The 44,826-nt window shown below is 63.6% G+C and carries 42 protein-coding genes; 14 read left to right on the forward strand and 28 right to left on the reverse strand.

What is annotated here, in order from left to right; genetic code table 11:
- The 3 genes from Q3C01_RS37280 to Q3C01_RS37290 form a co-directional block, all read right to left on the reverse strand.
- The coding region (locus Q3C01_RS37280) for a hypothetical protein (RefSeq protein ID WP_458150282.1) at positions 1-360 on the reverse strand (360 nt) is incomplete at its 3' end.
- Positions 357-557 carry a hypothetical protein gene (locus Q3C01_RS37285; RefSeq protein WP_458150283.1) on the reverse strand — a complete coding sequence of 67 codons (201 nt, stop codon included), beginning with the start codon at positions 555-557 and terminating at the stop codon, positions 357-359. The genes Q3C01_RS37280 and Q3C01_RS37285, both read right to left, overlap by 4 nt.
- The gene (locus tag Q3C01_RS37290) at positions 554-892 is read right to left on the reverse strand and encodes a hypothetical protein (protein WP_458150284.1); all 339 of its coding nucleotides are present in this window, start codon (positions 890-892) and stop codon (positions 554-556) included. Before Q3C01_RS37290 ends, Q3C01_RS37285 begins: the two co-directional genes overlap by 4 nt.
- 957 nt (positions 893-1,849) lie before the next feature.
- Here Q3C01_RS37290 and Q3C01_RS37295 point away from each other — a divergent pair.
- From Q3C01_RS37295 to Q3C01_RS37305, 3 genes are all read left to right on the forward strand, one after another.
- Complete coding sequence (locus tag Q3C01_RS37295) at positions 1,850-4,114, forward strand: sensor histidine kinase (RefSeq protein WP_458150285.1); 2,265 nt, start codon at positions 1,850-1,852, stop codon at positions 4,112-4,114.
- Positions 4,111-4,782 (forward strand): response regulator transcription factor, encoded by a 672-nt coding sequence (locus Q3C01_RS37300; protein WP_458150286.1) that lies wholly within the window; start codon positions 4,111-4,113, stop codon positions 4,780-4,782. Before Q3C01_RS37295 ends, Q3C01_RS37300 begins: the two co-directional genes overlap by 4 nt.
- Positions 4,783-4,864: 82 nt before the next feature.
- Complete coding sequence (locus Q3C01_RS37305; RefSeq protein WP_458150287.1) at positions 4,865-5,251, forward strand: response regulator transcription factor; 387 nt, start codon at positions 4,865-4,867, stop codon at positions 5,249-5,251.
- Between the two features lie 82 nt (positions 5,252-5,333).
- Here Q3C01_RS37305 and Q3C01_RS37310 read toward each other — a convergent pair whose 3' ends face one another.
- Positions 5,334-6,305, reverse strand: coding sequence for a tripartite tricarboxylate transporter substrate binding protein BugD (locus tag Q3C01_RS37310; protein WP_458150326.1), 972 nt, complete (start codon positions 6,303-6,305; stop codon positions 5,334-5,336).
- A gap of 205 nt (positions 6,306-6,510) precedes the next feature.
- On the opposite strand from Q3C01_RS37310, the gene Q3C01_RS37315 reads away from it, so the two are divergent.
- The gene (locus Q3C01_RS37315; RefSeq protein WP_458150288.1) at positions 6,511-7,089 is read left to right on the forward strand and encodes a cytochrome b; all 579 of its coding nucleotides are present in this window, start codon (positions 6,511-6,513) and stop codon (positions 7,087-7,089) included.
- A gap of 17 nt (positions 7,090-7,106) precedes the next feature.
- On the opposite strand, the gene Q3C01_RS37320 is transcribed toward Q3C01_RS37315, so the two are convergent.
- The 10 genes from Q3C01_RS37320 to Q3C01_RS37365 all read right to left on the reverse strand — a co-directional run bounded on the left by Q3C01_RS37320 (position 7,107) and on the right by Q3C01_RS37365 (position 18,905).
- Positions 7,107-8,348 carry a threonine synthase gene (locus Q3C01_RS37320; RefSeq protein ID WP_458150290.1) on the reverse strand — a complete coding sequence of 414 codons (1,242 nt, stop codon included), beginning with the start codon at positions 8,346-8,348 and terminating at the stop codon, positions 7,107-7,109.
- Positions 8,349-8,492: 144 nt separating this feature from the next.
- Positions 8,493-9,914, reverse strand: coding sequence for a dihydrolipoyl dehydrogenase (gene lpdA / locus Q3C01_RS37325; protein ID WP_458150292.1), 1,422 nt, complete (start codon positions 9,912-9,914; stop codon positions 8,493-8,495).
- Between the two features lie 144 nt (positions 9,915-10,058).
- Entirely contained in the window at positions 10,059-11,408 is a 1,350-nt protein-coding gene (locus Q3C01_RS37330; RefSeq protein ID WP_458150294.1) for a pyruvate dehydrogenase complex dihydrolipoamide acetyltransferase, read from the reverse strand.
- A gap of 66 nt (positions 11,409-11,474) precedes the next feature.
- Positions 11,475-11,675, reverse strand: coding sequence for a hypothetical protein (locus Q3C01_RS37335; protein ID WP_458150295.1), 201 nt, complete (start codon positions 11,673-11,675; stop codon positions 11,475-11,477).
- 2 nt (positions 11,676-11,677) lie between these two features.
- Entirely contained in the window at positions 11,678-11,983 is a 306-nt protein-coding gene (locus Q3C01_RS37340) for a DUF5076 domain-containing protein (RefSeq protein WP_458150296.1), read from the reverse strand.
- Positions 11,984-11,986: 3 nt separating this feature from the next.
- A complete protein-coding gene (locus Q3C01_RS37345) occupies positions 11,987-13,372 on the reverse strand; it encodes a pyruvate dehydrogenase complex E1 component subunit beta (protein WP_458150297.1) in 1,386 nt (461 codons plus the stop codon).
- Positions 13,373-13,401: 29 nt separating this feature from the next.
- The gene (pdhA, locus tag Q3C01_RS37350; protein WP_458150298.1) at positions 13,402-14,424 is read right to left on the reverse strand and encodes a pyruvate dehydrogenase (acetyl-transferring) E1 component subunit alpha; all 1,023 of its coding nucleotides are present in this window, start codon (positions 14,422-14,424) and stop codon (positions 13,402-13,404) included.
- Between the two features lie 173 nt (positions 14,425-14,597).
- Positions 14,598-15,983 (reverse strand): glycerophosphodiester phosphodiesterase family protein, encoded by a 1,386-nt coding sequence (locus tag Q3C01_RS37355; RefSeq protein ID WP_458150299.1) that lies wholly within the window; start codon positions 15,981-15,983, stop codon positions 14,598-14,600.
- A 213-nt stretch (positions 15,984-16,196) separates the two neighbouring features.
- Positions 16,197-17,714: an aldehyde dehydrogenase gene (gene adh / locus Q3C01_RS37360; RefSeq protein ID WP_458150300.1), complete on the reverse strand. Its 1,518-nt coding sequence runs from the start codon at positions 17,712-17,714 to the stop codon at positions 16,197-16,199.
- Between the two features lie 231 nt (positions 17,715-17,945).
- The gene (locus Q3C01_RS37365; RefSeq protein WP_458150301.1) at positions 17,946-18,905 is read right to left on the reverse strand and encodes a helix-turn-helix domain-containing protein; all 960 of its coding nucleotides are present in this window, start codon (positions 18,903-18,905) and stop codon (positions 17,946-17,948) included.
- Positions 18,906-19,192: 287 nt separating this feature from the next.
- Here Q3C01_RS37365 and Q3C01_RS37370 point away from each other — a divergent pair, with 287 nt between their 5' ends.
- Complete coding sequence (locus tag Q3C01_RS37370) at positions 19,193-20,206, forward strand: ABC transporter substrate-binding protein (RefSeq protein WP_458150302.1); 1,014 nt, start codon at positions 19,193-19,195, stop codon at positions 20,204-20,206.
- 154 nt (positions 20,207-20,360) lie between these two features.
- On the opposite strand, the gene Q3C01_RS37375 is transcribed toward Q3C01_RS37370, so the two are convergent.
- From Q3C01_RS37375 to eno, 5 genes are all read right to left on the reverse strand, one after another.
- Positions 20,361-20,678 (reverse strand): FtsB family cell division protein, encoded by a 318-nt coding sequence (locus Q3C01_RS37375; RefSeq protein WP_458150303.1) that lies wholly within the window; start codon positions 20,676-20,678, stop codon positions 20,361-20,363.
- A gap of 204 nt (positions 20,679-20,882) precedes the next feature.
- A complete protein-coding gene (locus tag Q3C01_RS37380) occupies positions 20,883-21,434 on the reverse strand; it encodes an NADPH-dependent FMN reductase (protein WP_458150305.1) in 552 nt (183 codons plus the stop codon).
- A 182-nt stretch (positions 21,435-21,616) separates the two neighbouring features.
- Positions 21,617-22,615: an MBL fold metallo-hydrolase gene (locus tag Q3C01_RS37385; RefSeq protein ID WP_458150306.1), complete on the reverse strand. Its 999-nt coding sequence runs from the start codon at positions 22,613-22,615 to the stop codon at positions 21,617-21,619.
- Positions 22,616-22,726: 111 nt separating this feature from the next.
- Positions 22,727-23,866 carry a zinc-binding dehydrogenase gene (locus Q3C01_RS37390; protein ID WP_458150308.1) on the reverse strand — a complete coding sequence of 380 codons (1,140 nt, stop codon included), beginning with the start codon at positions 23,864-23,866 and terminating at the stop codon, positions 22,727-22,729.
- Between the two features lie 27 nt (positions 23,867-23,893).
- On the reverse strand, positions 23,894-25,177 hold the full coding sequence (gene eno, locus Q3C01_RS37395) for a phosphopyruvate hydratase (RefSeq protein ID WP_027522645.1): 1,284 nt from the start codon (positions 25,175-25,177) through the stop codon (positions 23,894-23,896).
- A gap of 165 nt (positions 25,178-25,342) precedes the next feature.
- Here eno and Q3C01_RS37400 point away from each other — a divergent pair, with 165 nt between their 5' ends.
- Entirely contained in the window at positions 25,343-26,314 is a 972-nt protein-coding gene (locus tag Q3C01_RS37400) for a Vgb family protein (RefSeq protein WP_458150309.1), read from the forward strand.
- A gap of 144 nt (positions 26,315-26,458) precedes the next feature.
- The gene (queF, locus tag Q3C01_RS37405; protein ID WP_458150310.1) at positions 26,459-26,911 is read left to right on the forward strand and encodes a preQ(1) synthase; all 453 of its coding nucleotides are present in this window, start codon (positions 26,459-26,461) and stop codon (positions 26,909-26,911) included.
- Here the strand turns inward: queF and Q3C01_RS37410 are convergent.
- The 4 genes from Q3C01_RS37410 to Q3C01_RS37425 form a co-directional block, all read right to left on the reverse strand.
- The gene (locus Q3C01_RS37410) at positions 26,908-27,300 is read right to left on the reverse strand and encodes a TfoX/Sxy family protein (RefSeq protein ID WP_458150311.1); all 393 of its coding nucleotides are present in this window, start codon (positions 27,298-27,300) and stop codon (positions 26,908-26,910) included. The genes queF and Q3C01_RS37410 overlap by 4 nt on opposite strands.
- Positions 27,301-27,347: 47 nt before the next feature.
- Positions 27,348-28,559 (reverse strand): MFS transporter, encoded by a 1,212-nt coding sequence (locus tag Q3C01_RS37415; protein WP_458150312.1) that lies wholly within the window; start codon positions 28,557-28,559, stop codon positions 27,348-27,350.
- Positions 28,559-29,410, reverse strand: coding sequence for a 3-deoxy-8-phosphooctulonate synthase (gene kdsA / locus Q3C01_RS37420; protein ID WP_458150313.1), 852 nt, complete (start codon positions 29,408-29,410; stop codon positions 28,559-28,561). The genes Q3C01_RS37415 and kdsA overlap by 1 nt, the downstream gene beginning before the upstream one ends.
- Positions 29,411-29,510: 100 nt before the next feature.
- Positions 29,511-29,837: an NIPSNAP family protein gene (locus Q3C01_RS37425; protein ID WP_458150314.1), complete on the reverse strand. Its 327-nt coding sequence runs from the start codon at positions 29,835-29,837 to the stop codon at positions 29,511-29,513.
- Positions 29,838-30,112: 275 nt separating this feature from the next.
- On the opposite strand from Q3C01_RS37425, the gene Q3C01_RS37430 reads away from it, so the two are divergent.
- A complete protein-coding gene (locus Q3C01_RS37430; protein WP_458150315.1) occupies positions 30,113-31,771 on the forward strand; it encodes a tetratricopeptide repeat protein in 1,659 nt (552 codons plus the stop codon).
- A gap of 145 nt (positions 31,772-31,916) precedes the next feature.
- Here the strand turns inward: Q3C01_RS37430 and Q3C01_RS37435 are convergent, their stop codons facing one another.
- The 3 genes from Q3C01_RS37435 to tpiA all read right to left on the reverse strand — a co-directional run bounded on the left by Q3C01_RS37435 (position 31,917) and on the right by tpiA (position 35,016).
- Positions 31,917-33,548: a CTP synthase gene (locus Q3C01_RS37435; RefSeq protein ID WP_458150316.1), complete on the reverse strand. Its 1,632-nt coding sequence runs from the start codon at positions 33,546-33,548 to the stop codon at positions 31,917-31,919.
- Between the two features lie 166 nt (positions 33,549-33,714).
- A complete protein-coding gene (gene secG / locus Q3C01_RS37440) occupies positions 33,715-34,104 on the reverse strand; it encodes a preprotein translocase subunit SecG (protein ID WP_458150317.1) in 390 nt (129 codons plus the stop codon).
- 156 nt (positions 34,105-34,260) lie between these two features.
- Complete coding sequence (gene tpiA, locus Q3C01_RS37445; protein ID WP_458150318.1) at positions 34,261-35,016, reverse strand: triose-phosphate isomerase; 756 nt, start codon at positions 35,014-35,016, stop codon at positions 34,261-34,263.
- Between the two features lie 208 nt (positions 35,017-35,224).
- Here tpiA and Q3C01_RS37450 point away from each other — a divergent pair, with 208 nt between their 5' ends.
- Genes Q3C01_RS37450 through moaC form a run of 4 tightly spaced genes read left to right on the forward strand, consistent with a single transcriptional unit; the run spans position 35,225 to position 39,491 of the window.
- A complete protein-coding gene (locus tag Q3C01_RS37450; protein ID WP_458150319.1) occupies positions 35,225-37,123 on the forward strand; it encodes a peptidylprolyl isomerase in 1,899 nt (632 codons plus the stop codon).
- A 17-nt stretch (positions 37,124-37,140) separates the two neighbouring features.
- Entirely contained in the window at positions 37,141-38,154 is a 1,014-nt protein-coding gene (trpD, locus tag Q3C01_RS37455) for an anthranilate phosphoribosyltransferase (protein WP_458150320.1), read from the forward strand.
- Positions 38,155-38,161: 7 nt separating this feature from the next.
- Positions 38,162-38,980: an indole-3-glycerol phosphate synthase TrpC gene (trpC, locus tag Q3C01_RS37460; protein ID WP_458150321.1), complete on the forward strand. Its 819-nt coding sequence runs from the start codon at positions 38,162-38,164 to the stop codon at positions 38,978-38,980.
- Position 38,981: 1 nt separating this feature from the next.
- Entirely contained in the window at positions 38,982-39,491 is a 510-nt protein-coding gene (moaC, locus tag Q3C01_RS37465) for a cyclic pyranopterin monophosphate synthase MoaC (protein ID WP_458150322.1), read from the forward strand.
- Positions 39,492-39,563: 72 nt separating this feature from the next.
- Here the strand turns inward: moaC and Q3C01_RS37470 are convergent, their stop codons facing one another.
- The gene (locus tag Q3C01_RS37470) at positions 39,564-40,157 is read right to left on the reverse strand and encodes a CGNR zinc finger domain-containing protein (protein WP_458150323.1); all 594 of its coding nucleotides are present in this window, start codon (positions 40,155-40,157) and stop codon (positions 39,564-39,566) included.
- 96 nt (positions 40,158-40,253) lie between these two features.
- On the opposite strand from Q3C01_RS37470, the gene Q3C01_RS37475 reads away from it, so the two are divergent.
- A complete protein-coding gene (locus tag Q3C01_RS37475) occupies positions 40,254-41,507 on the forward strand; it encodes an MFS transporter (RefSeq protein WP_458150324.1) in 1,254 nt (417 codons plus the stop codon).
- On the opposite strand, the gene Q3C01_RS37480 is transcribed toward Q3C01_RS37475, so the two are convergent.
- Positions 41,488-41,652, reverse strand: coding sequence for a Flp family type IVb pilin (locus Q3C01_RS37480; protein ID WP_458150325.1), 165 nt, complete (start codon positions 41,650-41,652; stop codon positions 41,488-41,490). The genes Q3C01_RS37475 and Q3C01_RS37480 overlap by 20 nt on opposite strands.
- A gap of 320 nt (positions 41,653-41,972) precedes the next feature.
- On the opposite strand from Q3C01_RS37480, the gene Q3C01_RS37485 reads away from it, so the two are divergent.
- The gene (locus Q3C01_RS37485; protein WP_458150327.1) at positions 41,973-44,690 is read left to right on the forward strand and encodes a bifunctional diguanylate cyclase/phosphodiesterase; all 2,718 of its coding nucleotides are present in this window, start codon (positions 41,973-41,975) and stop codon (positions 44,688-44,690) included.
- Positions 44,691-44,826 lie beyond the last annotated feature (136 nt).

A 44,826-nucleotide genomic window follows, 5' to 3' on the forward strand; every position in this document is an offset into this window, starting at 1 on the left:
GGTTTCACCTCCTTCCGTCGCCATCAGGTCGTGAGCGCCCAAACATGCGTCGGTCAATGCTCGCGAGAAGGTCCACATCTGTATCGTAGAGCTCCAGCACGACACCGCACCCAGGACAGCGAGGACTTCGATGACGCGACCGGCGACGGCCGCGATGTTCTCCGTCCGCGTCCCGGTGAGGCCGGGCATCGACCACTCCATCATCAGCGTCGCGAGCTCGTTTCGGCGGTAGCAATCATGGTCACAGTACCGGCGCTGCGTCCGCGCATGCCGGATATAGCCGGGTTGGAGCGGTTGCGAGCAGGTGCTACACGCGGCCTCGCGCGACGGCGGCTCGTGATTGACCACCACGAACTTCATGAGGCCGCCCTCGCGCGCTCCTGCCGCTCCGCCCCGTCCTGACGAGACAGCGCGTAGCATTCATAGTCGCAATAGGGCAGACGCGTCCCGATCTCGCGGAGATAGCTGCCGCTGCCGCCGATGCGCTCGCAGCACTGCAGGCACCAGGTCTGCCGGAACGGAGTTCTGTCGTTGACCAACACGAAGGCGAACCTCATGTGGCACCTCCCAATGCGAAGCAGTAGACGGTATCCAGCGGGGATAGCGCGGGAGGCGGCGCGCAAAGATGGTTGCGGCCATCCGGGTTGTCCCTGTTCCGCTCTACCTTCTGGGCAGGGACCGGGATGTATTTGCCGTCCTCCCTGCGACGCGCATAAAGCTTGCCGTCTTCGTACCTGATCTCGGTCGGGTAACAGTCCGCGCTGTTGCAGCAGCTGAGCGCCGGATTATCCGGCATGTGCCAGGTCGAATAGAACTTTTCGTGCAGAGCCTGATCCTCAGATGGATGCTGGCGATGGCCCGCCCCTTGCCCAACCTCCTGCGCCTGGACCATCGCAGTGAGTCCAAGGAGGAGAACGCCCGATAAGAGAAGCTTGCACGATGGGTTCACACGCAGCCTCATGGATCAGAATTTCTGTACGGCCAACCTGTCCGGTTGCTTCACGCCACCCGAGCTCGGAACAGCCAATGGCGGTCGCGTTCGCTGCGCGTACGGAAACGATCGAGGCACTTCTTGGAACAGAGCGCAGTTCGCCAGGAGTAGTATCGGATCAAGCCAAACTGCCTGTTACAGACCGCACAGCTCTGATCTGAAAGACGGCGCTCAGACTGATCGGACTTATCGCACATCGTTCTCTCCCTCGTTCGTTGACCTGCTCCCTTCTCTAGACAGCAGACGCGTAGTGGATCGCGGGAATCGCCGTTTCGTCATCGCAGCACGCACGGATGAAGCGCGGCGTAAGCCTCGTAGTGGTCCGCCAGATCCTGCGGAACGTACGGGCGGCGGGCGCAGAGCTTCACTCTCATGGCGACATCCCGAGCAACGCAGCGGCTTGGCCTTTCGTCCTGCGCCCGTCGGTGAGACCGCTTGAACCCTGCGCTTGAGACCCGGTTCTTTCACGATCGCCGCCAGCGGCAGCACCATCGACCCTTCCCGATTGGTCATGAAGCTAGTCCGTCAGCCACGACGTTCTCAATTGTACGGAGGTAAATGACCGACATGACTAGGGATGTGCGAGCTATACCTAGGTTTGTCCCGTAGTCGCCCGGGGGGTTTCAGCCAGAACTTGTCGCAACGAGACGGCGCACGATGCGCCGATTGCACGGCTGCCGCGAATCGCTTGGCCAGCGCAGCCGCGCTTGGTTCGCGGTGAGCAGCATCGCGAGCCACAAGTGCGAGGGCGACGTCGTCCCGTCGCAATCGACCCGACTTTGGTCGGGGGGAATTGCCGACGTTATTGCAACGTGGTCTACTTGTGTTGACCGCAGAGATGAGCCGAGACTGTCTGCGATGAAGCCTGGCCAGACAGCACAACTCTGGAAGTTAGCAGCGCAATTCGTCCTCGGTTGCGTCGTGCTGGCGCTGGTGACCGCGGCCTGTTTTTTCCTCCAGATCGGGCTCGCCGCGACCGCGTTCTGTTATCTCGTGGTGGTCCTGCTGTTCGCACTCATGGACAGCTTCCTGGCCTCTGGTATCCTCACTCTCCTTGCCGTTGCCGCGCTCGACTTTTTCTCTGCCCCGCCCCTCTTTGATTTCCGCATCTCCAATCCGCAGGATCGCCTGGTGATCGCTCCGTTCCTTTTCGCCTGCCTGATCGGATCGGGATTGATCCAGCAGGCCCGCAGCGAACGGCAGGCTGGCCGCGTCAAGCCGAGCCTCAAGTCCAGCGATGCCGATTTGCGCGAGGCCGTGAAGCAATGGCAGCAGGTGTTCGAGCACAACCCGGTCATGTATTTCATGGTCGATCCCGCCGGAACCGTGGTGAACGTGAACACCTTCGGAGCCGCGCAGCTGGGCTATGCGACCGTGGAGCTGATCGGCCAATCGGTGCTCGGTGTGTTCTTCGAGGAAGACCGCAACTTCGTCCGCCAGTGCGTTGCGCTGTGCCTTGGGACCGTCGGTCAGTCACACACCTGGGAAATCCGGAAGGTGCGCAAGGACGGCTCGGTTCTGTGGGTACGCGAGAACGCCAAGGCCATGCTGCAGGCCGATGGCAAGCAGATCGTGCTGGTCGCCTGCGAGAACATCACCGAGCGCAAGGAAACGGAGAATGCGCTTCGACAGAGCGAGGCTTACCTCGCCCAGGCGCAGGAATTGAGCCACACGGGAAGCTTCGGCTGGAAGGCCGCGACCGGCGAGATCACCTGGTCGAAGGAGACGTATCGCATCTTCCAATGCGACGAGGCTGAGAAGCCCACGTTCGCCTTCATGCTCCAGCGTATCCATCCGGATGACCGGCTCGCGGTGCGGCGAACCACGGGGCGCGCGATGCGCGAGGGGCACGACTACGATCACGAATACCGGCTCGTGATGCCCGACGGTTCCGTGAAATATGTCCGTGCGGTGGCCCGAGCCCTGCGAGGTGCCAATGGCAGCGTGGAGTTCGTTGGTTCAGTCTCCGACATCACTGCGGCGAAGGAGGCAGAAAAAAAATTTCGTGAGAGCGAGCAACGCTTCCGCGACTATGCCGAAACTGCGTCCGACTGGTTCTGGGAGACTGGGCCCGACCATCGCGTCACCCGCGTCTCCGAACATCCCGAGACGGCCGGCATGGCCCCTTTCTGGGCGGTCGGGCTCACGCGTTGGGACATTGCTCCCGATGCCGCGCTCCAACCGGAGAAGTGGCAGCAGCATCGGGAGGCCCTCGACGCGCACGCTCCGTTTCGCGACCTCGTGTATCGGAGCAAGGACCGGAACGGACAGCCGACCTATGTTCGCACCAGCGGCAAGCCGTTCTTCGACGCCAACGGCAATTTCCTCGGCTATCGCGGCGTCTGCACCGATGTGACTGCAGACATCCGCGCCGACCAGGCCGAACAGGCGCTCCGCAAGGCGCAGACCGAGCTCGCCCACGTGACGCGCGTAACGACGCTCGGCGAGCTGACCGCCTCGATTGCTCACGAGCTCAATCAGCCCCTCGCCGCCGTGATGGCCAATGCCGACGCGTGCATCGGTTGGCTGCAGCGCAGTCCTCCCGACCTGAAAGGGGCACGCCGCTCGGTGGAATGGATCATCGAAGATGGCAACCGTGCCAGCGAGGTGATCCGTCACGTCCGGGCACTTGCCAAGAGAACCGACATCGAGATGGTCCCGCTCGACGTCAACCGGGTCGTTCGCGAGGCCGTTGCCCTCGTTCAGCGCGAGATGGCCGCCCACGCCGTATCGGTGCGAATGGAGTTGAGATCGGTACTGCCCAACATTTTTGGCGACCGAATCCAGTTACAACAGGTGCTGATCAACCTGATCATGAATGGGATCGAAGCGATGGAAGGCGTCACGGACCGCCCGCGCGAGCTGGTGATCCGCTCCTGTCCTGATAAGAACGAATCAGTGCTGGTGAGCGTGACGGACGGTGGAGTCGGCATTTCTGCCGATACGATCGATCGCCTGTTCACACCGTTCTTCACCACCAAATCCAGCGGCCTGGGCATGGGACTGTCGATCTGCCGTTCCATCGTCGAGGCCCACGGCGGACGACTTTCGGCCTCACCCAATGACGGGCGCGGCGCGACGTTTCAGATCACCCTGCCCCTGCATCAGAAGGAAGTGTCGTGACCGAGCGCCCCACGCCCTCCTTGCCGCAGGCGGATAACAATGAGCCGATCGTCCTGGTCGTCGACGATGACCCGTCGGTGCGCCGGGCGCTTGTCAATCTCTTTGAATCGGTAGGCCTCAGGGTCGCGGCGTTCGGCTCGGCGGCGGAGATCCTGCAAAGCAAGCCGCCGGAGGTTGCCAGCTGTCTGGTGCTCGACATCCGCCTGCCGGGGCTGAGCGGCCTTGACCTGCAGGCCGATCTCGCCAAGGCAAACATCCACACGCCCATCATCTTCATCACCGGCCATGGCGATATTCCCATGACCGTCCGGGCCATGAAGAGCGGCGCGGTCGACTTCCTGACCAAGCCGGTGCGCGACCAGGACATGCTGGACGCAGTCCAGGCCGCGATCGAGCGCGATCGCAAGCGCCGCGAGATCGAGAAAACGGTGTCGAACGTCAGGTCCCGCTTCGAGTCGCTGACCCCGCGGGAACGGGACGTGCTGTCCCTGGTCGCGTCTGGCATGATGAACAAGCACGTGGCCGCCGAACTCGGATTGGCCGAAATAACCGTCAAGATCTATCGCGGCCAGATCATGCGGAAGATGGGTGCCAAGTCGCTGGCCGAGCTGGTAAAAATGAATGAGGCACTCGGCATCCAGCACGCCAGGCGGGACGAACAAACCTAAGTATGAGTTCCAAATCTCGCTTGATGGGCCCACCTTGGCTCCCGGCCGGTATGCGACGGCAAGCAGCTCGGGAGCGGACGTCTTGTCAGCGCCTTCAGTGATTTCGGTGCTCGACGATGATCCCTATGTGCGGGCCGCGATCGACAATCTTCTGGCATCGCGCGGATATGTCGTCCACACATTCGCCTCGGCTGAAGAATTCCTGGGCTCGACCGATCTGAACGGCGCCAGCTGCGTGATCGCGGACGTGCAGATGCCAGTCATGTCTGGCATCGACCTCTTGATGCAGATGCGTACCCAGGGCTCGGCCACGCCGTTCATATTCATTACGGCCTTTCCGGATGAGAGCGTGCGCACACGTGCCCTGAGGGCCGGTGCACTCTGCTTCCTTGGCAAGCCGTTCGTCGCCTCCGAGCTGATGCAATGCCTGGAGATGGCGTTGGGAGGACGGGGAGATACTACGGCGTGATTTCCATCCTCATGGTGAGGACGCTGCGGAGCGGCCGTCTCGAACCAGGTCGGAACATGAGACAGCACGCTCGAGCCCCGTCTCAATCCACCTTGATGTCGGCCGCCCTGATGATCGGCCACCATTTTGCGATCTCGGCCTTCTGCCGCGCGCCGAGCGCTGCGGGGGTGAGCTGGTCGTTCGGCGGCATTTCGAGGCCGAGATTTTCCATCTGCTTCTTCACGGCGGCATCGCCGAGCGCCTCCACTACCGCGGCGTTGAGCCTCGATACGATCTCCTGCGGCGTGCCCTTGGGCACCCATAGGCCCGACCACAGCGTCATCTGAAAGCCCTTCAGTCCGGCCTCATCGGCGGTCGGGATTTCGGGCGCGGACGCCAGGCGCTTGTCGTCGCTGATCGCATAGGCACGGATGGTGCCGGCGCGGACCTGGTTGATGGAGTTGGAGGTCTGGTCGACGATGATGTCGATCTGGCCGGCGATGAGGTCGTTCAGCGCCGGCCCCGTGCCGCGATAGGGTACATATTGCAGCTTGATGCCGGAGACGCTCTCGAAATAAACGCCGGCGATGTGGCTGCCGGAGCCCGCGCCGGCCGTGCCCGCGGTCGCGGGCGCCGGACGCGCCTTCAGCCAGGCGAGCAGCTCTGTTAGCGATGTCGCCGGCACGGCGTTCTTGCTGACGACGATCATGGGATTGCTCGGCAACAGCACCACCGGCTCGAGATCGGCGACGAGATCGTAAGGGAGCTTGTAGACCGCTCCGTTGGCCACGTGGGTGCCAAGATGGCCGAACGAGATGGTGTAGCCGTCAGGAGCGGAATGCACGGCGCGCCCCACCCCGATCGAGCCGCCGGCGCCGGTGACGTTCTCGACCACCACAGCCTGGCCGAGGCTCGCCCGCATGCGCTCGGCGAGCACGCGCGCCATCGCGTCCGAAGGCCCGCCGGCCGCGAACGGCACGATGATGGTGATGGGACGCGAGGGGTAGCTGTCTGCACGCGCGCCCGAAGTGAATCCAAGACCCGCGACGAGCAGCGCCAAAAGCAATTTACGCATCATGCCTCCTCACCTCCGCCCGAACTTTGGCTTGCGCGGCAGCGCCGCGTCTTTTGATTTGAGCAGAGCAATATCACGCTCTTGGCATTAGACACATCGTTGCGAATTACGTAATTCGTCGCGGCCCGCAGCATGAGGCTGGGGCGGGATGGTGCTTGGGAATGTCGCAGGCCCTTCTTGGCCGGCGCGATATGATCACAAGCTCATGACGACGGCACCGATAACGCCGCCCTACGCACCGCTTCTGCGGTGGATTCACTGGACCACTGCCGTCCTGTTCATCATAGCAATGCTGATCGGCTTCTATTGCGGCCTGCAGCAGCCGGGCACCTCGCCGCGCCGCGAATTGCTCGAAGTGCACAAATCGCTTGGCGAGACGCTATTTGTCCTGACGATGCTGCGACTGCTGGTTCGCGCCGCGACCAAGGCGCCGCCGCAGCCGGGTACGTCAAGCGCGCTCGTCCGGCTCGCGGCCGGATTGAACCATATCGTGCTCTATGCCCTGCTCGTTGCGATGCCGGTCACCGGATATTTGTTCTCATCAGCCGGCGGATACCGACTGAAATATTTCGGGACACTCGACCTGCCGCGCCTGTTCGCCGGCAATCAGGTCGTCGCGCATCTCGGCGAAGCCGTCCACGGCCTGCTTGCCTGGCTCGTCTACGCCACGGTCGCCGCGCATATCGGCGCGACGATCTGGCACGCCATCGTCAAAAGGGACGACACGCTGGCGCGCATGTTGCCGCCCCGCTCCGCGACACGATCCGTCCACGACCGAACCTGATCGGCTCGGACGAACTGTCAGAACTGCGAGAAGTCGATCGGCTTGTGGCGGTCGAGTGTGCGGGTGACCGGCGGCAGCGGATATTTCAGGCCGCTCGCACAGTTGAACAGCATCACGCGATCATTCTTGGTGACACGGCCGTCGGCAAGGCTCTGCGTGTATGCGGCGTAAGTCGCGGCACCCTCGGGGCACAAGAGCAGCCCCTCCTCGCGAGCGACCTCGCTCAACGCCGATGAAATCTTGTCGTCATCGACCGCGATGGCAAAGCCCTTGCTCTCGCGCACGGCGCGCAGGATCAGGAAATCGCCGATCGCCTGCGGTACGCGAATGCCCGAGGCGATCGTGTGGGCGTCCTCCCAGCGCGCCGCATGCTCGGTGCCTTCCTCATAGGCGCGCACCATCGGCGCACAGCCCGACGCCTGCACCGCAACCATGCGCGGGCGCTTCGACCCGATGAAGCCGATCTTCTCGAGCTCATCAAAGGCCTTCCACATGCCGATCAGGCCGGTGCCACCACCGGTCGGATAGAAAATCACGTCGGGTACGTCCCAGCCGAGTTGCTCGGCAAGCTCCAGCCCCATCGTCTTCTTGCCCTCGATCCGGTACGGCTCCTTCAGCGTGGAGGTGTCGAACCAGCCGACCTTCGCCTTGCCCTCGCCGACGATCTTGCCGCAATCGTCGATATAGCCGTTGACGCGATAGACGGTCGCGCCCTGGAGCTCGATCTCACTGACGTTCACCTCCGGTGTATCGGCCGGGCAGAAGATCGTGGTCTTGATGCCGCAGGAGGTCGCGTAAGCAGCGAGCGCAGCGCCGGCGTTGCCGTTGGTCGGCATTGCCATGTGATTGATGCCGAGCGCCTTGCCCATCGACACCGCCATGACGAGGCCGCGCGCCTTGAACGAGCCGGTCGGGAGGCGGCCTTCATCTTTCACGATGATCTCGCCGCCGCCGAGCTTTTGCGACAATTTTGGCAGCCGGATCAACGGCGTCGTGACCTCGCCGAGCGAGACGATGTCCTTGCACTTGCGCACCGGCAGCAGCTCGCGGTAGCGCCACATGTCGGCGGGACGCTGGCTCAGTGCATCCTTGGTCAGCGCCTTCTTCACGCCTGCGAGGTCGTAGCGCACGAGGAGCGGCTTGCCGGCCTTCGACAGATTGTGAACCTGGTCGGCCGGATAGTGATCGCCCTCCATCGCGCATTCGAGATGCGTGACGAAGGTCGGGCGCTCGATGGTGAGGTTGTCGTTGTCGTGCACGGGTTTCTCCCTCTTGTTGTTTTGTTCTCTATTTCAATCCGCAGTTCGCTCTTGTCATTGCGAGGAGCGAAGCGACGAAGCAATCCAGACTATTTCCGCGGATAGACTCTGGATTGCTTCGCTTCGCTCCAATGACGGCGGCTGTCAGATATTCAGGACGCGCCCATACGCATCCAGCACAGCTTCCTTCATCATTTCCGACAGCGTCGGATGCGGGAAGACCGTGTGCATCAGCTCTTCCTCGGTCGTCTCGAGGTTCATCGCGACGACGTAGCCCTGGATCAGCTCAGTAACCTCCGCGCCGATCATGTGGGCGCCGAGAAGCTGTCCGGTCTTCTTGTCGAAGATCACCTTGACGAGGCCCTGGTCCTCGCCGAGCGCGATCGCCTTGCCGTTGCCGACGAAGGGGAAGCGACCGACGCGGATTTCGCGGCCGCTCTCCTTGGCCTTGGCTTCGGTCAGGCCGACGGATGCGACCTGCGGATGGCAATAGGTGCAGCCCGGGATCATGTTCTTGTCCATGGCGTGCGGATGCAGGCCCTTGATCGCCTCGACACAGATCACACCCTCATGCTCCGCCTTGTGCGCCAGCATGGGGGGACCTGCGACGTCGCCGATCGCGTAAATGCCGGGCACGTTGGTCTTGCCGTAGCCGTCGATCACGATGCAGCCGCGGTCGGTTTTGACACCGAGCTTTTCGAGGCCGAGATTCTCGATATTGCCGACGACGCCGACGGCGGAGATCACGCGTTCGAACTCGGTCGTGACAGGCTTGCCCTTGCCGTCGTCGATGGTGGCGATGACGCTGTCGGCCTTCTTCTCGAGCTTGGTGACCTTCGTCGAGGACATAATCTTGATGCCCATCTTCTCGAAGCGCTTTCGCGCAAGGCCCGCGATCTCGGCGTCCTCGACCGGCAGGATCTGCGGCAGCACCTCGACCACGGTGACGTCCGAGCCCATAGTGTGGAAGAAGGACGCGAACTCGATGCCGATGGCGCCCGAGCCGACCACCAGCAGCGACTTCGGGATACGCTCCGGGATCATGGCCTCGAAATAGGTCCAGACCAGCTTCTTGTCGGGCTCGAGCCCCGGCAGCACGCGCGGCCGCGCGCCGGTCGCGATGATGATGTGCTTGGCCTGATAGGTCCCCTCGCCCAGCGTGCCCTTCGGCCCCTCGACGTCGGACTTCTTCACAGTGACCTTGCCGGGCGCATCGATCGAGGCGGCGCCCCAGATGACGCTGATCTTGTTCTTCTTCATCAGGAAGCCGACGCCGTCATTGAGCCGCTTCGAGACGCCGCGCGAGCGCTGCACCACCGCCTTCGGATCGAACGAGACCTTCTCCGCCGACAGGCCGTAATCCTTGGCATGCTGCATGTAGTGATAGATCTCGGCCGAGCGCAGCAGCGCCTTGGTCGGGATGCAGCCCCAGTTCAGGCAGATGCCGCCGAGATAAGACTTTTCGACGATCGCCGTCTTGAGACCGAGTTGCGCGGCGCGGATCGCGGTGACGTAGCCGCCGGGACCGGAGCCGATGATGATGACGTCGAAAGATGTGTCGGCCATGCTCTATGCTCGTTCCCATCGTTCAACCGGCCTAGATATTCTAGCTCGTCATTGCGAGGAGCTCTTGCGACGAAGCAATCCAGTCTGCCGGTCACGTTCTGGATTGCTTCGCTTCGCTCGCAATGACGATGCGAATTCGCTTCGTCACACCATCATCATGACGGGATTTTCGATCAGCTGTTTGAACGCGCCGATCAGCTCGGCGCCGAGCGCGCCATCGATGGCACGGTGATCGCAGGACAGCGTCACGCTCATCATCTGCGCGATCTCGATCTTGCCGCCCCGCACGACGGGCCGCTCCTCGCTGGTGCCGACCGCAAGGATGGTCGCATGCGGCGGGTTGATCACCGCGGTGAAGTCCTTGATGCCGAACATGCCGAGGTTCGAGACGGCAGTGGTGCCGCCCTGGTATTCCTCCGGCTTCAGCTTGCGCGAGCGGGCGCGGGTCGCAAAATCCTTCATCTCGTTGGAGATGGTCGAGAGCGTCTTGGTCTCGGCCTTGCGGATGATCGGCGTGATCAGGCCACCGGGCATCGCCACTGCGACGCCGACGTCGGAATGGTGGTGCTTGACCATGCCGGACTCGGTCCAGCTCACATTGCAATTCGGGATCTTCTGTAATGCGACCGCCATCGCCTTGATGACGAAGTCGTTGACGGAGATCTTGTAGAGCGGCTTCTTCTCCTTGTCCTTCGGAGCTGCCGCGTTGATCTCCTCGCGCGCGACCAGCAGCTTGCCGATGTCGCAGTCGATGGTGAGATAGAAGTGCGGGACGTTCTGGATCGACGCGGTCAGGCGCTGCGCGATGGTGCGGCGCATGCCGTCATGCGGGACGATGTCATAGGAGCCCGGCTCGAACAGCGCCAGGATCTGCTTATCCGACATGGTCGGCGCGATCGAGGGCGCTCCTGACGGAGCTGCTGCCGGCGCTTTCAGGCCCTTGCCGGACTGGGCCTGCTCGACGTCGCGTGCGACCACGCGGCCGTGCGGACCGGTGCCGGTGATCATCGCAATCTGGATGCCAGCGTCCTTGGCAAGGCGCCGCGCCAGCGGCGAGGAGAACACGCGGCCTCCCTGGCCATTGGTCTGCGCGGCCGGTGCGGCGGCCTGTGGCGCAGGAGCTGCAGCCGGTGCCGTCTTCGGCGCAGCCGGTGCGGGCGCCGGAGCCGGCGCAGCAGCCGGAGCTTCCGCAGCTTTCGGCGGCCCAGCCGACGCAGCCGGCTTGGCGGCGCCGGCAGCCTTCACGTCCTCGCCTTCGCCAGCGAGCACTGCGATCACGTCGTTGACCGGCACGTCCTGGGTGCCCTCGGGCACGAGGATCTTTGCGATCGTGCCTTCGTCGATCGCCTCGACCTCCATGGTGGCCTTGTCGGTCTCGATCTCGGCGATGACATCGCCGGATTTGACCTTGTCGCCCTCTTTCTTCAGCCACTTGGCGAGGTTGCCCTTCTCCATCGTCGGCGAAAGAGCGGGCATCAGGATGTTGATGGGCATGCTGACCTCACGAAGAACTTCTCAAAACGTCGTCTTCCGACCCACCGGAAGACGAACTGACCAGGATTAGTTGCCGATGTCGCCCTGCCACAGGCGCTCATTGGCGGGATTGGAATGCCACGTCGTCATCATGGCGGTAGAGCAGTCGTCGGCAAGATCGATCCTGGGGGATGCCGAACTTGTCGAGAAAGTCCTTGGAGCCGGGAAGGCCTCGGCCTCGCCAATCGCCTTCCGCATGAAATCGTCGTGATAGGATTCGACCGCCACGCTCAGTGCCCCTTCTGCCCGCGCGGCGTCGTGGTGCCCATGTCGGTCGGACGCTCGATCTCGGCCTCGAACATGTCGAGGATTCGGCCCAGCGCCTCTTCCTCGCTCATCTCGCTCTCGCGCGCATAGGCGCGCGCGGCGTGGCGGGCGAGATCGACCAGCAGGAGGCCCCACATGTCGGGCTCCTCAAAGGCACGCTGGAACGCCATCGACAGCCCGCCGTCGAGCACGAACACGCGCAGAATCTCGATCGCGTCCTCGCGTCCAATCACGTCAGGCGGAAGTGGCTGTTCCTTGGGCCCTGCCATGGTCTACCTGTAGCAGACGGCTTTGGCGGCCTCGACCACTTCGGCTGCCGAGGGCAGCGCGAGCTTCTCCAGGTTCGCGGCATAGGGCATCGGCACGTCCTTGCCGGAGACGCGCGTCACCGGCGCATCCAGGTAGTCGAAGGCATGCTCCATGATGCGCGCGGCGATCTCGGCGCCGACGCCGCTCTGGGCCCAGCCCTCCTCCACCGTGACGGCACGGCCGGTCTTCTTGACGGAGTTTATGATGGTCTCGGTGTCCATCGGCCGCAGCGTGCGCAGGTCGATCACCTCGGCCTCGATGCCGTCCTTGGCAAGCTCGTCCGCCGCCTTCAGCGCATAGGTCATTCCGTTCGACCACGAGATGATCGTGACGTGGCTGCCCGAGCGCACGATGCGCGCCTTGCCGATCGGGATCACATAGTCGTCGAGCTTCGGCACTTCGCCGGTGTGACCATAGAGAACTTCGTTCTCGAGGAAGATCACTGGATTGGGATCGCGGATCGCGGCCTTGAGCAGGCCCTTGGCGTCCGCAGCCGAATACGGCGCGATCACCTTGAGGCCCGGAACGTGCGAGTACCAGGAGGAGTAGTCCTGGCTATGCTGGGCCGCGACGCGCGCAGCGGCGCCGTTGGGGCCGCGGAAGACGATCGAGCAACCCATCTGGCCGCCGGACATATAGAGCGTCTTGGCGGCGGAGTTGATGATCTGGTCCATCGCCTGCATGGCGAAGTTGAAAGTCATGAACTCGACGACCGGCTTCAGGCCGGCCATCGCCGCACCGACGCCGATGCCGGCAAAGCCGTGCTCGGTGATCGGCGTGTCGATGACGCGCTTGGCGCCGAATTCCTGCAGGAGACCCTGCGTGATCTTGTAGGCGCCCTGATACTCCGCGACCTCCTCGCCCATCACGAAGACGTCGGCATCGCGACGCATCTCCTCGGCCATGGCGTCGCGCAAGGCTTCGCGGACGGTCTGCTTCACCATCTCGGTGCCGGCGGGCACTTCGGGGTCCGGCTCGGCAACGGCGGCCGGAGCGGACGGTGCAACTTTCGGAGCAGGCGCCTCGCTCTTGGCTTGCGCGGGCGGCGCGGATTCCGCGGCCGGCTTTGCCGGTGCCGGCGCCTTGGCGAGGTCAGCGGCGCTCTCTCCGTCGGCGAGAATCGTCGCGATCGGCGTGTTCACGGCAACGTCGGCGGTACCTTCGGGGATCAGGATCTTGCCGAGCGTACCCTCATCGGTCGCCTCGACCTCCATGGTCGCCTTGTCGGTCTCGATCTCGGCGATCACGTCGCCCGACTTGATCGTCTCACCCTCTTTTTTCAGCCATTTGGCGAGGTTGCCCTTTTCCATCGTGGGCGACAGCGCGGGCATCAGCACTTGAATTGGCATATTGACTCCAAAAGAAAGCTTGCGCGCTTTTAGCGATAAACGTCGGTCCAGAGCTCGGACACATCCGGCTCGGGATCATGCTGGGCAAAATCGGCGGAGGCATTCACGATGTCGCGGACCTCGGCGTCGATCGCCTTGAGGTCCTGCTCGCTAACGTTGGCGGCCAGGAGGCGGTTGCGTACCTGCTCGATCGGATCCTGGTCGTGGCGAACCTTCTCGACCTCCTCGCGCGTGCGGTACTTTGCAGGGTCCGACATCGAGTGGCCGCGGTAGCGGTAGGTCTGCATCTCCAGGATGACCGGGCCCTTGCCGGCGCGGCACCAGGCAACCGCCTCGTCGGCCGCAGCCTTCACCGCACGGACATCCATGCCGTCGACCTGATGACCGGGGATGTTGAAGGACAGGCCGCGCTTGGAGAAATCCTGCTGCGCCGAGGCACGCGACACCGAGGTGCCCATGGCGTAGCGGTTATTCTCGATGACGAAGATCACCGGCAGCTTCCAGAGTTCCGCCATGTTGAAGCTCTCATAGACCTGGCCCTGGTTGGCCGCACCATCGCCGAAATAGGTGACGGCGACGTTGTCGTTGCCGCGATAGTGGTTGGCGAAAGCGAGCCCCGCACCGAGGGAGACCTGGGCGCCAACGATGCCGTGGCCGCCGTAAAACTTCTTCTCCACGCTGAACATGTGCATGGAGCCGCCCTTGCCCTTGGAATAGCCGCCGCGGCGTCCGGTGAGCTCGGCCATGACGCCGTTGGCCTCCATGCCGGTGGCGAGCATATGGCCGTGGTCGCGATAGCCGGTGATGACCTGGTCGCCATCCTTCAGCGCCATCTGCATTCCGACCACCACGGCCTCCTGGCCGATATAGAGGTGGCAGAAGCCGCCGATCGCACCCATGCCGTAGAGCTGGCCGGCCTTCTCCTCGAATCGCCGGATCAGGAGCATGTCGCGAAGCGCCTTGAGCTCCTGCTCTCTCGTGAATTCCGGGGGCGAACCGCCGTTGGTCTTGTCCTGGGGAGCGCTAGCGGCGGCTTTCTTGGGTGCGGCCATAGGAATTCCGGGTCAGAGAAAACTAAGCCCTCTCTAACCCAAGTCTATCGCGCGCGAAAGCACCGCAGCGACATCGCGCGACATTCATTATGCCGCACTGCAACGTGACCGAAATATTGCAAAACCTTTGGCGCCGATCGGGCAACAATTGCTCCCCCCAGAGGGGGCCGGCCTCACCAGCCGAGCTCCCGCAGATAGGCTGCACGGGCGTCAACTCCAGTATGCGTGAAGTCGGTAAAGACCCCATCCACGCCGAGACGGAAGAATTTGAGATATTCGAGGCTTGGATCGCCGTGGTAGTCGCCAGCCAGATACTTCTTCTCGTTTCGGAAAGTGAAGACATGCACGAACAGGCCGAGCTTGTGCGCATCGGCAACGAGGCTGGTTGCTTCCTGCGTCGAAGCCTCCGGAGTCGATCCCTTGTAGGGCGTGCCGTCGGCGTTGCTGTCCTTCCACGGAGAAATCTTGAGCGGAACGATGTAAGCCTTCCACGGACCAATGCCGTCGGCATAGGTCTTGATCTCCGCAAGACCCTCGGGGGTCACCATCGCATCGTACAAGCGCGCGTCACCGGAAACCGTCCAGTCGAACGGACGCGAATTGGTGATGTTGTTATTGAGGACCTTGCCGGTCTTGAAGTCGACACCATTGCCATCGATGAGCTGGACCTGCCGCGTCTCCAGGCCATGGCTGCGCATGTATTTCAGGCTGCCAGGCTCGAAGCTCTGAACAAAGATGGGGGCCTCCTTTGAGTTGAGGCCGTTGTCCTTGATGATCTTGATCAAGGCATCCTCGAGCGGGTGACTGCCGGGCATGCCACAGCCATTGGCGATCGCCTGGGCGTTGTTCCAGGTCGGATTCTTGGTTTCCGGATAGACGCTGATGGGACGCCCCGTCTCCTTGCTCTTGGCCTTGGCGATATCGATGATGTCCTGGAAACTGATGATCGGGAACTTGCCGTTGAAGACCTTCGGCCTTTCGTTGGCCGCATCATAGGTGGTCCCGGCGATCCAGTCCTTCAGCTCGGCCATGGTGAAGTCGGTGATCGACCAATCATTGGTATGGTCTTCGCCATCCACGATCAGCGATTTCAGCACGGATTTGGGGTCGGCCGGATTGGTGAGATCCGTGAGATAGTCAGCAGGTGTGCTGGGGGAAGAAGGAGCCTTGACGCGCACGCCGGGCACCGTGCGCTTGCGAGCCGCGACCGCCGCATTGGTCTTCGCCACCTCGGCAACGTTGGTATTGTCGTTCAGCCAGGGGTTGTGACGCGCGACCAGGACACAATCCTTGGTCAGGTGCAGGTCCTCTTCGAGCGCGTCGGTTCCAAGCGCCGCGGCAAGGTCATACGACGCCTCGGTCTCTTCAGGCACCAGCCCCGGGAGGCCGCGATGTCCGAGGATCAGTGGCGGCTTACCGTCAACGGTCAAGAAGTTCTTGGCGCCGGCCGGCGCCGAGCCGGTCTGTGCGAAGGCCAGCGAGGGGACCAATGCCAAAGCGGCCACGCCGAGCAGCATCGCTCCGGCACAGACATTCCGTCGTGAACGATGGTCCGTCATGGTCAAGTCTCCGTCTTTTGCCCGGCATCGCTTCGACGCCACAAGGGCCGAACTGAATAGGATCGTTCTCTGACAGACGGATGACGGTCGGCTGGACAAAAGCTCCTGAAATACAACAGGGACACGCGCGGATCGACGACCGCATCCGAACGCGTCCGCGCTTGTAGCATGGTTGGAACGGGCGGCGCAGGGGCGCGCCGCCCTCTCCGCCGATCAGAAGAAGCCGAGCTTCTTCGGGCTGTAGCTGACCAGGAGGTTCTTGGTCTGCTGATAGTGATCGAGCATCATCTTGTGGGTCTCGCGGCCGACACCCGACTGCTTGTAGCCGCCGAACGCCGCGTGGGCGGGATAGGCGTGGTAGCAGTTGGTCCAGACCCGGCCTGCCTGGATGGCGCGGCCGAAGCGGTAGCAGCGGTTGGCATCGCGGCTCCAGACACCGGCCCCTAAGCCATAGAGCGTGTCGTTGGCGATCGACAGCGCCTCCTCGTCGGTCTTGAAGGTCGTGACCGACACGACGGGGCCAAAGATCTCCTCCTGGAAGATCCGCATCTTGTTGTGACCCTGGAACACGGTCGGCTGGACGTAGTAGCCGCCTGCGAGATCGCCGCCGAGGCTGGCGCGGCCACCGCCGGCCAGGACCTTTGCCCCTTCCTTCTTGCCGATGTCGATATAGGAAAGAATTTTCTCCAGCTGTTCACCGGAGGCCTGGGCACCGATCATGGTGTCCGCGGCGCGCGGATCCCCCTGCTTGATGGCGGCGACGCGCTCGAGCGCCCGCTCCATGAAGCGGTCGTAGATGTCCTCATGGACCAGCGCGCGGCTCGGACAGGTGCAGACCTCGCCCTGGTTGAGCGCGAACATCACGAAGCCTTCGATCGCCTTGTCGAAGAAGTCGTCGTCTTCGGCGGTGACGTCCTTGAAGAAGATGTTCGGCGACTTGCCGCCGAGCTCGAGGGTAACGGGAATGAGGTTCTGGGCGGCATATTGCATGATCAGCCGGCCCGTCGTGGTCTCGCCGGTGAAGGCGATTTTTGCGATACGCGGGCTGGAGGCGAGCGGCTTGCCGGCCTCGAGGCCAAAGCCGTTGACGATGTTGAGCACGCCGGGAGGCAAGAGGTCGCCGACGATCTCGGCCCAGACCATGATCGAGGCCGGCGTCTGCTCGGCCGGTTTCAGCACCACGCAATTGCCGGCGGCGAGCGCAGGCGCGAGCTTCCAGCACGCCATCAGCAGCGGGAAGTTCCAGGGAATGATCTGGCCGACCACGCCGAGCGGCTCATGGAAATGATAGGCGATGGTGTCGTGGTCGATCTCGCCGATCGAGCCTTCCTGGGCACGAACGACGCCTGCGAAGTAGCGGAAGTGATCGATCGCGAGCGGCAGGTCGGCTGCGCGGGTCTCGCGGATCGGCTTGCCATTGTCCCAGGTCTCGGCGATTGCGAGCCGCTCGAGGTTCTCTTCCATGCGCTCTGCGATCCGATTCAGGATTGCGGCGCGCTCCGCAACGCTGGTGCTGCCCCAGGCAGCCTTGGCGGCGTGCGCGGCATCGAGCGCAGCTTCGACGTCCTGGTGATCGGAGCGCGCGATCTTGCAGACAACCTGACCGTTCACGGGCGAGGCGTTGTCAAAATACTTGCCGGAGATCGGCGCTACGAATTTGCCGCCGATGAAATTGTCGTACTTCGCGGCGAAGGGTACTTGTGCGACGTTGAGGAATTCGACCTTGTTCATATTCACTCCCGATGTTGCTGTTTGCGCGATCGTCGTGCGTTCACGACTTGCGCAGACGATGAAGCGGGAGGCGTTTTCTGTCAGCCCGGGTGGACGCGTTGATGGAGGCGACCTGTCGCAGTTCTGCGACAGGTGAAGTGGCCCTCACGCATTCAGACCTCATCCTGAGCAGCGCATTCTTGAGCCACATCGTCATTGCGCGCAATGACGATTGAGGAAACGAGCGAACGCTCAGTGCTTCAACTCGAAGCGCTTGAGCTTTCGGTGCAGCGTGGCGCGGCTGACGCCGAGGGCCTTGGCGGCGGCGGAAACATTGCCGCCCGCGCGCAACAGCGCCCGCTGCAACACGGCACGCTGACCACCGGCGAAGTGATCGGGAGCCGCATCGCCACCGAGAAGATCGGCTGCGGGCACCGGCTGCAACGGGCGGCCGGGCGCGATCCCAAGTCCGACCCGGGCGGACCTCGTCGCGCCTATCACGAGATCATCCGCATCGACCGCGACGAGACCACCGCAATGGCCGTCGGCTGACGACGTCAGCACGATGCGGGCGTGGGCGAAGGCGTTGCGGAACAGATCAGCCTCGATGCGCCGTGCCGCTTCGCCTGCCGCGAGCGCGATCAGGTTGGCGAAGGCGTCGGTGCGGTCGGCGCGGCAGGAGGAGACGTCGAGCACGCCGGCGAGCATCCCGTCATGATCGTAGATCGGGACAGCGGTGCAGCTCAGAAGCGTATTGCGGGCGAAGAAATGCTGCTCGCGATCGATGGTCAGCGGCCGCTGCTCGACGAGGCACGTTCCGATTCCGTTGGTGCCTTCATGCTCCTCGCTCCAGAGCGCGCCGATCCAAAGGCCCCAGGATTGGAACGTGGGGTCGTCAGCCGGCGTGCCGCGACGATCGACCGGAATCCCCTCGCGATCGGCGAGCAGCACGCAGCAGCCGGCAGCTCCGACCGCCTGGTAGAGCCGGTCCATCGTGCCTTGGGCAGCACTGAGCAGTGGCGCGATCCGCTCGCGCGCATGGTGCAACTCAGTCTCGGTGAGACGGGTCGTCGGCCGATGGCCTGCAGGATCGAGATGATGCAATCGGGAGGAACGGCGCCACGAGGCCACGAGCGCGGAGCGTGCCGCCTGGCCTGACGCGATGGCGGCCTCGACGCGGGCCGCGTGATGCGGGTGCATTTGCCCATTCATCACTGTTTCCTCCCGAGGGCAGTCTAGATGCTGCCGACGTCGCTCGATTGATCTGCCTCAATCCTGAAAGTGCCGCGCAAGAAGGCATGAACCCGCACCGCCGTTGCCGTCAAGACGGAAGTACAGCATCCACTTACGACCTTCGATATAGGCGAAAAAACCGAATAACACCGCACTGTCGCAAAAGTTGGAATGCGCGTTTCACGCGGCGATCGAAAAACAGAATAGAGCGCAAACAGCGCGTCACCTATGCTGGAAGCATCAAGTAACTTTCAGCAGGAGCCGTCGTGACCAACCCGTTCTCACTCTCAAGGCGTTCCCTGCTCGGCGCGCTAGCAGGCGGACTCGTTGCCGGCGGTGCGAAAGCCCAAGGCAAGCCGGCAGAGATCGATCTCAGCGGCGTCACGCTGCGCGTCGCCTATTACAAGGGCGGCTGGCCCGCCCTGCTCCAGGCTGCCGGCGAAGACAGGACGCCCTACAAGATCGACTGGAAGGAGCTCAACAATGGCGTGCTGCACATCGAGGCGCTGAACAGCGACGCGCTCGATCTCGGCTCGGGCAGCGAGATTCCCGCGATGTTCGCCGCGCGCAAGAATGCGAGCGTGCGCTTCATCGCAGTCACCCACGAAGACCTCAACACCCAGATCACGGTTGCGGCCAAGGACACGCCGATCCATTCGATCGCCGATCTCAAAGGCAAGAAGGTCGGGTATGTCCGCGCCACGACCGCGCACTATTTCCTCGCCAAGCAGCTCGAGGAAGCCGGGCTGACCTTCAACGACATCGAGGCCATCAACCTGACACCGTCGGACGGTTATTCCGCCTTCACCTCGGGCAAGCTCGATGCGTGGGCGATCTATGGCTACAACGGCCAACTCGCGATCTCCAGGCAGGGCGCGCGCCTGCTCAAGACCGGCGTCGGCTATCTCTCCGGAAATTTCCCGATCTATGCCAATCCGAAGGCGATCGACGATCCCTTGCGGCATGCGGCGCTCGCCGACTTCCTGCTGCGCATCCAGCGCGCCTATGCCTTCGCCAACAGGAATTTCCAGGTCTATGCGACGGCGCAGGTCGCGGAGACGCATCTGCTGCTCGAGGACATCCTCGATCAGTTCGCCCATCGCAGCGCCGATTTCTCGCTCGTGGGCGTCACGCCGGATGTGCCGGTGACCCATCAGAAGGTTGCCGACACTTTCCTCAAGCTCGGCGTGCTCGACGCGCAGACTGACGTCGCAAAATTCTGGGACACGAGTTTCAGCGACGTCCTCGCCAAGGGCGCGGCGAAGCTGGCAACGCTCTGACCTTGCTCCGTCATCAGCCTCTCATGGTGAGGAGCGCGGGACGCGCGTCTCGAACCATGAGGCGCACCAATTTTTCCCGCGGCCATCCTTCGAGACGCACGCGTCCCGCGGGCTCCTCAGGATGAGGTGTAGAGAGCGTTACAACGCAGGAGGTTTAGTTCGAATTGTTCATCCGCACGAGGTCGTGCGGATTGACGAACTGGAGCTGGAAGCGCGCACGCTCGTCCAGCATGTCGGGGTCGATCTTTTCCGAGCGCAGTAGCGACACCCGCTGCTCGCCCTCGGCGCGCTCGCGCTTCAGCCGCGCGAGTTCACTGGTCAGCGCGATGATCTCCTGGTCGAGCTCCTGGCGGGCGTTGAGGCCGTATTTGCCGGTGTAGGCGTTGATGCCGAAATAGCCGACGATCGCGGCCGCCATGGCGTAGAGCGCAAGGCCGGTCAGAATCGATTTGAGGCGCGCACGCGTGACCATGTCCGCAAGATGGGACAGGTTGGTTAAGGGAGTGCTAATCCCGAATGATGGATGAGATCGGGCACAGTTTCACCACGCGTCATGCCCGGCCTTGTGCCGGGCATCCACGTTCTTCGTCCCGGTAAACACGTGGATGGCCGGGACAAGCCCGGCCATGACGCAGAGTTGCACGTGCCCTAAGGTTGTGAGGGCCCAGCCAGCCAATCAGCCCTGATGCTTGGCCACGTGCGCGGCGAAGGCGTCGATGTACTGCTGGAGCACCGTCTTCAGCGAGTCCTTGACCAGGTTGCCCGCGGCGTCGAAGGCGTCGCCAACGGCGTTCAGGTAAGTCTCCGGCTGCTGCATGATTGCCCCGGTAATGCCCGGCAGGATGTTCTGGAGCGTTTTCGCGGCACTGACTCCGCCCTGCGGGCCCGGCGAGTTGGAGATGATACCGACCGGCTTGCCATTGAACGAGCTCTTGCCATAGGGCCGCGAAGCAACGTCGATCGCGTTCTTCAGGACGCCCGGGATCGCGCGGTTGTATTCAGGAGTCACGAACAGGACGCCGTTCGACTTCTGGAGTTTTTCGCGGAAGGCCAGCCAGTCGGCCGGGGGAGCCGCTTCCAGATCCTGGTTGAAGAACGAGATGCCGGCGGGCGTGACCACCTCGAGCGAAAGCGAGCTAGGCGCGAGCTTCGCGAGCGCGTTGGCGATCTTGAGCGAAAAGCTCTCCTTGCGCAGGCTGCCGGCGATCGTGACGATGTTGTAGGCCATGGTTGTCCTTGAACCTCTAAGCGGGAAATGGGCTCGCGCACTTAATCCACCTCGGCGAGAGGATGCAAGTGCATGAACCGTTTCGATTTGGAAACGCAGCGTTTCGCGAAAGCGACCAGTCGCCCAAAACAATCGGGCCGCCAGGCGGCGGCCCGATCAACTGACGCGAACAACTGAACCGATCAGATCGTCGGATTCCAGGCCGAAGGAACCAGGCGATATTTGGCGCCATCCTTCTCGATGTGGCCGATCGACGGGAAGGTGAAGTGGAAGCCGACCACCGTCGCCTTCTCTGCTGCCGCCATGTCGTAGAACTTGTGGCGCGTCTGCTGCGCGAGAGCACCATCGGTGTCGAAGGCAACGTGCCAATCCGGATTGCGCAGGAACAGCTCGGGAATGTTGGTGACGTCGGACTGGAGCAGCACCTTGGCATTGCCCGACGCGACGGCGAATGAGGTGTGTCCGGGCGTATGGCCGGGCGTTCCGATGGAGGTGATGCCGGGCGCAACCTCCTTGCCCCAATCATACTTCGTCACCTTGGTTTCAAGACCCGCAAAGGTCTTCTTCACGTTGGCGAAGTAGTTCTTCATCATCTCGTTGGACTGGGCCTTGGCGGCGTTCTCGTCGCTCGTCCAGAATTCCCATTCCTTGGCCGGCACCATCAGCTCTGCATTCGGGAAGGCCACAGTCCCGTCCGCGAGGCGAACGCCGTTGGTGTGGTCGGGATGAAGGTGAGAGAACAGCACGACATCGATGCTCTTCGGATCGACGCCCGCGGCCGCGAGGTTCTGAAGGGTCCGGCCAACGGCACCCTTGCTCGCCTCGAAATTCGCAATACCGTTACCGGTGTCGATCAGCACCAGCTTGCTGCCGGTGTTGATGAGCTGCGGGTTGAACGGGATCGTGACCATGCCCTTCGGCATGTAGGCGGCGTCGGCGGCGGCGAGCGCCTCCTCCTTCGGGATGTTGGTGACGAACTTGTCGGGCATCGGGAAGGTGCGCGCCCCGTCATTGATCGAGGTGCATTCGTAGGAACCGACCTTGTAGCGATAGAAGCCCGGCGCCTGCGCGCCGCTTTGCGGCACCGCGGCATTGGCTGACGTGGTTCCCAGGCGAGACAGGCTCGCCGCGCCAACGGCGGCGGCGCCGGCAAGCAGGTGACGGCGGTTGAGTTCGGTCATGGGAATGTCCCCTTCTGAGCGTTGCGGTTTTTTCCGCTTTCAATTGCGGCGGGAATGTTCTCCCGCCTTGCTCAGAACGCAAGACCTTCTTTGGTCACGCTCGCGTCGGCCTCACGCAAATTTATTTGGGTTGATGAGGAATTTTTCGCCAGTCGCCCGTTTGGCGTACAGCGCGATGTTGGCCGGATCGAGCGCCTCTGGAAGCGACACCACCTTGGTGTAGTGACTGGCAAACGTCGTCTTCAATTCGCTCGCGACCCGCTGACGCAACCGTCCGATCTCGGCCGGCCCGATCTTCTGGAGGAACGGCGTCAACAGCCAGCCGCCGACGCCCCAGGCCATGCCGAAGCCGGGCGGCAGCTCGATCGGCCGCGTGTCGAGCATGCCGTAAACATAGACCTGCTTGTGCACGCTGGAGCCGTAGCGGCTGTATTCCTTGGCCGTCTTGTTGATCGCAACTTCCATGCACCTCAGGATGTTGCCGGCGAGCCTGCCGCCGCTGATGGCATCGAAGGCGATGGTGGCGCCGGTCTCGACCAGCGCATTGGTGAGATCGTCAAGGAAGCTCGGCGCAGTGGAATCGACGACGTATTTGGCGCCGATTTTGTGCAGGATTTCGGCCTGCTCCTTGCTCCGCACGATGTTGACGAGCGGGATTCCGTCCTTGATGCAGATCTTGTTCAGCATCTGCCCGAGATTGGACGCAGCCGCCGTGTGCACCAGCGCCTTGTGGCCCTCGCGGCGCATGGTCTCGGTCATGCCGAGCGCGGTGAGCGGATTGACGAACCAGGACGCGCCCTCAGCTGCAGTCGTGCCCTCGGGCAGCGGCTGACAGTCCCTCGCCTTCAAGGTCCGGTACTGCGCGTACATCGCGCCGCCGATCATCGAGACCGTCTTGCCCATCAGCGCCTTCGCGGCGTCAGACGAGCCGGTCCTGATGACGACACCGGCGCCCTCATTGCCAACCGGCAGTGACTGGTCGAGCCGGGCGCCCATCGCCTGCATCGCACCATCCGGCACCTTGGCGGTGATAACGGGCGTATCCTTCGTGCCCGACGCCTTCGCGGTGCTCATGTCGGCGGCGCCGACCAGCAGACCGAGATCCGACGGGTTGATCGGCGTCGCCTCGACGCGGACGACGACCTCGTCCTCGGCGGGCTCGGGGGTCGGCACGTCGACCAGCGAGATCTCGAGCTCGCCGCTCTTCTTGATCAGAGAACGCAACTGAAGTCCGTTTTTTCCGTCGCTCATGTCGACCTCCCCTCTTCTGCTCGTTGCTTACGCGAGCGCCTTCAGCGCCGCCTTGCCGGGATAGACGGCCTGCTTGCCGAGCTGCTGCTCGATGCGCAGGAGCTGATTGTATTTGGCGGTGCGATCCGAGCGCGCAAGGGAGCCGGTTTTGATCTGGCCGCAATTGGTGGCGACCGCGAGATCGGCGATGGTGGAATCCTCGGTCTCGCCGGAGCGGTGCGACATGACGGAGGTGTAGCCCGCCTTGTGCGCCATCTCGACGGCAGCGAGCGTTTCGGTCAGCGTGCCGATCTGGTTGACCTTGATCAGGATCGAGTTGGCCCGGCCCGCCTTGATGCCCTCGGACAGGCGCTTGACGTTGGTGACGAAGAGATCGTCGCCGACCAACTGGCACTTCTTGCCGATGAGATCGGTGAGCTCCTTCCAGCCGTCCATGTCGTCCTCCGACATGCCGTCCTCGATGGTGACGATCGGATAGCGCGACACGAGGTCGGCGAGATACTTGGCCTGCTCGGAGATCGAGCGGGTCTTGCCCTCGCCTTCATAGACGTATTTGCCACCCTTGAAGAACTCGGTCGAGGCGCAGTCGAGTCCGAGCACGACGTCGGAGCCCGCCTTGAAGCCGGCCTTGCCGATTGCGTTCATGACGAATTCGAGCGCGGCGTCCGCCGACGGCAGGTTCGGCGCGAAGCCGCCTTCGTCGCCGACATTGGTGTTGTGGCCGGCCTTCTTCAGTTCGGACTTCAGCGTGTGGAAGACTTCCGCGCCGTAGCGCAGACCTTCGGCGAAGCTCGTGGCGCCGACCGGCAGGATCATGAATTCCTGGAAGTCGATCGGGTTGTCGGCGTGGACGCCGCCATTGATGATGTTCATCATCGGCACCGGCAGGACCCGCGCCGAGGTGCCGCCAACGTAACGATAGAGCGGCATGTCGAGGGATTGCGCGGCCGCCTTGGCGCAGGCGAGCGACACGCCGAGAATGGCGTTGGCGCCGAGACGGCTCTTGTTCGGCGTACCGTCGAGATCAATCATGACCTGGTCGATCTGAACCTGGTGCTCGACGTCCATGCCGCTGAGCGCCTCATAGATCTCGCCGTTGACGGCGCCGACGGCCTTCGAGACGCCCTTGCCGAGATAGCGGGCCTTGTCGCCATCGCGCAGTTCCACCGCCTCATGGGCGCCGGTCGAGGCGCCCGAGGGCACCGCAGCGCGGCCGAGCGAGCCGTCTTCCAGCACGACGTCGACCTCGACGGTGGGATTGCCACGGCTATCGAGAATTTCGCGGCCGATGATGTCGACAATGGCGGTCATGATTGCGCTTCCATTCGTTAGAGCTGTCAGTTCGCGGGGGCGTCTTACACGGAGCGCAAGCAAATGTGAACGCTCGGGAGACCCAGTTCGACTGACGCTTGAAGAGCCTCAGACTAAACTTGATCGGCGCGTCCAACCTCAATCATAGACAGTCGGGGTAACGCCATGAATCGCCGCCAGTTTCTCGCTTCCAGCGCCGCCCTCCTGGCCACTCGCCCAAGTTTTGCGCAGGAGGGCCCGTTCCGGACAAAATATTTCCCGATCAGCCCTGGCATCGGCCTGCACGACCTCACCCCCGCCCCCGACGGGATGATCTGGTTCACTGCGCAAGGCAAGGGCATGCTGGGCAAGCTCGAGCCGAAGGATGGCTCGTTCAGGACGGTCGACCTCGGCCAGGGCGCGGCTCCCCATGGCGTGACCATCGGCCCCGACGGCGCGCCGTGGATCACCGAGGGCGGCCAGAACGCGATCGCGCGGGTCGACCCGGGCGATCTGAAGGTCACGCTGTTCCGCCTGCCCGAAAAATTTGCCTATGCCAATCTCAACACCGGCGTGTTCGACAAGGCTGGCACCTACTGGTTCACCGGACAGTCTGGCTATTATGGCCGGCTCGTGCCGAAATCCGGAGAGATGACGGTGTTCACGGCGCCGAAAGGCGTCGGGCCCTATGGCATCACAGTGACGCCCAAGGGCGACGTCTGGTACGCCTCGCTCGCCGGCAGCTACATCGCCAGGATCGATCTTGCCACCGGCAACGCCAGCGTCGTGCAGCCGCCGACGCCGAATGCGGGCTCGCGGCGCGTCTGGTCGGATTCGAAGAGCCGGATCTGGGTCAGCGAGTGGAACAGCGGGCACGTGTCGGTGCACGATCCCGCCAACGGTTCGTGGAAAACCTGGAAGCTGCCGGGCGATCACCCTCGCGCCTACGCGGTTTTCGTCGACGACAAGGACAAGGTCTGGCTGACAGATTTTTCCGCCAACGCCATCGTCCGCTTCGATCCCGCGACCGAGAAGTTCAACGTCTTCGCCAGCGACAAGCCAAACGCGAATGTGCGCCAGCTCGACGGAAGGCCGGGTGAGCTGTGGGGTTGCGAGTCCGGCAACGACCGGATGGTCATGATCCAGACCGTCGCTTGAGGTTGACGTCAAGCCCCGCTTGCGTCCATGTCAGCGTCCCCAGAGCGCGATCGTATCGCGCTCTGGCTTTTTCGACTGAGCATGATCCCTTCGGAAAACCGGTGCCCACTTTTCCGGGATCATGCTCCAAAGGACGCAAACACGATGACGAAAAAACCTCTCCAGCTCGGCCGTGCGGTCGAATGGCCGCACACGCCGGAAGAAGCCCAGCTCGACCGCGTGCCCAACCCGCAGAAGGACACGGACTATCTGGTGCGCTTCACCGTGCCGGAATTCACCTCGATCTGCCCGGTCACCGGCCAGCCGGATTTTGCCCATCTCATGATCGACTACGCACCGGGCCAGTGGCTGCTGGAGTCGAAATCGCTCAAGCTCTACGTCGCGAGCTTCCGCAATCATGGCGCCTTTCACGAGGACTGCACGGTGATGATCGGCAAGCGCATCGCATCCGAGATCAAGCCGAAATGGATCCGCATCGGCGGCTACTGGTATCCGCGCGGCGGCATCCCGATCGACGTGTTCTGGCAGACCGGCCGCGTGCCGAAGGGCCTGTGGGTACCGGAGCAAGGCGTCGCGCCGTACCGCGGGCGGGGCTAGTGCTTGATCGGCCGCTTCGCTGATGATCCTCGCTTGGGCGTCGTGCGGTCTCGCTTCAATGCAACCCGACGCGCCGCCTCCAGCGCGGATCGCGCCCACGCAACGAGTTCATCGGGGTCGTCGAACAGGCGTTCCGGTGCCCGCCAGAACGCGAGATCGATGGTGCCGCCTTTCTTCTCGTAGTTCAGAGGCGGAAACGCTTCCGCCTCCCTCAGAATTGCGCGGTTGCCATCATCGACGCGGAAGTAAAGCGTATCGTCTTTTACCATCCCCAACATGACGCCATCGCAGAACACGCCTGTCTTGCCGAACATGCGCCGTACCGTGATGCGTCCGAGCGGCGCGAGCTGCTCGCGCAGAAACTCTATGAAGCTGTCGCCGGCAACCATGCTCGCTCCCTCAGGGGAGCACTATGTTAGCGCCGCAATACGCCCGATCAAACGCGCGCATCCGCCGGCGCGCGCTGCCTGAGCAGGCGGGCGCAGACCAGTCCCAGCACCACCATGATCCCCGCGCTTGCAAATAGGGTCGGCCCCTTGCCGGCATGGGCGAGTCCGAAGCCATAGGCGAGCGGCCCGACGGTCTGTCCCATGAAGAAGAAGAACGAATGCAGCGACATCGCGGTCGCCCGCGCTCCGATCGACAGTTCGCTGGCAAACACCTGCAAACAGCCGTGGATCATGTAAAATCCCCAGCCCATCAGCAGCATGCTGGCAAATTGCAGCTTCCAGCCGGGACCAAAGGCGAGCGCAACGAGCTGCACGCCGACGAGGCTCGCACCCGCAATCATCATGCCCTTGACGCCGAGCCGCGGCAGGAAATGTGACACGGTGAAGGTGTAGAACAGCCCGCCGATCGCAAAGCCTGCGATGACGATGCCCGCAATCGATAGCGATTTCTCGCCGAGATCGAACAAGAAGGCCGCGATGAACGGAAACAGGCCGAACACGCAGCAGCCCTCCACGAACACGGCCGAGTAGCAGAAGCGCGTATTGGGATTGGCGAAGATGGTGCGATAACCCTGCCGCAAGGTCTTCAGGTCGGTTTTGGGCGGCGGAGTCAGCGCGGCACCGCGAAAGCCCGCCGCCACCGCGGCCGCCGCAATCAGGCCGAGCGCGCCGAGGATCACGAGCACTCCACGCCAGCCGATGAGATCGCCGATGATGCCGGCGGCAGTTGCGCCAAGCAGATTGCCGGTCATCGAGCCCGCCAGCGTACGCCCGATCGCGACTTGCCGCTTGGCCGGCGCGACGAGATCGGCGGTCAGACCGAGCGCGACCGGAAACACGCCGCCCGAGGCGATGCCAGCCAGGATGCGGCTCGCGAACAGACCCGAGAAGCTGGTCGCAAACGCGCCCAGAATCGAGGCGACGCCGAGCAACGCCAGGCACATGGTCATCAGCCGCGCCTTGCCGAACAGGTCGGCCGCCGCTCCGACCACAGGCTGAACCAGCGCATAGATCAGGGCGTAGCCGGCCGCGATGCTCGCGGCTGTCGTGATGCCGATCGCAAAATCCTCGGCGACATGTGGCAGGACGGGATCGAGCGCCCGTGTCGACAACGCCGCCGAAAAGCCGGCGATTGCGATGATATTGATCGCGGGCGGAAACTTTTGCTCGGACGATGGCCTGGCCACGGACTGAAGCATCAGCCCGCTGCGCTTTTGGCGAGCGCGTCAAACGCCATCAATCTCCGCAGCAGGCCCTCGAACTCGCGCAGCGGCACCATGTTGGGTCCGTCCGACGGCGCGTGGTCGGGATCGGGGTGGGTCTCGATGAAGACGCCGGCGACGCCGACGGCGACCGCCGCGCGCGCCAGCACCGGCACGAATTCGCGCTCGCCGCCCGAGGAAGTCCCCTTCCCGCCCGGCTGCTGCACCGAATGAGTGGCATCGAAGATCACGGGCGCACCGGTGGTGCGCGCCAGGATCGGCAGCGCGCGCATGTCGGAAACGAGCGTATTGTAGCCGAAAGACGCGCCACGCTCGGTGACGAGCACGTTGGGATTGTTCGCGCTGGTGATCTTGGTTACGACATTGGCCATGTCCCAGGGCGCCAGAAACTGCCCCTTCTTGACGTTGACGACCTTGCCGGTCGCAGCCGCGGCCAGGAGAAGATCGGTCTGCCGGCACAGGAACGCCGGGATTTGCAGGATGTCCACCGCCTGCGCCACCTCGGCGCATTGCGTCGCCTCGTGCACGTCGGTCAGCACGGGAAGGCCGAGCGAAGAACGGATCTCGGCGAAGATCGGCAGTGACTGCGCAAGCCCGAGGCCGCGCGCAGCGGATGCGCTGGTGCGGTTGGCCTTGTCGAACGAGGTCTTGTAGACGAGGCCGACCTTCAGCCGCGCAGCGATCTCCCTCAACGCAGAGGCCACCTCCAGCGCATGCTGGCGGCTTTCGAGCTGGCACGGCCCGGCAATGATCGAGATCGGCAGATCATTGCCGAATTTGACCGTGCCAATGGTGACGACCGGCGCTGCTGACGGCGAAGAGCTCAAGGTCAATTTCCCCTGTTTCGACGCGACCATAGCGGCGACGAGGGGCGGATCAACCCTATTCGGCCCTACCCCCCGAATATCAGGGTTGCGAAGTCGGCCGTCACTTCACCGTGGAAAAAGCGGTCGGCGCCAGGATCTGGCTGACGATGTTCGCGACGATCTGGCCATCCGCTTCCGTCTTGGCGCGCGCCTCGATCCATTCCGGATCGGTCATGAACGCGGTCCATTTCGTCTCGCGCTCGGCAAGCGAGTGCCAGGCCAGGAAATAGGTCAGCTCCTGGTTGGATTCGCCGATCAGCGTGGTGAAGAACCCGGCCTGCTTGATGCCGTGCTTCTCCCAGAGCTTCAGCGTGATCGTGTCGAAGCGCTTGAGTAGCGCCGGCAGCCGGCCCGGCACGCAGCGATACTGGCGCATTTCGTAGATCATCGGCAGTCCTCCCCGATTCTTGGCTCGCGTTTATATCGGCAGGACCAGAGCGTGTCTTGCGCCGGTACGGCGGTCCGGGCGGCGCCTTGCGCATGGCTCGCCCGGGAGGCAACTGCCAGCGAGAGCAGACGCGGACTCATTGGCACTTGGCCCGCCTTCTTGGTAAGGTTCCGGCTTGGTCCTGCGCATCACCGGCACCACACCAGGCCACTGATGTCCCCGAGGCAATCGGCAACGCAGCCCAAAGGAACAAGCGATCAAAGGAGGCAGACGCCATGACCTATTTTGATCTCGGGCCATACAGCCGCAAAGTCACCACGTCATCGCCCGACGCACAGCTATGGTTCGACCGAGGGCTCAACTGGGTGTTCGGATTCAACCACGGCGAAGCGATCAAGTGCTTCCGGAAAGCACTTCAGCATGACGCCGACTGCGCGATGGCACATTGGGGCATCAGCTACGCTTCCGGGCCCAACTACAACCTGCCCTGGGTTCGCTATGACGCGCACGGTCGGCAGATGGCGCTGGCGGCGTCTTACGACGCGATGCAGGACGCGCTCGCGCATGCGGACAACGCAAGCCCGGTCGAGCAAGCGCTGATCCGAGCCTTGCCTGCGCGCTATCCTCAGCGCGAGGCGATCGAGGACATGTCGCCGTGGGACAAGTCCTTTACGCAAGAAATGCGCAAAATCTTCGCGGCCTTTCCCGATGATCTCGAGGTCCGAAACATCTTTGCCGAAGCGATCATGAACGAGACCCCGTGGCTGATGTGGGACCTCCCCTCCGGCAAACCCGCCGCGGGCGCCGGCACCGACGAATGCAGAGCAGTCCTCGAGCAAGCCTTCGACAAGATTCCGGCTGCGTGGGATCATCCGGGCCTGCTGCATCTCTATGTCCACCTCATGGAGATGTCGCCCTTCCCGCAGCGGGCGATGCGGGCTGGCGACCGGTTGCGCGCGCTCGTTCCCGACGGCGGCCATCTGATCCACATGCCGACCCATCTCGACGTGCTTTGCGGGCAATACAACGACGTGCTGCTCTATAACCAGAAGGCGCTGGCGACCGACCGCAGCTTCCTCGCCTATTCGGACGATCCAGGCGTCTACCTCATCTACGTCATTCACAACTTCCACTTCGCGATCTACGGCGCGATGTTCCTCGGCCAGTACGCCCCCGCCATCGCGACGGCCGAGGAGCTGATCGCCACGGTCCCGGAGCCGGTGTTGCGTATCGAATCTCCGCCGATGGCGGATTTCCTCGAGGGCTACCTGACGATGAAGCAGCACGTTCTCGTGCGCTTCGGCAAATGGCGTGACATCATCGCACAGAAACTGCCGCAGGACCCCGAGCTCTACTGCTCGGTGACCGCCATGATCCACTACGCCAAGGCGGTCGCTCATTCGGCACTCGGCAATGTCGCCGAGGCCGAGACTGAGAAGGCGTTGTTCGCGGCGGCGAGGATCCGCGTGCCGGAGAGCCGGCTCATCCACAACAACAAGGTGGTGAACTTGCTCAGCGTGGCCGAGGCGATGCTGAACGGCGAACTGGAATACCGCAAGGGCAATTACGATACTGCATTCGCGCAGCTGCGCCGGTCGGTCGAGCTCAGCGACGCGTTGCCCTATGATGAGCCCTGGGGATGGATGCAGCCGCCGCGTCATGCGCTCGGCGCGCTACTTCTGGAGCAGGGACGAGTAGAGGAAGCCGAGGCGGTTTATCGTTCCGATCTCGGCCTCGATGGCAAGCTGAGCCGAGCCTGCCAGCATCCCGATAATCTGTGGTCGCTCCACGGACTGCACGAATGCCTGGTTCGCCGCGGCGACAAGGTCGAGACCGCGCTGATCAGGCAGCGGCTCGATCTCGCCCAGGCCCGCGCGGAGGTGCCGATCAGAGCATCCTGCTTCTGTCGGAGAATGGACATGGCAGCCGCTTAGCTAGAGCATGATCCGGAAAAGTGTGCAGCGGTTTTTCCGAAAAGATCATGCTCAACAACAACCTAAAGCGCGATGACGATTCACCCTAATGTCATCGCGCTTTAGCCCGCGGCTACCCGAGTTCATCAGGACAGGCCGGGCCCGCCTACACCAGCCGGCTCTGCACCACCGCCGCCTGAATGAACGAGGCGAACAACGGATGCGGCTCGAAGGGGCGCGACTTCAGCTCGGGGTGGAACTGCACGCCGATGAACCAGGGGTGATCCTCGTATTCCACGATCTCCGGCAGCACGCCGTCGGGCGAGAGGCCTGAGAACTTCAAGCCGTGCTGCTCCAGACGATCCTTGTAGGCGGTGTTGACCTCGTAGCGGTGGCGGTGGCGCTCGGAAATCTCGGTCGCGCCGCCATAGACCCGCGAAACGCGGCTGCCACGCGTGAGCGCCGCGGGATACGCACCAAGCCGCATCGTGCCACCGAGGTCGCCGGCCCGCGAGCGCTTCTCGAGCTCATTTCCGCGCAGCCATTCGGTCATCAGACCGACGAGCGGCTCCTTCGTCGGACCGAACTCGGTGGAGTTGGCCTCCTCGATGCCGACGAGATTTCGTGCCGCTTCGATCACCGCCATTTGCATGCCGAAGCAGATGCCGAAATACGGCACGTCGCGCTCGCGCGCGAACTGCGCCGCCTTGATCTTGCCCTCGGCACCGCGCTGGCCGAAGCCGCCGGGCACCAGGATGCCGTTGACGTGCTCGAGGAACGGCGCGGGATCTTCCTTCTCGAAGATCTCGCTCTCGATCCAGTCGAGATTGACCTTCACCTTATTGGCGATGCCGCCATGCGACAGCGCCTCGATCAGCGACTTATACGCATCCTTCATGCCGGTGTACTTGCCGACGATGGCGATGGTGACGTTGCCCTCGGGATTGCGGACGCGCTCGTTGATCTGCTGCCAGCTCTGCAGCGCCGGCGGAATCCGCGAGCCGATGCCGAACGCGGCGAGTACCTCGTCGTCGAGGCCCGCGGCGTGATAGGCCTCGGGAACGGCGTAGATGTTGTCGACGTCGCGCGCTTCGATCACGGCGCTTTCGCGCACGTTGCAGAACAGCCCGAGCTTGCGGCGTTCTTCCTTCGGAATCTCGCGATCGGTGCGACAGAGCAGGATATCCGGCTGGATGCCGATCGAGCGCAGCTCCTTCACCGAATGCTGCGTTGGTTTTGTCTTGAGCTCGCCGGCGCTCGGAATATAGGGCAGCAGCGTGAGGTGAATATACACCGCATGGTCGCGCGGCAGCTCGTTGCCAAGCTGGCGGATCGCCTCGAAGAACGGCAGGCCCTCGATGTCGCCGACGGTGCCGCCGATCTCGACCAGCACGAAGTCGTACTCGTCGTTGCCTGACAGCACGAACTCCTTGATGGCGTTGGTGACGTGCGGCACGACCTGGATCGTCGCGCCGAGATAATCGCCGCGGCGCTCCTTGGAGATGATGTCCTGATAGATGCGGCCGGTGGTGATGTTGTCGGCCTTCGTCGCCGGCCGTCCGGTGAAGCGCTCATAGTGACCGAGATCGAGATCGGTCTCCGCGCCGTCATCGGTCACGAACACTTCGCCGTGCTGATACGGCGACATCGTTCCGGGATCGAGATTGAGATAGGGATCGAGCTTACGGAGGCGGACCTTGTAGCCCCGGGCTTGCAACAGAGCACCCAGTGCCGCTGAAGCCAGACCCTTGCCGAGCGAAGAGACCACGCCGCCGGTGATGAATATGTACCGCGCCATGGGACTTAACCTTTAATCCCCCGAACTCGATTCGCAAAAGCGATTCGTGTCCCGCCCCAAACAATTTGCGGGCCTGTGGGTGAGCCAGAACTGAGTGTGTTGCCAGAGCCTTGATGGGGATTGTTGATGCAGGACGCTAGGCGTTGTCCTGCATGGCCCCTCTGCTTTATTGCGAACGTGGCGGCTGCGGACCGGCAGGTGCCTGATTCTGCTGCTGCTCGTCCGCCTTCTTCAGCGTATCGAGGACACCGCCAGAGGTCGGCGGCGCCACCGGAGCCGCACCACCGGCGGGCTGAGACTGCGATGCCGGCTGGCCAATGATCGAAGACGGCTTGCGGTCATACCCCGCATACCAGGACAGGAAGAGGCTGGTCAGGAAGAAACCGGCGGCCAGGATCGCGGTCGTGCGCGACAAGAGATTCGCGGTGCCGCGGCTCGACATGAAGCCTGCGCCTCCACCCATGCCGAGGCCGCCGCCTTCCGACTTCTGCAGCAGCACGGCGCCGATCATCACGGCGACGATCATGAGATGGATAACGATTACAACGGTCTGCATGATACCCTTCCGTCACAAGCCGACAGCGCCGGTGCCGGCAGCCATCGCGCTTTGCGGGTTTTCCTGAAGTTGGGCGGTGTTACACGATCAGGACTGGCATTGCCACCCCCGATGGGTCCGGACTCCGCTTTGAGCCGCCTGCGCTTTGCCGGTTAGCTAAGGGCAGCCCTTGGCGATCGCAAGGAAATCGGCCGCCTTGAGGCTGGCACCGCCGACCAGCGCGCCGTTGACGTTCTCGACCGCCATCAATTCGGCCGCATTCGACGGCTTGACCGAGCCGCCATAGAGGATGCGCATCCTCGCCCCCTCGTGGCTGAAGCGGGAGGTCAACAGTTCCCGGATAAAGCCATGAATCTGCTCGACATCCTGGGCTGTGGGAGTCAGGCCCGTGCCGATCGCCCAGACCGGCTCATAGGCCACAACCAGATTGTCGGCCTTTGAGCCGTCCGGCAGCGACAGATTGAGCTGGCCCCGCAAAATATCCAGGGTCTGACCGGCATCACGCTGTCCCTGCGTCTCGCCGACGCAGACGATCGCGATCACCCCTGCCCGCCAGGCGGCCTCGGCCTTTTGCCGCACCAAATCATCGCTCTCGCCGTGGTCGGCGCGGCGCTCGGAATGGCCAACGATGATGACGGAAGCGCCCGCATCCACCAGCATTTCAGCCCCGATATCGCCGGTATGGGCGCCGGAGGCCTTGGGGTGGCAATCCTGCGCACCAACGGCGACCTTTTTGCCGGCCGCCTTGGCCGCAAAGGCTGAGATCAACGTCGCAGGCGGACACACCAGGAGATCCGCCTTGGCGGCGACCTCTGCCGCGCCGGCGAGCATGGCGTCGAATTCGGCAGCGGAGGCCCTCAGGCCATTCATCTTCCAGTTTCCGGCGATCAGCGGTCGGATGGCGTCTGTCATGTCCAAATTCCAGCGAAATGAGGTCGGGCATGCGCTAGCAGACCGGGCGTCCCAGTTCCAGACCCGGCCTGTTAACACAGCTTAAGGGAGCGGCAGGTTGCGGGGGGAAAGCCGCCACTTTATGATGCCATATCAATTCGGTGATGCGCTTTTGCGGAATCTGCTTTAAGGCGCGCCCGGTTCCCTCCTGCCAAACAAGTTGGACGCAATGCTTCGAGGAATGCGCAAGGCCTCATCAAACTGGCTCGGCAAGACGATTATGGCCGTGGTGATGGGTGTATTGATCATCAGTTTCGGCATTTGGGGCATCGCCGACATCTTCCGCGGCTTCGGGCAGTCCACGGTGGCCAAAGTCGGCCACACGGAGATTTCGCTGAACGAATTCCGTCAGATCTATACCGACCGCATGCAGCAGATCGGCCGCCAGTTCGGCCGCCCGCTGACACCAGAGCAGGCGCACGCCTTCGGCCTTGACCGCCAGGTGCTCCAGCAGGCGATCGCGGAAGCCGCCCTCGATGAAGAGGCCCGCCGGCTCGGGCTTGGCGTGTCGGACGATGAGCTCCGCCGGATGATCATGAACGACCCGAACTTCAAGGGCGCAGCGGGCAATTTCGACGCACAGCGCTTCCAGGCCATGATCCGCAATTTCGGCTATACCGAGCAGCGTTACACCGCCGAGCAGCGCAAGGTGTCGCTGCGCCGACAGATCACCGGCACGATCGGCGCGGGCCTCGAGCCGTCCAAGACCATGATCGATGCGCTGAGCCGCTACCAGAACGAGCAGCGCTCCATCGAATTCGTCAAACTCGACGCCGCGCAGGCCGGCACGATCGATCCGCCCTCGCCCGAGGCGCTCGCCGCGTATTTTGAGGACCACAAAGTCCAATTCCGTGCGCCCGAATACCGCAAGATCTCCTTCGTCGTGATCTCGCCGGAAGAGATCGGCAAGTGGACCGACGTCTCCGACGACGACGCCAAGAAGGTGTTCGAGCAGCGTAAGGACCGGCTCGGCACGCCGGAGAAGCGCCAGGTGCATCAGCTCGTATTCCCGACGGTCGAGGAGGCGCAAGCTGCGCGCACCAAGCTCGCAAGCGGAACGTCGTTCGAGGACCTCGCCAAGGAGCGCGGGCTTAGCGCGGCGGACTCCGATCTCGGCCTCGTCACCAAATCCGCGATCCTCGATCCGGCCGTGGCGGACGCCGCCTTTGCGCTGCCCGCTGGCGAGATCAGCCAGCCCGTCCAGGGCCGCTTCGGCGTGGCGCTGGTCAAGGTCGACAAGATCGAGCCGGGCGCGGAGGCCAACTTCGCCAACCTCGCCGGCGACATCAAACGGGAAATCGCAGCCGAACGCGCCCGCGCCAAGGTCGCCGAATTGCGCGACAAGATGGAAGACGAGCGCGGCGGCGGCTCCAGCGTCATCGACGCGGCGCAGAAGCTCGGGCTTGCTGCCGTGACCATCGAGGCCGTCGACCGCTCCGGCCGCACGCCGAACGGCCAGCCGGTCGCCAACATCCCGCAAGGGCTCGACGTGGTGTCGCAAGCCTTCAACAGCGACGTCGGCGTCGACAACGATCCGATCTCATTCCGCGGCGGCTATGTCTGGTACGACGTGCTCGGCATCACGCCGTCGCGCGAGCGTAGCCTCGACGAGGTCCGCGACCAGGTCGAGGCACGCTGGCGTCAGGACCAGATCACGACCAAGCTGCGCGCCAAGGCGACCGAGATCGTGCAGAAGCTCGAACAGGGTGGCAAGCTCGCGGACGAAGCCGGAGCCATCAACGCCAAGGTCGAGACCGCCGCAAGCTTCAAGCGCGAGGACACCCCCGCCGGCGTGCCGTCGAGCCTGGTCGCGGCCGCATTCCGCACCGCCAAGGACGGCGTCGGCCAGAGTCCGGGTGCGGGCGGCGATGTCATCATCTTCCGCGTGACCGACATCGTCGATCCGCCGGTCGATCTCGCCTCCGAAGGAATCGCCAAGCTGAAGGAGAGCCTCGACCGTTCGCTCACCGACGAGCAGGTCGCGTCCTACGTCAACAAGCTTGAAACCAACATCGGAACCACCATTAATCAGGCCGCCTTCGCGCAGGTGACGGGCGCGAACCAGTAATCAGTTGAAAGCACGCGATGGACGACCTGAAATCGATTATCGGAAAAGTGGCGACCGGCGCCAGCCTGTCGCGTGACGAAGCAGCCTCCGCCTTCGATGCCATGATGTCCGGCGAGGCCACCCCCTCGCAGATGGGCGGGCTTCTGATGGCGCTGCGTGTGCGCGGCGAGACCGTGGACGAGATCACAGGCGCGGTCTCGGCGATGCGCTCCAAGATGCTGCGCGTGGACGCACCGGCGGATGCCGTCGACATCGTCGGCACCGGCGGCGACGGCTCGGGCTCGGTCAACGTCTCGACCTGCGCGTCGTTCATCGTCTCGGGCGCCGGCGTGCCGGTCGCCAAGCACGGCAACCGCGCGCTGTCGTCGCGCTCGGGCGCAGCCGACGTGCTGGCCTCGCTCGGCGTGAGGATCGACCTCAAGCCCGAGGACGTCGGCCGCTGCGTGCGCGAATGCGGCATCGGCTTCATGTTCGCCCCCGCGCATCATCCCGCAATGAAGAACGTCGGCCCAACCCGCGTCGAACTCGCCACCCGCACCATCTTCAACCTGCTCGGACCGCTGTCCAATCCGGCCGGCGTGAAGCGGCAGATGGTCGGCGTGTTCTCCCGGCAATGGGTGCAGCCGCTGGCGCAGGTGCTGAGGAATCTCGGCTCCGACTCGGTCTGGGTGGTTCACGGCTCCGACGGACTCGACGAGATTACCCTCACCGGCCCGACCTTCGTCAGCTCGCTGCACAAGGGCGAGATCAAGACCTTTGAGATCACCCCAGAGGACGCAGGCCTTCCGCGCTGCGAAGCGGTCGGCCTGAAGGGTGGTGATGCCGACGCCAACGCGATCGCGCTGCAAAGCGTGCTCGACGGCAAGCCCAGCGCCTATCGCGATGTCGCGCTGGTCAACGCGGCTGCCGCGCTGGTGGTGGCCGGCCATGCCAAGGATATCAAGGAAGGTGTGGCGCTCGGCGCCAAGTCGATCGACAGCGGCGCGGCGTCGGCGCGGCTAAAACACCTGATCGCGGTCTCCAATAGCTGAGCCTCGCATGTCGGACATCCTGACCAAGATCGAGGTGTATAAGCGCGAGGAGATCGCAGCAGCCAAGCGCGCGCAGCCGCTGGCCGCGTTGGAAGCCAAAGCCAAGGTCGCTTCTGCGCCGCGCGGTTTTCTGCGCGCGATCCGTAACAAGCTCGCCAATGGCGACTATGCGCTGATCGCCGAGGTCAAGAAGGCGTCCCCCTCCAAGGGGCTGATCCGTCCCGATTTCGACCCGCCGCTGCTCGCCAAGGCCTACGAGGCCGGCGGCGCTGCTTGCCTGTCGGTGCTGACGGATACGCCATCCTTCCAGGGGCATATCGACTTCATGGTCGCAGCGCGCGCGGCGACGTCGCTGCCGGTGCTGCGCAAGGATTTTCTGTTCGACACCTATCAGGTGGTCGAGGCCCGCGCCTATGGCGCCGATTGCATCCTGATCATCATGGCCGCGCTCGACGATGCGGTGGCAAAAGATATCGAGGATGCCGCGCTGGCGCTCGGCATGGACGTCCTGGTCGAGATCCATGACGCGAGCGAGCTCGACCGCGCGCTGAAACTGCGCTCACCGATGATCGGGGTCAACAATCGTAACCTGCGGACCTTCGAAACCACGCTTGCGACCAGTGAGACGCTGGCCCCGCTGATCCCCGAGGGGCGGCTGACGGTCGGCGAAAGCGGCATCTTCACACCCGCTGACCTCGCCCGCCTCGAGCGCGTGGGCATGTCGACCTTCCTCGTCGGCGAAAGCCTGATGCGACAAGCCGACGTGACGGCTGCCACCCGCGCGCTCCTGTCGCGCGAGGCCCCGCGCGCCACGGGCATGCGCTGAGATGGCGCGTTCATCGTCCAAGACCAAAGCAAAGGCAAATCCCGCCCTCACCCATATCGGCGCCTCCGGCGAGGCGCGGATGGTGGACGTGTCGGAGAAGCCCGCGACCGAGCGGCTCGCCGTCGCGGAGGGGCGCGTCGTCATGACCAGGGCGACGCTCGATCTGATCCGCTCCGGCAACGCCAAGAAGGGCGACGTGCTCGGGACCGCCCGCATTGCCGGCATCATGGCGGCCAAGCGAACCTCGGAGCTGATCCCGCTCTGCCATCCCCTCGCGCTGTCGAAGGTGACCGTCGACATCGAGCCCGACGACGGACTGCCGGGGTGCCACGTGCGCGCCGCCGTGAAGGTCACTGGTCCCACCGGCGTTGAGATGGAGGCGCTGACCGCCGTCTCGGTCGCCTGCCTCACGATCTATGACATGATCAAGGCGGTGGAGCGCGGCGTGCGCATCGAGGGAATTCATCTCGTCGAGAAGAAGGGCGGCAAGTCCGGCCACTACCGCGCCTAGATCATGATCCGGAAAAGTGTGCAGCGGTTTTCCGACAAGATCATGCTCAATCAATAAAGCGCACGCACTGAACTATTTCGCCTCACGCTGGCGCTCGCGGTAAGCGCGCGTCTTCATCCGGTTGCCACACAGCGTCGACATGCACCAGCGCCGGGTGGACGGTTTCGACCGGTCGTAGAACACGCGGCGACATTCCTCCGACGCACACATCTTCAGCCGGTCCAGCGTGCCCGCAAGCGTGCCGTCGTGAAACTCGATGGCGATCGCCGACAAGCCCGCAAGGGCATCCTGACGCACCGCTGCGAGCGTTGCGCCGCGGCCCGCACGTGCCTCTACCCGCAACGGAAACGGCTCGAGCGCGCCATCGAGTGCACCAAGAACATCCCTGTTCCTGCGCCGCTCGGCCGGCTCGCATTGCAGATAGGCGCGCAGCGCCTCGCGCAGTCGCAGCGTGGTCTGGAACATCGCTGGCGTGATCTTAGCGCCGCCCTCGCCCATGCCGTGCTCCGCCAACCACTCCCCGAGCTCCTTCGGGCCTGAAAGCGCATCGCTCTGCGGATGCTGTACGCCGAAGTGCAAGAAGTGGCGGACATCGAGCGAATTGGCGAAGTCGTAGAGCGCGGCCAGCTCGTCGGGAACTTTGAATTTCCGGGATTGCTTCGACATGGACACTAGTAAATCATTTTTACTGGTTGACCGCAACCGACATTGGTATAATTCGTTTACTGGTGTCATTTGGCGCGTCACACCATGGAGACCGAGATGGCAGACACAACGACATTCACCCACTATCGCATTTTCTACGGCTGGCTCGTCGTCGCCGCCGCCTTCGCGGTGACGTTCGTCGGCTTCGGTTCCGCCTATACGTTCAGCGCGTTCCTGGAACCACTCCAACGCGACTTCGGCGCCTCGCGCGGCTCGGTTTCGCTGGTGTTCTCGATCGCGGGCTTTCTGTATTTCGCGCTCGGGGTCGTCAGCGGCCCGCTCGCCGACCGCTTCGGCGCGCGTCCCCTGGCCGTGACGGGCATGATTGTGGTCGCCGCAGGCCTTGCGGCCGCAAGCGCGGCGCACTCCCTCACCGAGGTCTATCTCGCCTACGGGCTCGGAATAGGCCTCGGCGTCGGCTGCGCCTACGTCCCCGCGATCGGTGCGATGCAGCGCTGGTTCGTCAAACACCGCGGATTTGCTTCCGGTCTCGCCGTCAGCGGCATCGGGCTCGGCACACTGGCGATGCCGCCGATAGCAGCGCTGCTGATCGCGACAGTCGGCTGGCGCGGGGCCTATCTGGTGCTCGCCGCGGTCGCCATCGTGCTGGGCGGCGGGATTTCATTGCTGCTCGAGAACGATCCGCGCGACCGTGGCCTCGGCCCGGACGGCGCCCCGCCCGAGGCAGCACGCTCGATTGGAAGCGGAGGCGCGGCGGTGCTGGAGGCCGTGCGCTCGGCGCGGTTCGCAGGCCTCTATCTGTCTTGCCTGGTCTGCTCGTTCGGCGCTTTCGTCCCGTTCGTACATCTCGTGCCCTACGCACGCGATCACGGCGTTGCGACCTCGTCCGCCGTGCTGCTGCTTGGCACGATCGGCGTCGGCAGTACCGCCGGGCGGTTCCTGCTCGGCGGCCTTGCCGACCGGATCGGCCGCGACCGGTCGCTGATCATGGTCCTGCTCGGCATGGCGCTCGCCATGGCGATCTGGGCGATCTCGGCGGGCGCCTTCGCGCTCGCCGGCTTCGCCTTCGTGTATGGCGTGTTCTACGGCGGCTGGGTCGCGGTGCTCCCCGCGGTCGTGATGGACCATTTCGGCGGACGCAACGTCAGCGGCATCATCGGCATCCTCTACACCAGCGTCGCGTTCGGCACGCTGATCGGGCCGACCGCCGCAGGCTTCGCCTACGACGCAACGCACAGCTACACGCTGCCGATCCTGATCAGCGCCGCCGCAAATGTCGTCGCGGCGCTGATCGCGGCGGCGCCGCTGTTGCGAAGTGCAACGCGGACGATCAGCGCAGTGAGGCGCTGATCGATCCGAACTTGCTGTTGAGCTTGGTGCCGAGCCCGTTGACGACGGTGATGATGGCAAGCGAAATGCCGGCGGCGATCAAGCCGTATTCGATCGCGGTAGCGCCGGACTCGTCGGCAATGAACTTTTGCAACGTCGTCTTCATGATCTCGTTATCCTGTCCTCTCCGTGGGATGACGGGACAACTCGCAAATGTCGTGCCAGCGCGCGCGCGAGCATCGCCAGCACGTTAGATGGTTAAGTTTCGATTGACGCGGACATAACCGGCAAGATTTGACCGCCCAGATACACCGCACCGGCAATATCTGCTGGCCCTGCTCATCGCGCGCACCTTAGGACTCTCGCGTCGATTCATCTTTCATTAACCGCGATTCCTAACGTCGCCTCCACATCGTTCCCGTAAACCAACGGATGTTTCCGGGTTCAAGAACTGATCCTGGCGTGTACACGGCAGCGTTTCAGAACATGACGGAATTCGGCAGTCGCCTCCTCGGTCAAACGGCACTGACCCGCAGCGGACCGATCCGCTGGCTGGTGGTGGGCGGCATGCTGCTGATTGCGGCGATCGCGATCGGCGCGACGCTGATGGCCCAGAACTTCCGCGAGCGCGCGCTGCGCAACAGTGCGCGCGAGCTGGATAACACGGCGCTGCTCCTTGCTCATCATTTCGACCAGCAGCTGCAGGATTTCGAGGTCATCCAGAAAGACCTCATCACGAATATGCGCGCCAGCGGCATCGCAAGCGTCGAAGACTATCGCAGGCGCCTGTCCACGCGGGACGTCCATCGGACGCTTCGCTCCAAGATGGAGGCGCTGTCCTACGTGGGCGGCGTCAACATCTTCGACGCCGACGGCGAGCTGATCAACTCTTCGCTCGTCTGGCCTCCGCCGAAGGTCAATGTCGCCGACCGCGCCTATTTCCGAACTTTCAAATCCGATCCGCGCGCGCCGGACATGCTGGTCCAACCCGTCCATAGCCGCGTCTCCGGCATGTGGACGATCCTGATCCTTCGCAAAGTCACTGGCCCGAACGGCGAGTTCCTGGGCCTGGTCGGCCGCGGCATCGAGCCTGCCAGTTTCGAGAAATTCTTCGCCTCCGTTGCGCTCGGCGAAGGCGCGACGATCTCGATGCTTCATCGCGACGGCACGCTGCTCGCCCGCTACCCCCATGTCGACGAAGCCATGGGTCAGAACTTCAAGATCGGCCCCGAGGCGCAGCAGAAGGTTTTCGACCTCGATCACTTCACTGGCCGCTTCACAAGCACGGTCGACGGTGACGATCGCCTGATCTCGTCGCACGCCCTGCCCCACTTCCCGATCGTGATGGTCGCGACCAACACGAGAACGGCGGCGCTCGCGGACTGGCGCGAGCAGATCGCACTCCTGGTCTCGATCGCCATCGCCGCCGCGCTCGCCATCACTGCGCTGCTGATCGCCGTGGTTCGCAAACTTTCCGCACAGCACCGCCTTTCACGGGAACGGCTGACGCTGGAGAAGCAGCGGCTCGACCGTGCCGTCAACAACATGACGCAGGGGCTCCTGCTGTTCGACGCCTCGCAACGGCTGATCGTCTGCAACCAGCGCTATCTCGAGATGTACGGCCTCTCGGCCGACGTCGTGAGGCCCGGTTGCAGCTTTCACGACATCATCGCGCACCGCAAGGCGACCGGCTCATTCGCCGGCGACGTCAACCGCTATGTCGCGCGCGTGCTGCGCGACGTCCACCTCCGCAATTCCATGGTGATCGACACCTCCGACGGCCGCTCGATCCAGATCGTCAACGAGCCTCTCGCCGACGGCGGGTGGGTTGCCACGCATGAGGACATCACCGAGCGCCGCCGCACCGAGGAGCGCATCACCCATCTTGCGCATTACGATGCGTTGACCGACCTGCCCAACCGCACCATGTTCCACGAGCATCTGCGGAACGCGTTGGATGCTATCGCTGACGGCGAGCAGATCGCCGTGCATTACATCGACATCGACGAATTCAAGGGCGTCAACGACGCGCTCGGCCATCTCGTCGGCGACGAGCTGCTGAAATCGATCGCCGCGCATCTGAACCGTTGCGCCGGCGGGACCGAATTCGTCGCCCGCCTCGGCGGCGACGAATTCGCGATCGTACAGAGCGCCGTGAACTCGCCTGACCACGTCACCGATCTCGTGGCGCGGGTCTTCGCCGCCATCCGCGAGCCGTTCGACTGCATGGGCCACCACCTCACCACCGACGCCTCGATCGGCATTGCGCTGGCGCCGGACCATGGCACCGAGCTCGATCAGATCCTGAAGAATGCGGATCTGGCGATGTACGCCGCCAAAGCCGCCGGACGCCGCACCTATCGTTTCTTCGAGCCGGAGATGGATGCCAAGGTCCGTGAGCGGCGGCAGCTCGAGACCGACCTCAGGCATGCCATCGCCCATGGCGGGCTCGAAGTGTTCTATCAGCCCTGCCTCAGCCTGAAGGACGACACCATCACGGGCTGCGAGGCTCTGGTGCGCTGGCGCCATCCGGAGCGCGGCATGGTCTCGCCCGCCGAGTTCATCCCGATCGCGGAGGACACGGGCCTCATCAACGAGATCGGCGAGTGGGTGCTCACGACGGCGTGCCGGGATGCTGCGACCTGGCCGGATGACATCCGCCTAGCGGTCAACGTCTCGCCCGTGCAGTTCAAGAGCGGCACGCTGGCGCTGAAGATCATGGCGGCGCTCGCCGCCTCCAACCTGCCGGCAAGCCGGCTCGAGCTCGAGATCACCGAGGCCGTGCTGATCCGCGACGACGACACCGCGCTCGCCATCCTGCATCAGCTCCGCGCCATCGGCGTGCGCATCGCGCTCGACGATTTCGGCACCGGCTACTCGTCACTGAGCTACCTGCACCGCTTCCCGTTCGACAAGATCAAGATCGATCGCTGCTTCGTCGAGGATATCGCCGGCCCCGATGGCTCCTCCAGCATCGTGCAGGCCGTGGTCAACCTCGCCGCTGCGCGGCGTATGACCACGACCGCGGAGGGCGTGGAGACCGAGGAACAGCAGCGCCTGCTCCGCGCGCTCGGCTGTAGCGAAATGCAGGGCTATCTGTTCAGCGCCGCGAAGCCAGTCGACAAGGTGCAGGAGCTGTTTACGCTCCACCGCAGCCGTCTCTCCCAGCGAAGCGACCACGAGAGCCGCCGCCAAGCAAGCTAGGCTGTAGGCCGAGATGCGGTAGGGTGGGCAAAGGAGCGTCAGCGACGTGCCCACCGCTTCTGTATCCGCGGCGAGACACGAGGTTGGGCACACCTCGCTTTGCCCACCCTGCGAACCACGACGCGAGGCCTAAAGC

Source organism: Bradyrhizobium sp. UFLA05-109 (assembly GCF_054185165.1).

Coding starts and splice junctions, on each gene's coding strand:
- Q3C01_RS37285 (WP_458150283.1), bottom strand. CDS start 557: ATGAGGTTCGCCTTCGTGTTGGTCAACGACAGAACTCCGTTCCGGCAG.
- Q3C01_RS37290 (WP_458150284.1), bottom strand. CDS start 892: ATGGTCCAGGCGCAGGAGGTTGGGCAAGGGGCGGGCCATCGCCAGCAT.
- Q3C01_RS37295 (WP_458150285.1), top strand. CDS start 1,850: ATGAAGCCTGGCCAGACAGCACAACTCTGGAAGTTAGCAGCGCAATTC.
- Q3C01_RS37310 (WP_458150326.1), bottom strand. CDS start 6,305: ATGCGTAAATTGCTTTTGGCGCTGCTCGTCGCGGGTCTTGGATTCACT.
- Q3C01_RS37315 (WP_458150288.1), top strand. CDS start 6,511: ATGACGACGGCACCGATAACGCCGCCCTACGCACCGCTTCTGCGGTGG.
- lpdA (WP_458150292.1), bottom strand. CDS start 9,914: ATGGCCGACACATCTTTCGACGTCATCATCATCGGCTCCGGTCCCGGC.
- Q3C01_RS37330 (WP_458150294.1), bottom strand. CDS start 11,408: ATGCCCATCAACATCCTGATGCCCGCTCTTTCGCCGACGATGGAGAAG.
- Q3C01_RS37340 (WP_458150296.1), bottom strand. CDS start 11,983: ATGGCAGGGCCCAAGGAACAGCCACTTCCGCCTGACGTGATTGGACGC.
- Q3C01_RS37345 (WP_458150297.1), bottom strand. CDS start 13,372: ATGCCAATTCAAGTGCTGATGCCCGCGCTGTCGCCCACGATGGAAAAG.
- pdhA (WP_458150298.1), bottom strand. CDS start 14,424: ATGGCCGCACCCAAGAAAGCCGCCGCTAGCGCTCCCCAGGACAAGACC.
- Q3C01_RS37355 (WP_458150299.1), bottom strand. CDS start 15,983: ATGACGGACCATCGTTCACGACGGAATGTCTGTGCCGGAGCGATGCTG.
- adh (WP_458150300.1), bottom strand. CDS start 17,714: ATGAACAAGGTCGAATTCCTCAACGTCGCACAAGTACCCTTCGCCGCG.
- Q3C01_RS37365 (WP_458150301.1), bottom strand. CDS start 18,905: ATGAATGGGCAAATGCACCCGCATCACGCGGCCCGCGTCGAGGCCGCC.
- Q3C01_RS37375 (WP_458150303.1), bottom strand. CDS start 20,678: ATGGTCACGCGTGCGCGCCTCAAATCGATTCTGACCGGCCTTGCGCTC.
- Q3C01_RS37380 (WP_458150305.1), bottom strand. CDS start 21,434: ATGGCCTACAACATCGTCACGATCGCCGGCAGCCTGCGCAAGGAGAGC.
- Q3C01_RS37385 (WP_458150306.1), bottom strand. CDS start 22,615: ATGACCGAACTCAACCGCCGTCACCTGCTTGCCGGCGCCGCCGCCGTT.
- Q3C01_RS37390 (WP_458150308.1), bottom strand. CDS start 23,866: ATGAGCGACGGAAAAAACGGACTTCAGTTGCGTTCTCTGATCAAGAAG.
- eno (WP_027522645.1), bottom strand. CDS start 25,177: ATGACCGCCATTGTCGACATCATCGGCCGCGAAATTCTCGATAGCCGT.
- Q3C01_RS37400 (WP_458150309.1), top strand. CDS start 25,343: ATGAATCGCCGCCAGTTTCTCGCTTCCAGCGCCGCCCTCCTGGCCACT.
- queF (WP_458150310.1), top strand. CDS start 26,459: ATGACGAAAAAACCTCTCCAGCTCGGCCGTGCGGTCGAATGGCCGCAC.
- Q3C01_RS37410 (WP_458150311.1), bottom strand. CDS start 27,300: ATGGTTGCCGGCGACAGCTTCATAGAGTTTCTGCGCGAGCAGCTCGCG.
- Q3C01_RS37415 (WP_458150312.1), bottom strand. CDS start 28,559: ATGCTTCAGTCCGTGGCCAGGCCATCGTCCGAGCAAAAGTTTCCGCCC.
- Q3C01_RS37425 (WP_458150314.1), bottom strand. CDS start 29,837: ATGATCTACGAAATGCGCCAGTATCGCTGCGTGCCGGGCCGGCTGCCG.
- Q3C01_RS37430 (WP_458150315.1), top strand. CDS start 30,113: ATGACCTATTTTGATCTCGGGCCATACAGCCGCAAAGTCACCACGTCA.
- Q3C01_RS37435 (WP_458150316.1), bottom strand. CDS start 33,548: ATGGCGCGGTACATATTCATCACCGGCGGCGTGGTCTCTTCGCTCGGC.
- secG (WP_458150317.1), bottom strand. CDS start 34,104: ATGCAGACCGTTGTAATCGTTATCCATCTCATGATCGTCGCCGTGATG.
- tpiA (WP_458150318.1), bottom strand. CDS start 35,016: ATGACAGACGCCATCCGACCGCTGATCGCCGGAAACTGGAAGATGAAT.
- Q3C01_RS37450 (WP_458150319.1), top strand. CDS start 35,225: ATGCTTCGAGGAATGCGCAAGGCCTCATCAAACTGGCTCGGCAAGACG.
- trpD (WP_458150320.1), top strand. CDS start 37,141: ATGGACGACCTGAAATCGATTATCGGAAAAGTGGCGACCGGCGCCAGC.
- trpC (WP_458150321.1), top strand. CDS start 38,162: ATGTCGGACATCCTGACCAAGATCGAGGTGTATAAGCGCGAGGAGATC.
- moaC (WP_458150322.1), top strand. CDS start 38,982: ATGGCGCGTTCATCGTCCAAGACCAAAGCAAAGGCAAATCCCGCCCTC.
- Q3C01_RS37470 (WP_458150323.1), bottom strand. CDS start 40,157: ATGTCGAAGCAATCCCGGAAATTCAAAGTTCCCGACGAGCTGGCCGCG.
- Q3C01_RS37475 (WP_458150324.1), top strand. CDS start 40,254: ATGGCAGACACAACGACATTCACCCACTATCGCATTTTCTACGGCTGG.
- Q3C01_RS37480 (WP_458150325.1), bottom strand. CDS start 41,652: ATGAAGACGACGTTGCAAAAGTTCATTGCCGACGAGTCCGGCGCTACC.
- Q3C01_RS37485 (WP_458150327.1), top strand. CDS start 41,973: ATGACGGAATTCGGCAGTCGCCTCCTCGGTCAAACGGCACTGACCCGC.